This window comes from Paenibacillus sp. JNUCC 35, from assembly GCF_058269095.1.
The window spans coordinates 3,100,691-3,158,361 of sequence record NZ_CM177771.1; the positions used below are offsets into that span (position 1 = coordinate 3,100,691).

The window sequence follows — 57,671 nt, forward strand, 5'->3', positions numbered from 1 at the left end:
ACGGCAGGCTATGCTTGGGCGTTCGGAACCGCGGGTGTCGTGTTTGTGTTGCTTGCGATCGTAGCAAGCATACTGCTGTCCCGCAAGTCTACTGGGCATATTAGCCAACCTGACCGTTAAGCTTGGTCAACTTGACTGAGAAAAGTTCATCCCAGTATCATGGATATATGGAATCTGTCTCCATCATGCTCTTCTTGATTGCCGAAGCGCCGGACAAACCGACAGGTGTCCAATATTTAGCAGAAAAGCAGGGGTTATACCCTGCTTATTTATTCAAAATAATGACCAAGTTAGTAAAAACCGGACTGATTGATTCAGTGCTTGTGGATCAATAAACGGTCCTAACAAAAATCTAAAGGGAGTTATATTATTGCGTTATGACATTGATATTGCTTGCACATCTTATCTGACACTTCACGAACAAAAACTGCGGATCAAGTCGTTTTTGATACAGTATTTTGGCACAGTGCACTTTTCTCTTGTTGAGACAGGTTCATCTATAACAGCCGTACAAGAGGAAACAGTCTTTTTCGAATGGATTAATGCAGGCAGATCAGACCGAACAACTAAAGAATTGTTTCTTTTTGAGTGGACGGAGCAAGAGAGATGGAGTGGGCATTTCTTATTGAAATGTAGCTTTTTTAACCGTTTGGAAGATAACAGCAGACAGAAGCAATTCGAGAAAATCGTCTTGCAAATAAAAGAGCATATGGAGCATCCCACTTTGACACTCTATATCACCCAAAAAGATAATCTCATCGATGTACGGCAATTTCATCGTCGTGGTGATGGGAATATCGGCTACGGCTTGTACCCTTATGCTGAAGATGAGAAGGGGCATTGGCGTGATAATTTGGGTGTAGGCTTATGGATATATCGCAAGGATTTTCATCTTTTATACGAAGGAATCAAGGAGGTATATCCACTTAAGGTGAAAGTCTTTGAGAATTTTGATCATACCGGCATGAATTTCATTAGTAAATCGGAATGGAAAGTGATCCTGAACCATTGGTCTATACTAGCAATCAGTAACCCATCCAGCGCTGAATTTATTGATTATGTAGGTCGATGGGTGGTAGCAACGCTAAAGCATGTGGATGAAATTGCCATCGAAGGGAATTTGTAATTTGCTGATACAAATTATGACTGAAGGAAGTATTACAATAAAACGTGCAATATCGTAATATTCTTCTGTCCATCAGAGGTTTGTTGAACTAACGGAGACTGAAACTACAAGCAATAGGCTGCCGCGGCGGTCTATTCAACAAATATGGAAGAAAATCAAGTCTCTAGAAAAGGGATGGATGGGCATGTTACTCCTACTCATTATCACATATCTGAAAGGGCGTCCGTTGTTATGAAGCGTATAAAGGAGATAGAGGCGCTGGATGTTGGGCACTGATTCCAGTGTTTTTTATGTGATACAATAAGTAGAAAGGGTAGAAGTTGGCAATTAGGAACGGAGGGAAAGCTTGCTTAAGTGGAATAGCGATGTATGGGGAAAGCTGACAGGACCGTACAGTTCTGCAGAAAACGTATCTGTGTTATTGCAGCAGCTAATGCGGCAATATAGTCAGGAGATTTTTGATGAAATCTTTCAAGAGTACTTGTACCATCAAAATACGATATATACGGCTACATATGCAGCGATGCCGTTTTTGGCACAAATAGCATGTTCTACATCTGATGCTGAAGTGCGCAAAGAGCTGTTTGTAAATTGCGGTACAATCGAGGCAAGCCGTGATGGGCACGATGAGGAGCCATTTCCAGAATCTTGGGCTGAACTGGCTGAAGATGTAGGCAGCTCTGTCTGTACTGAATTGTATCGTGAATATTTAGAGGCCATTGGGAAACTCAAGGCGCTTACAAAGGAAGTATTCACCTATACAGCCCGTCATTCCATCGATGAGACGGAGAAACGTTTTATTCTTGTTGCGGATGCCGCTTATCGAGGTTCGTATATGCTTGCCGATATGTTGATGACTTTTATTAACGGTGATGAGTATGTGGCCGTGTGTCCGGCCTGCGAAAATGATGTATTCATCTGGCCTCATGAAGATAATTCTGTAGAAATCGAAATACTTCAAGCCTATGAACAAGATCCCGTCTTTCACACGGATCAGGAATCCCATGTGATCGTCCCGGTCACGTCATTTGCGGATGAAGAGATACGAACATTAGCGGAGCGGGCGGAAGCGATCGGGGAGCAAACATTGGTTAGGCATCTGTATTATTTAGCGGGGGAAACATTATGTCCATCCTGCCGTGAGAAAATTTCCGTATGGCCGTCTTTACTTAGCACATTTTCAAAGTAGAGCGCAAGTTAAGGAGACGGCGAAAAAAGAATATTGTTTATGTTAACCAATTGGATTTCTAGGAGCTGTCACGCCGCGACAAGCTCCTTCTTATTTTTCGCCGATAGCCCCGTTGAGGTGAACCTTATCATAAGTAGAGATCAAAATCAATTTGGGAGTCGCCCGCCGTCCTACCCGCGCCAACTGATGCGGGTGGTGGTGCAGGTTTATCGGTCGATTAGATTAATTGGGGGAACAGTGCGATAAGTGAGCGAATCCCTTTTTATGTTACTGAAAGTAGGTCTTTCAAATGTATGCTAATGATTTTAACGAAGAAATTGTAGTAAATACAGAATCGCAGGTAGCTGAGTTTATTCGAAATCGTCCAGCATTTAATGCCAATCAGTTTATTTTTACCTTTGAAGAAAGTGGTATCTCTCAATTATGTGCTTTTGTTCGGGATGATTATTGTGTGTTGTATTTTTTAGATTCTGAACAAAAGAGAACTTTTGCTTCTCACGGTGACGACAATATTAGGGACGAAACGATTACCTTTTACGAAAATGTTCACGGCACAGAAGTAGTTTTAGCAAGTACAATGGTTATTACAGTCAAACAAATGAATGATGCGTGCACAGAATTTTTCAAGACGAAAACTCGTCCAACATGTATTAAATGGATCGAATTGTAGTTTGTTAGTATATCGCTTTGACGTTGTAGGATGGGAGGGCCGGTCCCATTCAGTATCCTTAACCGCGGGAAAGATAGCTTTCGGGCTGTGCCTTTACGTCAAGCCACCGAACGGCAACGTGACAGTATCTGCTCCACTCTCAATGAGTTACTCACATAATTTGCGGCAGCACCAAGCTCTATGGGGAGTTTGATGCTGCCGCTTTTATTTTCACAAATCCGAAAGGGAAAGCCACTTTGTAGGTACGCCACGATCATCCTATATTTTGGGTGCGAGCGATCTTTACCTAAGCAAAAATAAATGATGGTATCATTTTGGCGATAATCCATGCGGCGGGATAATGATACTTCCATCTAGCCACAGTTATCGCAATGGGGGCGGCTTGCAGTAATCCTGGAAGAGGCGTCAGCCTATGAGGACGGTTAACCGCCGTTCGCTGGATGAATTTATTTAATTGTTCGATACATATCCGTATTGATTGACATCTTAAATTTATGACGTTCATGGTGGACATCCAAGATTTAGAAATAAAGTGTTCTACCACAAAATCGAAGTTTCGGTCGTTTTGAGATTGGAGTCGATAGAGTAGACAAGATTTTGCTGCCGAGTTCGTTAAAGATGTTTGTTTTGGTTTTATCAATTGAGTTATCATAGGACATGTACACTGACTGCAAAATTAACGTAATATCAAATAAATACAAAAAAAGGGGAGACAATCGTGATAAAGGATCGAGCGACTTGGAATAAACAGACAAGTGAATGTAAGGAGCAGTTGTTGCGCGAGTTGAATGCACGTCTGCCTGCGTGCTTCACGTTTCTGAAAATGGAACGCTTCGAGCGGTTCGGCCTTGGGCTGGAAACGGGTATCTTTATGTATGAAGGCTGCGAGTTCGTATATGTGCCTGGTGACCGGGTCACACTCGGCTGGGGGCATTGGGCAGTCGGACCGGATGAAGAGACGAAAGGAGAGCTCGAGAGCGGCCTGGAGGATTTGAACGGAGAGCCTGCGGAGTTGGAGCATGTGCTACGACAGCAAATGTCGCCTGTGCGAGAGGCTGACATCGGCCCGTTGTTGATTGAGCGCCAAACCCGCCCTGTCGCCTGGTATGAGGTGGAACTAGCTGACTTGGATCCGGCAGAAGACGGCGATGTGCTGGAGGCGATCGAACGCGTCAAGACCTCGAATTACGGCTCCTATGAGCAGCATCAGTCTTTTCGATTGGACAAAGAGGACGGGCGTATCCGCATCTGGTTGTTTGCTGACAGTCCCAGCCAGCAGGCGTGGGCGAAAGATGAACTGCCCGATGGCTTCGATGTGTTAACAGAAGATGAATGGGAATATGTGTACGGCGGAGGTTGTCGAACGTTATTTCCTTGGGGCGACAGCTTTGACTATCGCATGAAGGTTAGGTACTTCGGAGAACTGGATCGGGAGCAGAAAGAGCAGGGCGAACCGGTAGTGAGCGATAGACCTTTCGATCTGGAGAAGAGTGGCGGCATGGGGCTACAATTCCTTGGCGATCCGTACAAACAGGAGCTGACCGTATCGCCTGAAGGACTCGTGCGCGGCAAAGGCGGGGACGGTGGTACGCTTATCTGCGGCGGTATGGGCGTCACATGGGGCTATTTTCCTGTCGCTACCTATTATCGCGACCCCTATGAGGAAGAGTTGGAGTGGGAGGACCGTGCCGAATACTTGCATTATCGTCGCGTAGTTCATCTGTAATCAACCATGGAGATTGAAAAAGATGTAGCGAGATATGATTGTTCAAAATGATTCGATTTGAAGAAAATCGCTAAAGCATTCTCGTTTGTCCTCTCCATTCCTCTGCGAAACACGGAGAACTGCTTCTTGCTCAATTTTCAAGAAAGCCGATTGTCTGAGCCCTTTAATGTTCAGCGCAGTCGGCTTTTTTGCTTGAAGGGGGAAATGTTGGATGAGCAAAGTAATCGCCCTCGCCAATCAGAAAGGCGGCGTTGGCAAAACGACAACAGCATTCAACCTCGGCATTGGCTTGGACGCAGAAGGCAAGAAGGTTCTGCTTCTGGACGCGGATGTACAGGGCAACCTGACGGATTCGCTAGGCTTCCATGAACCAGACAGTCTATCCGTTTCACTGGCTACGATGCTGGTGAAAGGCATGACGGAGGAGCCATATGAACCGAAGGAAGGTATTCTGCATCATCATGAAGGTATCGACCTGATGCCGGGAAACATCGAATTATCGGCAGTTGAAGTGGCGCTCGTTAATACGATGAGCAGAGAATCGATTATGCGTTCGTACATCGACTATGTAAAAGAAGATTACGACTACATCCTGATCGACTGTATGCCGAGCTTGGGCATGATGACCATCAACGCATTGGCAGCGGCGAATAGCGTCATAATCCCGGTACAGGTCCAGCAGCTTCCGACATTCAGCCTTCGGGAGTTGTCTGAGCAGATCAAGGGCCTGTGTTCGGAGTGGTCGACCTTTCCGAAAGTACGAGGAGGATAAACCTGAGTATGCAATACACTGTTCCTACGGTACGAGCAAATGTGACGCTAATTACTGCGGCCAATGGTCCAAGAAACATCTCGCCCGGGACGTACCGTCCGCATATTGTCCTGGAGTCCGTCACGCAGCGCCTTGCGATTAGGGATGGCCGCGCGGCGCTGGCGGAGTCATACGCTGGCGTTGCTTTCGTTAATGGTCCCGAACGGCTTTGTCCGGGTGAGTCCGCAGAAGTCGAATTGGCTCTGATGTACTACCCGAACCCGATCTACGATGGAGTGAAGAGCGGCGCAACCTTCACTGTGCGAGAGGGGCCGAACATTGTCGGCTATGGAACGGTGCTCTCTGAGCTGTCGTGGATCAAATGGGATATTGCTGGGCAAGGCAAGGAGAGGAAAAAGTAGATGATTTCAGATAAAATACGAGAATTCTTAAAAGCGGAATCAGAATTCATAGATAATTTACAGCGTATTTAAAAAGAGGGGAGACTTGACAGCTTATCATAAGAAGATTTGGACTGCCTTCCCGCCCTCGTAAATATTCCGTTGAATTTGTTCTCAATTTTTGTTGTCGGGGATTCCACAGTCAATACCCAGCCCGAAAATCGGTGGAAGTATGGACTGCTCCATTTATATAATTCTGGACGTTTCACTTCATTCCAATCACTGATAAACTTACATAATACTTCAACACGAGGAGTAAAAATGGACAAGGGTACGTTACAAAATAAGAGAAGTGTTGGACAAGGACAAAATTGAGGAATTTCTTCGACAAGCTCGAATCGGACACCTTGGCATGGTCGACGGCCATTTGCCGTATGTGGTTCCGCCTAATTTTGTTTGGATTCAAAGATTCGGAATTTGGAAAAGGATTTTTTTCGAGTTACAGCGGGAGAATTTTTTGGCTCGGAACGATTTTGTTCAATTTTGGGAAATCACCAAACGGACATTCAATTCATAGAAGCGACAGCGCTGTATGCGGATAAGAGCATAGTTAATGGTAGATATTTTCTGATCCATCCTGGAAAGAGGGTGAATGCGATCGATTGTATCCGCTCGTCATACTCTGGAAAAAATCTAGTCCTTTCTGAGATTTCTTCAGGAAAACCAAGAAGATTGATTAAGGTGGTAAGGGAGACGTTCCCAGATAGCAGTATAAGCTTTCAGCTACATGACAGCGGAACGGAGAATCGTTCCGATCGAAGAGCTTTGCACAGAGGTCGGCTGCAACAGTCTGGAAACCGAACGAGCGATCGTGGCAAGATGCCACGAAATTGGTCTTCATGAGGGCAACGTCATCTGCTATTATGGGAATGCGACCTTCACCGAAACCGATCCTGACTATCGGTACAACGATATGGTTTTTATCGGCACATTCGATGATCCGCGTAAACGTAAAACTCGATAGGTGGGATAGTGGGAAGGAAAGAAGCTTGAAGATGGAGTTGCATCAGGAGAGATCAGGTCATTTAGCATGTCGAACTCTACAGATTTGCGGGAACAGCATACCTATGCGAAACGCGTCACTACGTATCCGTCGGACAATGAGAAGGAGTGGTCACTGGGTATCCCCGTACCTGATTTGAAACAGGCGTCGTATGGATTGGGAGAAAAACATTTTATACGCATCAGCAATGACCGACGTGGTGCCTTCCACGATCCGCTTGATGCACGGTTCGCTGACTACACCGATCTTCAAACCTGTCTGACTACGAATGTTCTACGCGCACTGAACGCTGCGCTTGTACGTGGCGTGACCGTGGCGGGTAAGCGCTTCAAGCTTGAAAAGTTGAAATAAGGAAGTGGCGAAATGTCAAAAGAACTGTTGGACAAGCTGCAAAGCTGGTATGACGATGATCAGCATGACAAAATTGTTGAAGCGATCAAGCAACTACCTGAATCGGAGCGGGACTACGAATTGGTGGGTCATTATGGCCGAGCGCTTAACAACTTGGGGCGCTACACGGAAGCGTTGCAACAGCTGCTGTCGGTAGAACAGCAAGGAAGACAGGATGCAACGTGGAACTGGCGCATCGGCTATTCTTATTTCTACATGCATCAATGGGAAAAGGCGCTGTCCGCATTCGAGCAGTTCGATCGTCTGGAGCCTGACGATGCAGATGTGGATAAGTACATAGAGGCTTGCCACGATATTATGGTGAGACAAGCTGTGGCGATCAGGGAGATTACTCGTGTGCCTTTTCGCGAGCGCGACTTCAGTCAGTTCTGGGAGATGAGCGATTATGCGGACAAGAGTTATGTAGAGGCGCCGCCTACTGCCGAGATGATTGCTTCTATAGAAGAGGAGCTTGGGTACAAGCTTCCGGCAGATTATATTTGGCTGATGCAGCAGCAGAATGGCGGCGTACCAGTCAATACTTGTTTTCCGACTGCCGTCTCGACCTCCTGGGCGGAGGATCATGTAGCCATTACGGGCATTATGGGGATCGGGCGCGAGAAAGCTTATAGTCTGGGCGGCAGTTTGGGCAGCAATTTTATGCAGGAAGAATGGGGCTATCCGGACATTGGGGTTGTCCTGTGCGATTGCCCGTCGGCAGGGCATGATGTCATTATGCTGGATTATCGCGCATGCGGCCGGGACGGCGAGCCTGCAGTTGTACATGTGGATCAAGAGGCTGGTTATTGGGTTACCTTCCTTGCGCCTAACTTTGCGACTTTTATCGCAGGACTGGTCAATGAGGAAGCATTCGACACCTCGGAGCAGGACAAGCTCGATGATTTGGACAAGGTGGAGTATGCGCAATTCTCATCTTTATTGCAATCTTTATGCGAGAAAGCCGACGGAATAGATCGGATTGAAGCGGTCATTCGCAATATTTGCACCCAGATCGTAGAGGACAAAGGCTATTTTGCTTTTCATGCGGACGAGTTGTCCATGCTGATGTATGATATCCAGTTCTGGTTGTACGCCGGGGCAAACCCGGGAGTGACGCGAGCGCAGTATTTGGCGGAGTACGAAAAGATGATCGCCTTTGCGCAAGGCTTCAGCACCGGAGGATACGCGCCAGATTTTGTTTCCAGTTGGCTGGATGAACGGATCAAGCAGGGAGATATCGTAAACAAGGGAGGCGTGTTGAGCTTTACGGCGGCTGCAACGGAGCGGTTAGTGGGTAAGCTGATAGCGATCGAATCTGGCTTGGGTGATGAAGGGTGAGTAACTACAGATGACAGAAACCAAAAATAATGAAACATTGCATCATGCTTGTTATAACCAAAATGTGGATATGGTGCGGGAGTATGTAATTAACGCGAAAGCGAATAGTCTAAATAAAAAGCTAACTGATTATTCGAATCCGATAAATGGAACACCATTGCAAATAGCGTGTAGAGTAGGGAATCTGGATATAGTGAAGCTTTTAATCGAAGCAGGGGCAGATAAAGAAATTAAGGATGTCGGAAGACAATCGCCCTTATCAATTGCTATTAGTCACAATTACTTTGAAATAACTCGATATCTAATTGAAGCAGGGGCAGATGTCCATTCGAAAGGTCCGAACAATCTGCAACCGATACATTTTGCATGTGAACGTGGAAGTAAAAAAATGATTGAATTACTATTATCCCAAGGAATTGATATTAATCGACTTGATAGCCTCAAAAGCTCGTTACTTGACTTCACAACAAATCTGTGTGGAGGAAATCTGGAAGCGACAAAAACGCTTATCGAAAATGGAATCGATCAGAAATATTTTTCTACAGCGTTTAAATGGGCTTGCTGGAGAAATAATTTGAAAATAGCCGCATATTTGCTCGAGAATGGAGCGGATTATAAGAGTCAAACAACCCCGAAGTCAGAATTGTTGTTTTGGATTTGTGGGTTAGGATACAAAGAAATAGTAGAGTTGTTACTTGGAGTTGGTGTCGACTTTACTACACAGGTTAAATTTAAGGGCAAAATGCGGTCATATAGTGGTAGCCCATTGGAAAGAGCTATTGAAACAAAACAATGTGAAATTGTAGAGATAATTAATTCTTTTAAGAGATAGTCTGGGTATTCTTGAAGAATACTATGATATATCCAGAAAAATGTGGGGTGAGAACAATACAAACAACAAACAACTATGATTTACACGTGAATAGTTACTTTAAGTTCCGAATACGCTAAATTCCATACATCTACTTCACAAAATCCGTATTTTGTACATATGTATGCAGTCCGTGTGGGCCGTCAGTAACCATAATACTAGGTATGCCAAGACGTTCTACTCCTTTTAATCTCCAAAAATCTAAACCAGAACACATGCAGAATTTCGCTTTAGCAATTCTGTACGAGTTATTTTACTGGAAATTTCGTTTTTGACAAGAAAAATTTGTTGGAAATAAAATATCCCTCTTTCCATGAAGAAACAACTTAGAAGAAGGGATTGATTTACTTTGAAAATATAAATTTTTCTACAGTTTTTAAACTCTAGCTATAACTCAGATGCTTATTAGCAGTGCTATTCATGGAGTCTTTTTCTGTTACAAATTTTCCTGTTCTGATTTTGCTAGTCGCCATTCTCGAACAAAAATATCTGAACCTGTCATAAAAACATTATAAAATTGGTCTAAAAATTCTTCCGTCTCTTGAATAAATGGTTGTATAAATTCATAATCATTGACTTTATCATAATTAATTTTTATTGTATCTTTCTTCTTAATTGTTGATTCATCAAAGCTATTATACATTTGTGTCTTAAAATGTATAATTTTTTGCCCCGCAACTTCCTCAAGAAAGACAAATCCACCAATTGCAAAAGGTCTTCCACTTTCATGACAAGGATAACATTCGACCTCCGCTTCAACTCTCCATTGAGTGTCTTGTCCCCAAATATGTGCTTCAAGTAAACATACAATATTATTCATCACATCAGTGTAATTTCTGTCAGAAATAGCTTTTTCTATATCTCTGCAAATTGCTGGCATTTTTTTACGTAAAAGTTCATTCAACGAATTATATAAAATACTCTTTCTTACTTCTATTTTACTGTCTTGGTTCATTGTAATCTATCACCCCTAATTCTTCATTATAAATCATCGTATTTGAAGAATCTTTCATTTTTCTAAGCTTTTTTCTCCTGAATTATGGCAACCTTGACGAATGTCATTTGACATTCAGAATTTATTTAAAAATGTTGTGTTGAAGGCTCTGCCTTAAAGCTGCTACGTCGAGATTGGAAATTTATAATTAGCAAATTGAGTACACAAGGTTCTTTCAAATTTAGGATCTTTTTGCTCTATTTTACCTTCATCAAGAAGTTGCTTTGCTGAAGCCATTGTAGCTAAATCAAAATACTGGCCCCTAACATCCAACCTATTCTCGATAAAACTAAACATTGCAATAAGAGTATACTTCTTGCACATTTTCAGCTCGTATATTTAGATCTATTCTTGAATGTTCTACCATTCTCAACACATCCTTAGATAAACTTTTACTTATCTAACTATATTTCTATTTACACTAAATGGAATCCTTTAATGTACTCTAAAGTTCGCCGTCACTTATGGCAGTGTTCCCCCGATTAATCTAATCGCCCCAATCATCTGCTCCAGCAGATCACATGCATCAGTTGGTGCGGATAGGTCATGCGCCCGGACAACAAGAAGCGCGTCAGCAGCGTCGAGTTCGCCTTCAACGAGGAGACCGAGAAACATTTTTTAACTTAGCCCCTTCTATAAAACATCGCCTTGAATTTGAACTATAAATGTTACCTTTATTTAAGTTGCCACTGGATTTTGTCGACATCATAGTTGGTAACATCTATAGGTGTCGTTATGTCACGTTCGTCCGTCACGCTTCCATTTGGATTCCAGTGGAAATAGTAGTTTGCGAAATGACCATTATATGACTTTTTGCTCAAGTGTTGCTGTAGTTCATTAGTATTAAAAATCAGCCCTTTATAGGAATCCCCGTTTTCAACTAAGTATATATGATAATCAAATTGAGTAATATGCTGGTCATCTTCCTTATGCCACGAACAGCATTGTTTTTGCGGATTGTAGCTTGCATCATGATAGTCTCTAGATAAACCTACCTTTACTTTTACAATTCGTTTATCTGCCAGTTCTACTTCCATAGTGCTGTAACGTTTTTTAACAATTCTTGCTCCTTTGTTGTTCTTTTCAATGTTGTTCATTACGTAATCTACTGCCTTATTTCTGTTCGTACGCTTCTTTGTACCAGAATCATCTATGTCTTTAAACAAAAGCTGATCCTCCTCCTCATTTTTATGGTTAAATTCTTCTCTGTCGTCATCTTCGGTATTCCTCGATAGTCGGAGATCTTCTAATGTATTGTAAACGCGACTAACATCTTCAAAAGATGCCTCTGTGATAAAAAGCGTGGATGATACATCGTCTGTAGCTAAAAGTGTTCGGGCTACCAATTTGTCAATCTGTGAAGCACTATCATTTTTAGCATTCCAGTCCTTATATACACTCGCCAACTTCATTATTTGCATTTTCCTATCTCCCTTCAGGTCTTTAAAATGGGTTTCTTTTCTTGATATCATCATACACCACATAATTCAAATAAGCGACATAAGAATAATGACATTATCATAATTTTTATGTTGCTTATTTTAAGCACCCAATCTAGCTAACAAAAAACGCCCTGTCTACTGATTATCAGAATCAGCAAACAAAGGCGCAAGTTTAGATTAATCTTAACATCACTACATGTGTATACCGTTTACAGTGTCCACGCCATAATGGGGGCCACACTAAAATTTTCGCCGTCACTTATGGTAGGGTTCACCGTGAATAATCTTAAATTATCCGTTTTAGCGTATAAGAATACGTTCATCGGGAATGAGTTAAGTTCTTGTCAATTTCGGAAATGGGGCTCCCACCGCTGTTGAAGCTCTTGTTATTTGAATCATACTTAGCGGTAGTAACGCGAATATCAAAGAGGCGGGCGCTATGGATTTTCCACTCCATATCCATCCCCTCTTCTATTCTACTTTGTGCCACCTCTATAGCCTGTGCCCATTTCGCTGCCGCAGAACACATGCTCCCCTGCCTCAATAACTTATCAAATGACGAGTCACGTCTAAGTATTAGATATCCTGCCCTTCTACAAATTTAGCATAGTAATTGAGAATTAACTTCAATTACGGGAAACAATATATGTTCTTGTCCTATACGGTAAACGATATAAGTTCTTGTCACTGTCTTGTGACAAGAACTTATATCGTTAAAATAAAAAAAGCCGCTGCTACGCGACTTTTAAGCATATATGTTCTTGTCATCCGACAACTTCCATCGCTACTTTGGGCGGTATAAAAGATTGCATACAATTGATTTTTTTTTGTTTTAATGCACGCTTAGTAGCGTATTCGTTAGTTTAACGGCAGTTCAGACTCTCTCTTGGTTTAAGCAAATTATACCAGCTTACTCCACCATGTTGTGATTCCGATAAGCCATGGTTAACAAACCCGAATCTTTCGTAAAAAGAAATTAATTCATGTTTACATGTAAGTGTGATTCCTTCTCTTTCATTCTTTACTGCAAGCTCTTCCATTTTCTCAATTAAAATCTTAGCAATTCCTTGACTTCTAGCCTGTTTGGACACTGCCAGTCCTAAAATACTCTGATATCCTCCACGCTTCGGATTCTTGTTGATCTCCTTAAAAAGATCATCCGTTATATATGGCTGAGCAATTATCGGGCCATTAATGTAACCAAGGATTTCGCCGGCCTCCTCTGCCACAATAAACGTATCCGTGATTAACATAATTCTCTCTACAAATGCTTCCTTGGTAGCAGCCTCTTCCTTCGAAAAGCCATCGTTCTCAATGATTAACAGTTGTTCCAGATCTGCAGCTTTAACATTTCGTAAAGATATCATGATGTCTATGTCTCCATTTCCTATAAAAACAGCAATGTTTAACACCTAAACAATAAACAGTTTAGGACCTAAACATTAAAATGTCAAATGCCATCTTACGGGATTGGTTTAGTTCTTATTCGGGTAATCCAACAATTCCGTATACTTTTGCATAATTTCGTAAAAAACATTAATTTCTTCAGCAGAAAAAGTCTGACTTAATGTTTTATACGCCCAAGTGAGTTTATGAATATCGTAGTCTTTATGTGCTTTACTTAGAAGGATTCCTTTATCAGTAGCATACAAATGTACGTACTTAGCATTTCCAGAATCTTTTTTTCGAACAATCAACCCTCGCTTTTCGAGTTTGGTAACAATCTGTGATACAGCACCTTTTGTGCGATTCCACTCCAACGCTACCTCGGTAACCGTGATTCCCGGATTCTCTTCTATAACTGTTAGTGTATGCACCTCAACCATATTAATGATTTCCCCCGTGCCATAATCACGAGTTGTTTTTATATAATCGTAGTAATTCATAACAAAATTATAGATAATACTTGCCTTGGCATCTAATTCATGGTAATTGGAATTAGTTGGAGTGACATTTTCGTTAGCCTTCATCTCGCCTCACGACCTTTCGGAAATACAACAGTACATTACCCAGTATTGGTTTTTTTATTATATCATTATGCGGCCGTTGGAATGGAATGCAGTTCTAATCACAGCGAACCATAAGTTTAGTTTGAATCAAGAGAAAGTGCACGAAATTCAATCTAATGAAAACCGCGTAAAATGATATATGTTCTTGTCATTGGTTTTTGACAAGAACATATATCATTAAAACAAAAAAAGTCGCAACTACGCGACTTTTTAGCATATATGTTCTTGTCACCCGACATGAAAGCACGTAGTCCCTCCTCATTACATTTACCGATAAAAGTTACTTGAAAGACAAAATGATATTATTTCACTAACACATTTAGGTGTCACTTCTTGCTCATGAACATTTTCATTTAAATTATATAAACCAGGCTCAATATAACTACTTTTAATCACTTCTAACTTTGGAAATATACTTCCTTCTGTAACAAAATCAAGTCGGTATATTGCAAGAAAATCTTTGGTTGGCGAAATAATATGTAACGCTTTTGCAAAAATTTTATCATATGGGTCTTTACCGATATACCAATAAAATTCTTGGTTGTTTACTACAATCTTTCGCTTACGTTTTTCTAAAATCGCCAATTTCATCACCACAGTATATAAATTTTCTTCGCCTCACAAAATTACTGTTTGATCAAAGTTATTGCTTATTATACACCAACAAACTCTTCGGATCCAAGGAACTCCTGCTATTGCTCCGCAAGTGGATCCCCCTTTATGCTTATCTTTTTCCCTTATGCGAATATGTAGCCAAACGATGATATGCGGAAAGTGAATACTGTCTTTCTCGAGAATGAAAAAGAAACCCGGCATGTTCGCCAGGCTCTGAACGCTTACGGTTAAGGATTGTCATAATCCGCCATTTTGGCGGCTTTCTTCATGCTCTCGTAACTGATCGCGCCTAAGTGCCGCACTCGTATATTGCCAGAAGGATCTACGATAAACGTGGTCGGGTACGCAGTTACACCATACTCTTTCAAGATGTCGCCGCTCTTGTCCAAAACGATAGGAAAACTTAGTCCTTCGTTATCCACGAACCTCCCCACGATATCGGTACTTCTCTCCTGGCTCGTCGCGTTGACGGATAGAACAACGACGTCCTCGTCCGATTGGTCGCGATAAAGCTTTTCCATGTGGGGCATCTCAGCTTGGCAGACACGGCACCACGTAGCCCAGAAATTCATAACGACGGTTTTGCCACGGAAATCGGATAGTCGAACGGGGTTACCTTTTAAGTCCGTCAATTCGAAATCGGGGGCGAACTGACCGACGCGAATGCTTTTGCTGCCCGTCGAGTCGAGTATCGTAAATACGACCATCACAGCGATAACTGCGATTCCGAGCGACCGGAGTGCGATTTTGGGCGACGGGCTAAGTAGGAAAACCAGTAGTGTGGCCGCCACCACGAGTCCCGCGTAATGGACAGCGCCGACTGTATCGTCAAGCAGGACGAGTCCGAAGAAAGCAGCCGTCGCCATTCCCGCCCCCCAGGTCATTGCAACCGTTATCGCCTCTCGGCTACCAGTCCGGCGATAATTTCGCACAAATAAATAAGTTAGTGCAGCTAAGGACCCGAGCCAAACGCCTCTCAGCCCTCCGCTAAAGAAGACTAAGGAAAGTGGATGCCTGATGACGCCTTTGGGGTCGAACAGAAACAAGCTTGCCTTCCAGACAATCAACCATATGAAGACCGCATTCCAAGCCTCCGATACGCGCCGCTCCTTCTGAGGGCGGCCCCGCTCCCGGAAACGAACAGTCAGAACGCCGACGATGCCCGCAATCAAATAAATCAACAACTCGATATTCAGCACAAACGTACCGACCTGCAAATTCGGCAGCGTTATCACCCCCTTCGCACCTACTTTTGTGATCGGCGTCAATGATCAACTGAACGAATGATTCCAAACAATTCTATCACTTAAACAACTGTTTGAGAAAAAAAGAACGAGGAGTTTAGCTTACATTAACAATGTGAAGTTATTGGAAATTTAAAATTACCATTCAGTAATGGCGTATCTGATAAGACGAATAATGCATCGTCATCATCTGGCATAGTGATAACTTCCATTCCTTCGATTAAAGAAGCAGGAGTGAAATGGAGAACTACTTTCTTCGTTGATTCCAGAATAATATTTTCTAAAACTGCCTCGATATTTTGTTGATTTAATGAAATAACATCAAATACATGCAAAATTTCTTCCTCATGTTTCATTAGTACAATTGTTTCTAGATCTTCTATATAAAAAATAGTTTCAGAAAAAACTACTGTGAAATAGAACATCAACAACGCTTCATTATGCTTAACATCTAATGTCATTGAATTTATATAACGGTTTTTCGCGAAATTCTCAAGTAGAGCAAGATCTTCTTCAATGATAAGTTTTTTTAGTCTTGTATCCATTTTTCTCTTAATGGAGCTTTTTTTTAGAATTAAACTATATTCACTTTCATCAAGACGGATAAATCCATATTTCGGATAAAAGTCCAAAACAGATGCATTCGCAAATAGGTATATGAAATCGCAGGAGTCCTTATATAATTGCATAATATTCCACAGTAATTGCTTAGCTAGACCTTTACTACGATAATGATTATCTGTCATAACTGTTCCTATTTGAATGCCGTTATAGGTCTTACCATTAATAACTACTGATATTTTATAAATTGAAGCATTAGCGATAACTTTACCTTCATCAACAAACGAATATGGAATGTATTTATCATTCCAGTACCCTTTGTTATACCATCCCCGAAAATCTATTTCGAATGATTTTATAGCTAATTCATTGAAACTCTCTCTCAAATCTTTATTGTTACGATAGTCACTTACCAATTTATAATTTTCCATTAATAATCCATCCAGTTTAGATTTAATAACTTGATTTCCTATTTCATTTCTGACTACCCATACTCACCGACCTCCTGTGTTCAAAAGATTACCAAAAATAATCATGATCGGTGGTGTTGAATAGCCTGCAGATTCACCTCAGTAAAGTCGGAAAATGGATACTTTTTACGTTATGTCCATTATTGATCCGAAAGAAATTTATTGCAGCAAAATATATTCTTTTCATTCATAGATATATCATGTCTATGATATCCCTGAATCTATTATCATGTCAAGTTGAACTTTTTCATAAAAATCGACCACAATCTATCTGTTTATATTATTAGTCATCTTATTCTCCTTAAAGCAGGTACGCACTTTAGAGTGCGTACCTGCTTTGTTCTGTTTTGTATGGCGAAGGTGAGCGCCTCTTCCAGATCGTTCGCCTTTTTACAGTATGTAATCCGAATAAGGCTGGAACGGGCGGCGTATTTTTTAATCCGCCGCCCGGAAATCACTGTGACGGATATTGACTATCATTTTGTTACTGTTTCCCGCTACTCTCCTGTCCTTCGCTGATCCAGGTTGAGCCAAGCAGAAGGATAACACCGATGTTGCAAGGTCATCCTCTCCTCTACAATCCCGCCCAAAGCTCTAGTCCTCCGTCCTGTAATGAAGAAAAGATTGTCCTGGGTGCTGTCCGCTACGCTCGCTCTGTCAGTGTTTGCACCCGTTGGCGCCATGATGCCGGCGCTGCCCCTGCGGTTGCGGCATGCCAAGAAGGATTGGAGAAAATCCCGGCCGGGGAGGCTGTGATTTTCTCCAATCCTATGGGACGACCAGCGTCAGGTATGCGTTGATTGACAATGGAAATATAGCTCTATCCGGCTAGGCGGGCAAGAATGATACGCATACCGAAGCACATTAATTGTTCACCATTCTCTCCCTCGATTGGTTTTCCAGTCATAGGGCAAAATATCTTTCAATAAAACAAACGTGTCGTTTTCCACCTCGACAACCGCTTCTAAATTTTCTTTTGACAGCTGACTAATGAGCTCACGGCATCGGCCGCACGGCGGAACGGCATTCCCTTGCGGATCGGCGGCGACAAAGGCCTTTATTCGATATTCGCCCTGTTTCAACATTTCCGCCACTGCCGCATGTTCCGCGCAAAATCCCATGGAACAAGCGGTGTCTATGCTAATGCCTGTATAGACATTGCCGTCTACCGTTTCAATAGCCGCCCCCACGCTTCCGTAAGCTACGAAATCATTTAATTCTTTTGGTGAAGCCGCCGTAGCCGCTACTTTTTTCAATTCCTTGCTATTCATATGTGTATAACCTCCCCTGATTCGATGAAATTACGTGCCAAGAGCATTGTTCAATATCTGCAAAGGCTGTCTTTTCAGATAATGATTGAAGAAATCAAGTGTAAACTCGTTGACGAGCCGATGTGTATCGCGTGCGTTCACCCCCTGCATCCACTCTATAATTGGAGTGATCAAAAAGAAATCGGAGAAGCTCATATGAGACGTGTTGGGCAGCTTCAGCCAGTAATTCCCACCAGCCTTTACTGGCGCAAGCCGAGCATGCAACTCTTGTTCTTGCAACTCTTGATTGTATGGTTCAACTTTGACGCGGGTCATGTCCAAGTTGGGTTTCTGATCGTCACTTGCGGCGCTGGATCCCGCCAACTCGTCCTCCTCGTCCGCACTGATCATCAAGAACGGCTTGTTTATGCCTGCCGCCGGAATGCGGCGTTCACCGTATAAGGATCCATCCATATTGATGCCAGCCCGAACCCGCGGATCACTTAGCAGCATCTGAACCGTAGTCGCCCCGCCGAACGAGTGTCCGAACATGCCAAGCCGCTTCATGTCCATTCGTCCCGTAAATCGCTGATCCGGGTCGGCGGCAGCGAGTTGTTCAAGTTGATCCAGCACAAACCGCACATCGTTCACCCAAACCTCATTCGTCCTGTCCATTTTTACCAGTGGCTCTATCTCCGATTCTGGACTTTTCACCGAATCGAACAACGCAACCCGGCCATCCGGAAATATTGAAGCCATACTGTCGTAAGTATGATTGATTCCCGCCACAATGTAGCCATGGCTCACCAACTGCTCGACCTGGAACATGTTCTGGCCCTCGAATCCACGGAACCCGTGTGAAAAAATAATTGCCGGATACGCCGCTTCCGCGTCGGACAGCGCTGCATGTTCAACCGCATGCGTACGGGCTTGTCCAAGGCTTGTTAAAAACAACTGCGGCAGACCAGACTCCTGCTGAAATGCCTCGGTATACACTTCGGAATCGGACACATACGGCGCCCGGGTTCCCTTAGTGTCCTTGCTGGCCGGATACCAGATCCGCACGTTTAGTTCCCGCTTGGCCCCGGCTGTCGCCAAAGTGGACGTTTCTTCGCGGGTGTTGTCAATCCAGTGATAAGCGACCGTGCCAATCCCATATGGGCCTGCCGGTTCATCAAATGCAAACACCGGGAACAGCAACGGCGCAATAACGGTTACCGTCCCATAGAAAAAGGCGGATAACAACGCTGCAATTCTGCGTACGCCGCGCCTCTTAACGCCACCTTGATCGGCTCGGGCACATCTCCGATGATCCAGCATCAGCGCCAATAAAGGAGCCAGAGACAATGCATAAGCAGGGATTAAGGGCCAGCGCCATCCCTCAACCCATCCCTGTACAACGAGAAGAACTACCGAGACGGCCAGTCCTCCCCACAATAACTGTCGCGATTTTTGTTGCCCGACAACCAGCCACAGCAACATAACCACATTAAACGTCACCAGTACAACTTCCATGATTCTCACTTGATGATGACCTCCTCAAATAAGTCCGGAGAACAGTACAGATTATTTCATTGTTATTATAAATTCAGAGCCCGGCGCGCCGGCAAATACGATCGTTCCGTTCTTGGGCAAAGTCACTTTGTTGTTGTTGCCGCTGACGATGGTATGGTTGACGCAAAATCCTTCCTCATCATATACCGCGAAAGCAGCATTCGTTGGCAGCTTGACCGTCATCGTTTTGCCTGCTGCCGCTGCCGGGATAGTATACCATTTAGCATCCCTGTTCGCTGGCACCGTAGCCTTGGACTTATTTCCTGCATAGATCGGTTTCACGTTCGCCTCGCTTACAAGTGAGTGCCCGTTTACGTTCAAATATTCGATGCCGTCTTCCGTGTAGAACTGGGCTTCCGTCGTATCCCGGCCTGATATTCCTGGGATTTGGATCTGACTCGTCGCTGTGTTCGGACCTGTGATCTTTCTATCCTCCCAATAACCCGGCAGACCGTCGGCGAGGCTAATTTCGATTGCCGGATACTCAAAGAAATACATATCCGAGCTGAATTTCTGGTTCACGAGATAGAACTTAGTACCTTCCCGTTTTGCCCAAACTTCGGCGGTCTCCTTCGACAGCACGTTGTCTTCGAGCTTCTCGGCCGCATACTCTGACGTTGCTAGCTGCCCCAATCCCGGCAACGTCTCATAGGCTCGCTTCCACAAATACGTGCGTCCGTTTTTCTCGGTGACGAAGCTGATCTTGGAGGTTCCGTTCTCGTTGATAAAGCTTCCATCCGAAGTATATATATACTTCGTGTCCGGATCGTCTGGAAAGAACAGTTCTCCGTCCTTGGTGATCTCAATTCGGAACTGCGTTCCACTGCTGACGTAATAGCCCGCTCGCTTCAATACATCTTGGCTTATCTTGGCCTCAACCGGTTTGTCGAAAGATTTATCCGGCTTGATGTTCTTAATTTCGCCCTTTTCTTTGAGCGCTAGCAGCAGCAATTCGCTTGCCAGCAGTTGATTCATGCTACTGCTACCGTCGGATGATAACACGGCAGCGGCCATCTTTTTCTCAGGAAGCACGACGAGAGAAGCAGAATACTCAGAAATGTCCCCGCCCTTGGCTAAGCCCTTTATTCCGTAATCATTGAACGGGTATAGCTTCACACTGTCCCAGCCGAGACCGTAATTGTTGCTGTCATCCACATCTTCCGGCCAGATGCCTTTCTTGTATTCCTCTTGTTCCATTGCCCGTACCGACTTGTCGGAAAGGATACTCTTTGCCTGTCCCGTAAATATTTGCGAGAATCGTACCATGTCTTCTGCCGTGGAATTAATCCCCCCTTCGGCGATCACATTAACAAAAACATTCGGAAGCCGCCCTCGGTAATCCCTGACATAGAACCCGGCAAACTTGCTGCCTTTCAATTCATCCTGCGGTGTCTTAGTATGGTTCATCTGCAATGGTTCTGTGAAATATTGAGAGAGAAATGAGGTAAAGCTCATGCCGCTGACTCTTTCAACGAGAATCTCGGCAAGCGTAAAGCCGCTGTTGCAATACACTGAGAATGCTCCAGGGTCCGCCTTCAAGGTCTGGTCGGACAATGTTTGAAGTAAGGAATCATGGGCGTAGGTGTCGTTATCCTCGAACAAAGAATCGCTCGTAGATCCCGTACCTCGCAGACCAGAGGAGTGGTTCAACAGCATGCGCGGCGTTATGCGCTTATACCGTTCGTCTTTCATCTTGAAATCGGTTATATACTGAACGACGGGAATATCCAGATCGATTTTCCCTTGGTCTACTAATTTCATGACGGCCGCTGCCCCAAATACTTTGCTGACCGATCCGATACCGTACAATGTATCCTTGGTCAGCGGCTCATCATTCTTGCCGGTCTGGCCAGACACAGTGATTTTTCCATTGTCAATCAGCGCATACTGAACGCTATTCGTTTTAGTGGATTTGATAAGCAACGCAGCCTTTTCGGCAGCGGTTTTCCCCAAGCCTTGACTATCCTCCACCGCAGGGGTGACGCTGGAAGCCATTGCTCCGGTTGGTTCAATCATAGTTAACGCAAGTGTGGCGGATAGCACCCAAGAAAGATTTTTTTTCATGTAAAATTCCTCCGTAGTAGATTTATCTTCGCCTTGAAGATACGTGATGAAAAATCCTTTTCTTTTATCAAAAGCTAAACTTCATAATTAAAAACAGTCGGGTACACAAAACAAAAAAAACTAACCAATCGGTCAATAATATTCTACTAAAAACTAACCGAACGGTCAACATTTTGTGTTGTGTTATAATAAGCGAAGGAAATGTGACAACCATTTTAGGAGGAACGGAAATGATAGATGGTAGAGAAAAAAAGGGGAACAAAACAAAGGAAGCTTTATTAAACGCTACAATCACTTTAATAGCAGAAAATGGGTTAGAAGCATTAAGTGCCAACATCATAGCAAAGAAAGCAAATGTTAGTAAAGCAAGCGTGTTTCATCACTTTGGTTCCATGGAGACGATTCAACAAGAAGCTTTTATTTTTGCTGATGAGCTAATGAGTGAAGCGCTGGAACAAATTTATCAGGAAGCAAAGGAAACGGATTCTTTTGCGGATATTATGCTCAACTATTTTCTCTTCTTTGTTGAAGAAAAAAACAAGGATTACTTAAATTTAATTAATGTTCAGATTCAATTTCTAGTGAAGTCTTCATATGATACGGAGTTTGACGAGCTTATCTATGGTAAAGACAGCGAAAAAACACCGTTTGAATTCTTTGAGATTTTAGTGGGTGATTTTTATGGGGATACGTTAGACGCGAATGACTTGGAGTTAGTAAATGATTTAATAATTACTTCTATAAATGGATTCGCAACATTTTTAATCTCTAAGGCAGACACAGAATGGCTTGTTTCGTTATGGAAAGGCAATATTAAAATGATTGAAATCTATATCCAGTCATTAATCGAATCAAATTCATAATCCATGTCCATTTCGGCTAACGATATAAGTCGAGATTTCCGCAACTTCTTATTTGGTTGGCTCTGTTTTCGTTAAATGTTGATTTTCGACCAAAAGAAAACCACCCCCTGAAGAGGCGGTTTATCTAACCTAACGTTTTTCGTAGTTGGACAATTTTCATTTCATGGTTTGTATCATCTCGCCTTAATGACAAGCCTGCTCAAGTGTCTGGAGCACGGATAATAACTCCTGCTTTAGTTCTGGATCCGTTATAATACCTTCTTTATTTAGTTTCAAAGTGATGTGCGGTATTATCAATGTTCCTCTTTCTACAATCTCAGCATTAATCATTTTAAGTGTAAGCAGAAGTGAAGCATTAGCTTTATCACCGCCCATTGGAGATGGTGAGGCACTGATTACCGCTGTAGGTTTATTTATGAACTCGCCTGAAGATACGAGCCAATCCAAGGCGTTTTTTAACACACCAGGTACTCCATTCCCATATTCCGGTGTACATATAAGCACACCATCTGCCTCCTTAATATGTGTCCTTAATTCTCTGACCGGAACAGGTTCTTCGACAGCATCGATGTCTTGATTAAAATGCGGCAGGTCGCCCAACCCGCCATAGATGGTAAATTTAACGTTCTCCTTGGCTAATCCGATGATGGCATTCATTAGTCCTTTATTCGAAGAGTTTTGACGAAGACTTCCCGAAATAGCCAAGATTTTAATTTCTTTATCCATTTAACATCATCCCATTTCTTCTGTGATTAGCCTGATGCTGCCCAACATTCACCATCTACTGTACCGCCACTCCTGACAAGACAAGCAAGATCCTTTTTGATAGAATGACCTGATCGAGAAACAGGATTCGGCAACGACCGTGACCAGAACCGGAACGACGAATATCCGCCGCCACGATATCCAATTTGTTATGATCCCCGACAAAATGAATCCTAATATCGCTCCAAGAAATGGACCATGCCCCAGACTGCCATTGCCCCTGCCGAAATCCATCGGATATAGAAGCAGCGTGTGTAGCACGGCCATGAGGGCAGGGGTTATGTACTCCTAAACCTTGCAAGGACCGCATGCTGACTAGTACTTCGAAATTCGGGGCAAATCAGCAATGACGTAAGCCGTACCGAATATGACCAGGCTTGTTACCAGCATCTGACGTCCGCGGTAGCGGTCCCTAGGCCTCCCACCGAACAGCAGCAAAACGCTAAAAGGCATTCCGTAAGCGACCTGCACAAGAAACAAATTCGCCGCGAGAGAGGCTTTTACACTAACATACACCGCTCTTATTATCTTGTACTATTAACATTAGCCGAAACCCACCCCACCAATGCCTCTTGAGACATATAACCGATTTGTTTATCGACTGGCTTCCCATCCTTGAACAAAATCGTTGTCGGTAGGGACATCACGCCGTAGAATGATGCGGTTTCCGCGTTTTCATCCACGTTTATTTTTACAATCTTTACATCGTCCCGCCGAGTCGCATCAAAATCTTCGAGTACGGAGGCGAACATTCGGCAAGGCGAGCACCAGGTTGCCCAGAAGTTGACCAGCGTTAGCCCCTCGCTGCGCAAATCGTTATTAAATGTATGGTCTTCCATCTCACCCCTCCCGATTTAATAAAATACATAAAAGATATATATTATCTTTAATTCGGACAAGAACTACTAATCAAAGACTTTGTGTATCCATAATAGCAACTTAATTTTCATGCGTCAAGTTGCACGCATCCCGCTGTCAAGCAGCCTGCTCGCGATCATTCATCCATTTCTTCAAAATCAAAAATCGTTTCATTCACCAGTCTATGAAAATATTGATCCATCTGCGATAAGCTCACCCGATTCGGATTTTTATGCAGCCAGGCACTTAAAGCAACCATCACGGACACATGAAATTCTGCTAACAAGTCATGCGGGATGTCGATTGTATTGGAATGTTCGATGAACTTTAATGCATCTTTCTTTAAAAACCGCATGGAGTAAGTCGTCATGCAATCAAAGAAAAGTTCGTCACCGTGTTGCGCACGAACTAACTCATGGGACTCGGAGTCTTCAAAAAAATCATTGGACCAAAAAAAAGGCCTTAAAATTCTTTTTTCTAAGGGAATTTCCCAATATTGATCCATCAGTTGACTCAGCCCATACTCCAGCAATCTGAATTTGTCCTCGAAATGCTTATAAAACGTGGAACGATGAACCATTGCTTTTTCGCAAATTTGATCGACAGTAATTTTGGAAAACCCCATCTTTTCTGCTGTCATTAGATCAAAAAGGGCTTTCCATAACAATTGCATGGAGCGGCGTTTTCTTAAATCCATCCCATTGCCCTCTCTTTTCACTCAAATTCTCAGACATTTATTTGAATCTGTCTCCTAACTGTACAAAGTAGGTGTATTGCATATATTTTGCGGCTTGAATGATCATTATAATGAAAATTGACTTCATTACTTGACCTATATTTGTACGAAAGGAAGGCACAAACATGGACTTGGATTTACAGAAAGTGAAACGCATGCCAATTATGATCGCCCTCATGATGGGAGCATTTGTGGCGACATTAAACGAAACGTTGCTGGGCAATGCCTTGCCTGTGCTAATGAAGGAATTCCAGGTCGGCGCCACCACAATACAGTGGCTAACTGCGGCTTATCTGCTCGTTGTCGGCACACTCATTCCCGTAACGGCTCTTATTCAGCAGTGGTTTACGACAAGACAGCTCTTTTCCCTTGCCATGATTACCTTTTTAATCGGTACGATCCTCGCTGCAACAGCACCCAATTTTGTGTTGCTATTAGTCGGAAGGGTGATTCAAGCCATTGGAACGGGGATCATCATCCCGCTGCTGATGAATACGTTGTTAATGATCTACCCTCCGGAAAAACGAGGTTCGGTTATGGGGGTGCTCTACTTAATCTTTACATTTGCCCCCGCTATCGGGCCTACACTTTCAGGCATTATTATTGATGTCATGGATTGGCGTTGGCTGTTCTATACGATTATTCCCTTTACGATCATTTCCATTATCATCGGGTATGTCTATCTTGTAAATGTCACGACGATCACAAAGCCCAAAGTTGATGTGCTGTCCATTATCTTATCGACATTAGGTTTTGGTGGCGTTGTGTATGGATTTAGCTCTACAGGGAATGCAGGCTGGTCGGATCCGCAAGTTTATTGGCCCATTATCGTTGGCGGCCTGGCCTTGATTTTATTCGCGATTCGGCAACTGCGCATTTCAAACCCGATTTTGGAATTGCGCACCTTCCGATTTTCGTTGTTCTCTCTCTCGATTATACTATTGATTATTGTGATGATGGCGATGTTTGCAACACTCACTTTATTGCCTATGTTTTTACAAAGCGTGTTGCTGGTGACCGCATTTCAATCCGGACTCATGATGCTGCCAGGTAGTGTGGTTAATGGTCTGATGTCTCCTGTTACGGGAAAACTTTTCGATCGATTTGGCGCTAGAATCATTATTATACCGGGTTTATTGATCGTCTGTCTGGCGATGTATCTCTATACGGGATTTACGCTAGAGTCGACGAATCTGCAAATCATCTTAACGCACTGTCTCCTTATGCTAGGTGTGGCGCTCGTTCTGGTTCCCCTCCAAACCTATGGGCTGAATCAAATTACGCCAGAATATTATACGCATGGATCCGCAATTTTCAGTACGTTGCAGCAAGTTGCCGGGGCGATTGGCTCAGCATTGTTCATCGCGACCATGTCCGCGCGGTCTCGTAGTCATTTGGCGCAGTCATCAAGCCCTAATGATGCAGCCGAACAATTAACGGCATCTGTTGCAGGCTACAGTGACACGTTCATGCTCGGTTTCGTTATTGCGATCATTGCCGTGGCAGTTGCTCTCTTTCTAAGAAAAAGCGCAAAAGCAAAACAAGCGGGTTAACCTCTTTCGGTAGTTAGTAAGGACGTGAGATCGGCAGTTCCAATCTCACGTCCTTAATCTGTTCAAAGCTTTAGGATTTCACCGTATAATGGAGTTGAACCATTTGTCCGTAACGTTTGGTCTGGGCCAAGGAAAGCTTCATTTCCGGATTGGCTTTTTTGAATAGCGGAATCCCTTTCCCTAAAATCGTAGGAACCATTGTGATGATAAACTCGTCGACGAGTTTGCTTTTCAATAGTACGTCGAGAATCTCGGCTCCGCCGACGATCCAGATTTTAGAACCTTCCTGTTCTTTCAGATTCTCGATGAACTCCGGCACATCTCCGGTGACAAAGGTTACATGCGGACTTGGTTCTTTTTCGGAACGTGAGAACACATAGCACCTCTTATCTGGATAGGGAAATTGATCAGCTAATTCAAAGGTATGCTCGTATGTTTTGTTCCCCATTAATACCGTGTCAATTGTCTCATAAAATTCGCTATAGCCGTTGACCCCCTCTCCTTCTGCTTCATAGAGCCAATCAATCTCACCATTCTCTCGCGCAATATACCCGTCCAAGGTTGCTGCAATGTATAATACGACTGGACGCTTCATTTTCTGTATCTCCTTTCGAATGTTTAATTTGTTGCTGTCTCCTCATAATAGCCTTAAAATATGTCATCCTGTGTCATATATTAGTAGCGCAAAAATTTTTTTAAAGTTTGAAAGGCGTGGATAATCCAATATGGAGAAGGCATCGATTGCCATACAAGATCTGTGACAAGAGCGTCAAGCGGGTATTTTGCCTTTCAGCGTCTGCCGCTTCCGCCCGCGGTAATTGACACCTAGCACGCCGCCAATAATGAACACTGCACCTATGATGTGATAGTAGGCCAACTGCTCATTCAAGAAGACAACGCCCGCCAGCATCGAAACAAGCGTTCCCACATTGACGAACACGCTCATCTGGGAAGCCTCGATTTTGGACAGTATATAATTGGATAACAGCGCGCTGACCAGCGACGACAAAATTCCGATATACAAAATAGCGACTACGAAACTTCCATCTTTAACCGGTTCGAGCAGCTCAAGCAGTGTACCTTGAGTGGCATGGTTGATGATGGACATTGCATTAAAGCAAATGAATCCTAAAGCCATCATGGCAAAAGTCATTTGGATCGCCGTAAATTCCGTCCTCAGCGACCGGGCCAGCACGCTGTAGACGGCAAGCATAAGCGATGACAGCAGAAGCAGCGCTATGCCTTTCGTATTGGCCACGTTAAGCGATGCTCCTTTCATCATCAAGATATAAATGACCCCGCCGACGGAGGCCAGAACGGATAATTTTTGCAGCCAGGTCGTTCTTTCTTTGAGAAAAAACGCTGCCAGAACCATAGTGAAGATCGGCGAGGAAGCCTGAATAATTCCACCCTCGGACGAACTCGCATACACCAGGCCGAAGGCTTGGAAGGCAAAAAACATGGTCGGATAAAACAGTCCGATCGGCAGAAGGCGCCACACCTTTTTCCCGCGGAGACCCAATTGAACCCAGCCCGCCGCAACCGGGATCAGGATGGATAAAAATGAGATTGTAAAACGATATGCAAGCGTATCGATCGGATTCGATACGCCGAGCGCCACTTTTGTAAACAGAAAGGAAAAACCAATAATTAATGCGTATACTAGTGCACATAGATAAATAATTTTTCTTTGCGTCATATTCAATCATCGCCTTTGCTTGGATTCATTATCAATGCTAAGAGCCGGCCGGCTAACTGAGTTCAGCATAACCGAAACCGAAAGCACTAACTGCCTACAATCTTAAAGACAACAAACTGTACCGGTACAGACATGTACAGAAAGGCGGACCGTCAGAACGTAATCACGCCGTTCACGGAATCACGAACCGGTGTGGAGTACACTTCGCCATCCGGAATGTTCAGGCCGCCGTCGCATTTTACGGCGCCAATGCCTTTGATCGAGAACGTCAGATCGGTGCCCGTGCCGACGAGGCGCACTTTGTCCGTGTGGTCATCAGCTCTTTGAGCTGGCGGCGATACAGAACAGAGCCAGCGCATCAAAAGCGAATTCGCCCCAAACGATTTCCCCCGTGCCAGCGCGAGTGCAATCGGATACAGCAGAACTGTTATGCGAAGATGCCGGCCGAGAAACTTGCCCGCATACCAATTGCCCGCTACGCCGCTGAGACCGAAGACGACCAGCTGCCTCTGTTCGATTTTCCAATCAATTCTCCTCAGAGGCTTTCGCCTGTTTGATGCGGAAGGAAATCGACAAGCTCAGGAGAACGAAAAGCAATTGAAGAGAACAAAGCCGATAGAATCCCCGTCAACAACCCCAAATTTAGCGACTGACTAACGGCGATGAAGGCTCTGCCGATCCCTCCTTCTGGCAAGCCTACAGCCAGCATAACCGCGGCAACCCCAATGATCATAAATCCTATCCCGGCCATTACCCGATTGTTTCTGCCCGTCCCATGGTCTTTGGAGTCAAGCATCGACTGGAGAGGTTTGAATTAACAACTCTAATAAAGTAGTCTTGATGATAATGGTCTTAGCAACTAAATATTCAACCAACATACTTCCTTTATTAAGAAACTGATTCTTCGCCGCTGATTATAAATCTTTTACATTGTTATACATGACGGTTAGAACCCTTCTGAACGTTTCAACTTCCTCTTCGGACAGACCCTTAATGGTGTTCTTATACGCTTCCATGGATGGAGCAAGAATTTCATCTTTAATTTCATGGCCCTTGGGAGTCAAATAAACGCGCAAAGACCTTCGATCCGTTTCGTGAACCACACGATAAATAAATCTCTTCTTTTCCAGTTTGAACAGCATACGCGCTACGTTCGTCTGGTCTTTGTGCAGCCTTTCGGCAAGCTCTTTTTGGGTAATCCCTTCTCTTTCCCACAGGACGATCAGTATCTCCCACTGATCGACTGTAATGTCAAACGGATTCACCACTTTTTGATAGTAGTTGTTAAGCTTAAGCGCCGCACGCTGCACATTAACGCCGATATATTTTTCTAATTCCAAAAGTCACCCTCCTTTATAATAGACACGTTCATAGTTGCTGCGACCATTATATTTGCATTCTTTCCGAATGTCAACTCATCGCATTTATTGACTAAAAGAAATCCGTCTTAATGAAAAGGTGGTAAATTGCACTTTCGTGACCCATTAGCATAACAACCAACTACTTATAATCAAGTCGGATTAAACTTTTGTTCTATATTTTGAGATATAAAGCAAACAATTTCGGATATAGATAAAGTGCCATCGACAATAATGTCAGAATTCGTTTTTATCGTTTTTAGCATCTCAAGATAACCCCGTCTTCCTTGTGAAATGTAGTTATTCATATCCGCTATGATAGTCTCAACAAAACTATTCTTAAAATCTCTTGTAATACGTCGTGCCATTGCAATATCCAAGGGAGTATCAATAAAGACAGTACAATTAATGAACTTGCTCATTTTCGAGTGTTTATAAGCAAACGGAAAGTCCAGCACTATGTAATCTAAAGGTTCGGTAAGTAACGTTTCTAAATCTTTTATAAGAGGAGATAAATCCCATTCGTCATAATTAGCTCCATTATCAACCCAATCTATAATGTCATCAGGACCATCAAAATCGTAATCGTCAAAAAACAGTGTTTTAGAATTTATTAATTTTTGGTTTAGATGTGTCACGATTGTTGTTTTTCCTCCACCAGAAACCGCAGCAATGGCAATAACAAGAGGTAACTTGCCTTTTTTCATAATTATTCCCCCTATTCCACGATTCTCTGGAATGCTTCTGTTGGTATCTGCCTTAAGGCAGAAAGAATTTTATGCCGCCAGTAAAACAAGGTTACATGCGTTACCTTATCATGCAACATCTCAGCACATTTCCTTAGCGAGAAACCTTCAATCATCCATTCAATGAACCGTACCCACAGGTGTGGTCTTCGTGTCCGTTGTAGAGGGGTATTTGTGAGGTCGGCAATCGCTTGTTCAAGAACAACGTAATCATTCATTTACGACAAGCCGAATTCCGCAAACGCTTTCGTTTTCGGCTGCGCCCAATTTAAGTTTTTAGTTTGAATTTTTATTCCTAAAATAGTTTCGACTGCCGGTTCGTGCTTTCTCAGGCAAAACATGATCCAGCTCCCGATTTAACCAAGCAAGAGTTTTATTACGTAAAGCCCCACGCATATGCTCTTCTGCTTCTAGCATTGCCAAGTTAATTGTACATATTGGATTGCTTTGAGTACATGAAGCACATTCTTCATTATCTCTATACATTAAATTCGTTTTTAAAATATTTTTACATTGAAAAATAGGTTTCTTTCCTTCAACTGCTTCAATTACATCCCAAAACGAAATTTCCTCGGGAAGTTTAGCTAATTTATATCCTCCCTTTACTCCAGGTGTTGAACTCACAATACCAGCCCTAGACAATTTACCGAAAACTTTCGAGAGATACGTTTCCGAAAGCCCTTGAAATTCTGAAAGGTCTTTTATTCCTATAGTTTCTTCACCTGGAATATCTATCAAATAAACAAGGCTATGCAAAGCATATTCAACCATTACACTGTATTGCATATATCATATCACCTGCTTTCATGTTAAAAGGCACACAAAAACATAGTATAGCATCCATATCATTTTGTAAATTTATAAAGAGTACATGGCTGGCTGTATTCCTTGACATTCGACGGGGCATATCATATTATGGATTATGTTAATCGTCGATTAAATAAGTCGACAATAAACAATCAGTATAGATGCTTTTCATTCAAGGAGGAAAATACTCATGAGTAAATTACTTATCATCAATGCACACCCAGATTTTGATTCCAAAACCTCTGCCAGTCTGCATGTGTTGAATTACTTTTTAAAAGTATACAAAGAAAATCATTCAAAAGACGAAGTGATTGAAACAATTAATCTGTACGAAGACGAAGTACCCCTGTTAGATAAAAATGTGCTTAGCGCATGGAGCAAACAATCGGAAGGAACAGAATTAACAAGCCAAGAAAAAGAAATAACAGACCGCATGAGTGAGATATTAAAACAATTCAAAAGTGCTGATAAGTACGTAATTGTTTATCCATTGCATAACTTTAATATCCCCTCAAAACTAAAGGATTATATGGATAATATTATGATTCCAAGGGAAACGTTTAAATATACCGAGACTGCATCGGACAATGGAAGAAGATCCGTCGGTCTTCTCAATGATGGAAGAAGTATGGTTGTCATTCAAGCCAGTGGATCAATATACACCAATCATGACTATTACACCGAAGTGGAGTACTCACATAAATTTTTGAAGTCCATGTTTCATTTGATTGGAATCGAAGATTTTGAAACCATTCGAGTACAAGGAACAGCTGTTCTGGACAGAAATGAAGTATTACAAAAAGGGTATAAAGAAGCTGAGGAGCAAGCTTTAAAATTAGCAACTAAATAGGAAAATATGGAGGCAGCCGATCTGTATGATCGACTGCTTTGCCATCATGCCGTTGGAAAGAAACCAGCCTAGTCTGCGTTCCCGCTCGTTATAGAAAAGAGCGCAAAATGGATGGCAATACGCCTTCCGTATGGAACCGCGCTTCCGTAGTATTCCGGCCGGCAATTCCCGGAATTTGAATCTGGCTCGTCGCCATATTCGGACCCGTGATCTTTCGGTCATCCCAATAACAAGCATACCATCGGCGAAGCTGATTTGGCGCCAGCGTAGCGGCTAACGCCCGGGGCAGCTTGTTTTTTATTCCAATCTCCTCCACATATAACTCCATTCTTTCTCATTGAACAACAAATGCCACACCAGACTGTTCTCATGCGACCGGACACTATATCCCAACTGCTCGTACAATTTTCGGGCGCGCTGGTTTTTGCCGGAGACATAGAGACTTAAGCGGTCCACTCCCGGCTCTTGTCGCGCAATCTGTTCCGCCCAGAGCAACAGCATCTTGCCGACTCCCTGGCCGCGATAATCGGGGTGAACCGCCACGTCCGCAATATAACATTCGTCCGCCTGCGGCTTATAGTCGAATAGCGATAGCCCCATCCGCATTTTGAACAAATTCCATTTCCCGAAGCGGTGAAAACTTTGCCAGGAAGGCGGCGCTTGCCGCGGTATTGACGCGCTGCCACCGAATTGGGCCGGCCATTTGATCGCGATGGTGCCGATGACCTTCCCCTCTTGCAAAGCGATCATCCGTCGATTTCCCGGCATGTCGGGAACGTGTTCAAGCCATCGTTCGAAAAAAAGAGCCAGCTCGTCGCCGTCCATACTTGTAAGGTTCCGGAATTTTCCGTGCAACAAATACGCCAGCAATCGGCCGACCTGTCGGTGATAAATCGGTTGCATCGGTTCAAGCGTGATCGGTTCCGTCATTTTCATTCCCTCCTATCTCCATCGGTTGTTGCCGGAGAATTCAATCCCAGTATAAAGTCTCACACGATGTGAAACTCAAGAGGAAAGATCAACCGAACCCGTCGTTGGAGGAAACGTCGTACGCTACTCGGCACCGATCGCTACGCTCACTGCCTTCACGAACGCTTGCTCATCGGATATCACCCATCCGTCTGTATAATAAGTTTCTATAAAAGGTCCCCGAATCGGATACCCACCTGCGGTTGCCCAATCGTGCAAAGCACGATAAGCGTAGCTGATGCTGTCGTAGCTTCCACGGTGCAGGGTGCTAATACAAGGCGATTCTCTGAAAAATCGGATTCGGGGATCGTCCGTTCCCCCCTTCCACTCAATGGGCTGGCCGCTTTCCGCATCGTAGAGCTCCGCATCCGCTTCCTGAACCGTATGAAAAATCGTAAAATGTTGACCGCAGAGCACCGGGTTCATTTGCTTGACGGACTGCCGAAGATGATCCATCAATAGCTCCAGACCGTCTTCATTCACCGTTTTGCGAAAGCATAATGCATGAAAAGTTGGCCTTGTCCCCCGAAAAACTGGATATGTATGTACCCGGTTTATCGTCTTTTCAGGCTCGACGGCGCGCTTCATTTCTTTAATCGCATCTGCATACCCCAGGGTGATTTCCTGCAATTCGGCGATCTTCTCTTGAAAACAGGCTTTGACCACCTCTTCATCCGATTCAAGCACTCGTTTGATGTCCTCTGTGGAGAAATGATATTTGTGCAGCTTTTTGATAGTGTTTAGGATCTGAATATCGTCAGCGGAGTAGTATCGATACCCGTTCGCCTCATCCTTTTTAGGCGTCAACAACCCTTTCTCGTCGTAGTATCTCAACATCCGTTGCGATATTTTGTTGATTTTAGAGAATTCGCCAATTTTATAATCCAATCCGCCGCCTCCCGTTCCAATCATTCATGAGCCTTCCATTTGCATTCCGTGATCTCCATCCCGCTAAAAATAGATGTGAACGAAGAATTCTCCGGGCTGCACGCATACATTCCCAGTTGAATTTCCCCGCCTCCCTCAAATAAATGAAAAATACGCATTTGCCTATATTCTACTCCGTCATATGAGTTCTCGATGCAGAAATCACAATTGCGACGGCTAATTCTGTAAAACATAATTTTAATACTAGCGTCAATATCTATCGTCGCCCAATCGGAAAATCCGTTGTTCGTCACTACGCTGCCTAATCGTTGGTATTGTTCATTTTCGTATTCAATGGAAGCCTTGAACCAATTGTCGCTGTTTTGGTAGACCGCTACACCGCATTGATCAAACCGATTTTTAGTATCAAACTCTGTTCGAACCACAAATGAAAAGTAGGGTTCATGAATCTTAAATAACAGAGCCGGTGCGTTATCGTTTCTAAAACCGTAGTACGTACGCTGCCAAAAGTCCGTTCCAGGCTCTGTTTGAATTACAACTTCATTTTCTCGAATCGAATAACTCGTGGGCTCATTTAACCAAAATAATTGACTTGGATCGTATTTCATGAACTTTCCCTCCTGCTCATACGATAGGTTAAATACGGTGGAACAATGTTTATCATTCTTTACTTGTTTCTCAAAGTATTCATTTTGCAGAAGCCCCATATGAATAATGTCATGCCATTCCCCATCTCTAAATTGACTTTGTCAACTGCTTCCTTCCTTTTGAAAACCAATCTTAGTGTACAAACGAATGGCTCTATCATTAAATGAAAATACATTAAGGGAAACTCGATTTCAACCCCTCTGAACCATTAAAGATGGGTGGGTGGAATGCATAACTTCGATATCATTTCTCCACTTATGATAAAGCTCTGTGTCTTCCTTTGTCATCTATCTTAGGTGCATATAATAAACTATACAATATTGTCGTTTTATATAATGGATTATGCCGACATCTATGTATAGTTTCAACCGTTTATATGAATAAAATGGGGCAGTCATCATAAAAAACCACATTCTTATGAAAAAGAATGTGGTTAAGTTAGCATTTGGGTGGGTGTTATGATTTCTTCAGCAGTACCCGCTAAAAGTTTCCTTCGATCAAGCCATAATGTTAATCAGATTTAAATGCGTACAATACATGCCAATCGTTACTTATATCAGAGGTATCCTATCACCGAAACGACTAGATCGGTCAGCCATTCTCCTGTTCTCCCTTCAATATCGCAAGCGCCTGTTCTGCCGCTGCACCTTCATGCACAATCGACATTAACGCAGCCGTCATGCCTGCAGGGTTCGGATGCTGAATTACATTGCGTCCGTAAACGATACCTGCAGCGCCCTGCTTCATCAGCTCATACGTACGATGCACGATCTCTTCATCGCTTGCGCGGCCGCCGCCTCTTACGAGTACGGGAACGCCGGAAGCTACCTCAATCACCCGATGATATTCGGATACATCGTCGCAAGGATCCGACTTGATGATATCTGCACCAAGCTCGACGCCTTGTCGGACAAGCGCCATAATTTTACTGATGTCGCCGTCCACCATATAGCCGCCGCTCACTTCATTCGGCAGCATGACCAGCGGTTCCACCATGAGCGGCATGCCGTATTGTTCGCATTCCGTTTTCAGCCGGGAGATGTTCGCGACGCATTGATGATGCAGCTCCGGCTGTCCCGGAAGCAGCAGCAGATTGACGCATACGGCAACCGCATCCAATCGCACGGCATGCCAGATCGCCCGATCGACCAACTCGCTGAACAAGTGCCGCGGCAGCTCCTTACCGTAAATGTTGGCCGCATCCGTCCTCAGAACTAGACCAGGCTTCGCCTTCCCCGGGATTTGCTGATATTGGCGGGCTTGTCCGACGCCCAGTTGCACGCAATCCGGATTCGCCCGAATCACGGTATCGATCGCGTGCTTCATATTTTCAATCCCGGACAAAAAGGAAAATTCGTTGAAAAATCCGTGATCGATCGCGACATCGAAGCATTTTCCATCCTGAGCAAACATTCGATTCAATCTTGCGGTGACCGACATATCCTTCACTCCTTCGGATTAATCGTTTGTAACTGTTTTTAGTGATAATTGCAACTATATATATTGCCTATAAAATGATTATTTGCTCATGCGACTAGATCCCAGCGCGGGATGCGAAGACCTCCGAATCGCCGCATTCAGCCCTTGACCGCCCCCGCCGACAATCCTTTTACGAAGAAACGCTGGAAGCTCAAGAACAAGACCAGAATGGGCAGCAGCGTGATGGTGATACCCCCGAACAGCAGACTCAAGTCCGCCATTCCGCGTCCGGCGAAAAACTTGTACAAGCTGATGCTGATGGTGGGGTAATCCTTAGCATTGACAATCACCAGCGGCAGCTGCAGGTCGTTCCACACATAGATGAATTGCAAAATAAACAGGGATGCCGTCACCGGCTGGACGAGCGGGAAGATAACGCGGAAGAACGTGCGCGCCGGTGAACTGCCGTCGATATAAGCCGACTCTTCCAGATCGAACGGCAGGCTGCGCATGAAGCCGCTGAACATGAAGATGCAGAAAGGCGATAATACGGCAACATAGACCAGCGTGATGCCCATCATGGTATTTTGCAAGGAAAGGCTTTTCAAGAGAAATACGATCGGAATGAGCACCGATTGCACCGGGATCAGAATGGCAGCAGCGTACACCCAATACAGCGTGTTAAATATCGGGTGCCGGATACGGGCCACGGCGTAAGCGGCCATCGCGGACAGACTGATGGCGAAAATCAGCGCGATGCCGGCGATCGAAAACGTAACGCCATACGCTTTGAGCGTGTTCATCTTCTCGAAAGCTCTTACGATATTGTCGAATCCGACGGAAAAATCGGGCAACGCCAGGGGCGCGGTGACTATTTGCTTATGGCTCTTGAACGCATTGATCATGATCAGGTACAAGGGAATCGATACGATCACCGCGAGTAAGCAGGCGAACAGCTCGAAGGCGGTTTTTTTCGCCATTTTCACCTATGACACCCCCTGTTCGTATTTTCGAGTCATCGCGAGGAAAAATAGCGTCACGACCAGTGCGACAAGAGTCAGGATGAACGACGACGCCAAGCCGTACGACAATTCGCTTGAAGCGAACGCATAGCGGTAGATCCGGATGGCCAGCGTCTCGCTTGAATTTGCCGGACCGCCGCCCGTCAGCGCAAACGGCAAGTCGAAGATGCGTATGCCGTTGGCGAGGCCGATCAGCACATTCACGGTAATGCCCGGTGCGATCATGCGCAAGGTGATCGAGAAGAATGCTCTAACCTTAGAGGCGCCGTCGATGCTGGCCGCTTCCTTAAGTTCGGCGGGAACGCCCTGCAAGGCGGCCAGATAAATGATCATGACCGGCCCGATCCCTTGCCACACGGTAATGAAAATGAGGGAGTACACGACATAGTCGGGTGAATCGATCCAAGGAATATTGACCTTGGCATCGCTTAGCTTTGTCAGCAGCATATTCAGCAGCCCACTGTTCGCATCGAATATATACCGCCAAACAAACGAAGCGACGACAATCGGGATGATGCTCGGAATGTAGAACAAGGCGCGCAAAATGTTTTTGGTCTTGAGTGCCTGATCCAGCATCATCGCCAATAGCAACCCGACGGCGTTGGCCAGGAGAGCGGTGGAAATCCCGATCACGAGCGTTCGGGTCAGCGATTCGGTGAACACCTTGTCCTGGAAAATATCCCAGTAATTTTGGAGGCCGATGAAACGGTAGGCCCCGACCCCCTTCCAATCTGTAAAGCTGTAATAGAAGGACTGGACAATCGGGACTAACAAAAAGATCGCGATGACGGCGGTGATCGGGATGACGAACGCAACACCTGTGACAAACATTTTTCTTTGCATAGGGTAACCCTCAATTCATTCGAATTCATTGCTGACCCATAGTCGCATTTGTGAATAGGTCCTTACCTGTTATTTCGCTTTCGTCTTGTTATATTCGGAAATAAACTTGTCGATCACTTTGTCGAGTTCGCCTTTGAACGTATATTCTTGCGCCGCATTGCCGAGTGCAACCCAGGTCGCGCCCGGGATTGGGCCCGTATTGGCGAACGAGATCACTCGATCCGTCTCCAGCCATTTCTGCGCGTCGCTATACGCTTTGTCGGGCTTGCCCACTCCTGACTGAGCCGAGAGCGAACCTTCAGCCTCCGAGATTTTTCCGTAAATCTCCTTGCTGAATAGCCAATTCAAGAACACTTTCGCTTCCTCAATGTGTTGACCCTTGGCATTGATGGCGAACCCGTCTCCCGGGACGAACACGTAAGCGTTCTCCGCGTCTGGCGTATAGGGCAGGTTGATAAAACCGAAATCGAGATTCGGCGCCAGCTCGTGCAAGGTTCGCGCTTCCCATGTGCCGCCCAGCAGCATAGCGGCATCTTCATTGGCGAACGATTGCTGAGCGGTCGCGTATTCATTCGTGAAGCTGCCCGTGCGCACAAAATCGTTCAGTTCTTTGAAGCGCTGGAATCCTTCCGCCAGGATGGCGCGGTTCTCCGGTAGGCTCCAATCGATGCTGTTGGACAGATAGGCTTGCTTGAACGCGTCGTTTTTGACCGCGTGCGTGCCGAACGTCCAATGGAACACATTGCCGACCCCGGTCTCCCATTTGGAAGAATATACAAGAAGATCCTTACCTTTTTCCTTCAATTTCTTACCGGCATCCAGCAGTTGATCCCATGTTTGGGGCGGTTCGTTATAGCCGACATCGGCCAGCATCGCTTTGTTGTAGGTCAACCCGAGCACGCCGAGGCCGAGGGTGAAGATCGCCTGCTTGTCTCCCAAGGACGTCGCTTTACGGATGGAATCGGAGAAGTTCCGGCTTGCCTCCAGCTGGCTCAGATCGTAGATATATCCTTGCTTCATGGCCATGGCGGTTGTGTCGTGGCCGATATTCAGTTGATAGATATCCGGCAATTCGGCGGTGGAGATACGTGTGCGTAACGTATCGAAGAGACTGCTGTCAGGAAGGGTTTCCGCTTTGATTTTAATATTGGGATGATTTTTCTCGAACTCTTTAATCAACTCAAAGTGGATGTTGCCGAACACCGATTCCGCGAACAGCATGGACACTTCCACTTGATCGTTCCCGCGGCTTGCAGCGCCTTCGTCTTTGCCTCCTCCCGAACAAGCGGCCAACACATTGGCGAGCACAACGAGGGCAACTCCGACGCGCGTCATCTTTTTCAACCTCATGGTCACATTCCTCCTGGTTGTTATTGTATCCGCTTACAATTTAATGATTTGATCCGCATACGAGCTGCTTTTTCGGAAATCAGGCATATCCATCACTCGGCCGCCATTCATGACGGACAGCTCGGACAGCAGCGCCACCGCCGTCCATTCACAAGCGTCGTACACATCTATGGCAGGCTTCTGCAAGCCTTTGATCGCGTTTACGAAATCCTCCACGATGAAGAAATCGCCGCCCCAATGCCCCGCATTTCTCTGCTCCTCGGTAGCGTTCTTGTACCGTTCCGGCATATAGTCGTTGAAGTCGCTCAGCGGTCGCCATTTGCGCTGTTCGGGTTCTCCACCCATGGAATCTAACCAAATACGGTGCCCATCCCCCAGGAAGCTCGGCCCTTCAACGCAGCCCTTCGTTCCCTGTAGCGACTGGGAGGCGTTCAGCGGCCGGTTCGAAATGCAATCCGTGCGCAGCTTGATTAGTTTGCCGCTCTCCATCTGACAGAGCGTAATGGAGGTATCTTCTTGGCGAAAACGGGGATCGGTGTGCCATCCGGAGCCGAAGCACGACACCGAGCGAATCCGATCGCCTTCCATCCACTTCATGATGGGGCCAAGACTGTGGGTCGGGTAGAAATTTCCTCGCTTGCCGAGCTGCCAATATTTGCGCCAAGTCGGGGCGTTGCGTTCTCCCGATCCGGCGCGATTGAATTGAAAAGCTAATCGGCGCACGTCGTGCACATACTCGCCTTCTCCGTAATAAATGTCCCCCAGCAGCCCCTGCTTCACCAAATTGTTGATTAACTGGTTTTGGGGAATGTAACAGTAGTTTTCGGCGAACATGTACACTTTATCCGATGCTTCGACGGTCTCCTTCAACCACCATAATTCATCCATCGTAACGCCCGCTGTCACTTCGCATAGCACATGCTTGCCTGCTTGCAAGGCGGCGATCGCCTGTGGGACATGAAGGTGCATGGGCGTGGAAATGACGACGGCATCGATGTCCGAATCCAGCATATCCTCGTATATTCGATATGTGCGGGGTATGCCGTGTTCGCGCGCCGCTTCCTGAACGTATTCTCCGTCCAAATCGCAAAGCGCTGTGATTTCGGTATCGGGAAGGCTCCGAAAGCCTTGAAGAGTGCTCAGTCCCCTTGCCCCGACAATTCCAACTTTAATGGTCATATCGCTCCCCCATTTCCTGCATCTTTAACGTAATTTTGTTGCCCTATGACGACCGTGCGCCACCCCATCGCCTCTCCGAACCTCTCCAGCACGTTCATCGCGTCGCCGTAGACGATGACGCCGTGATGAGTGCCGCCCAACCGGCTGAAGTCGGCGAGAAAGCGTTCGATGGGAACGGGCGGGCGGAACCAGCCGCGAATCGCGTCCGTCATCCGGTCTTCACCGTCAGGCTCGCACATCTCGATTGGCGCCAGGATGAACGTATACGTCCCATGTCGTCCCGGCGCCAGGTTCACGTAAACCGCCTTCCCGGCGCGGAAACGACCGTAGGCGGCGACAGGCGTGTCGGCGTCGGCAAACGGGAATACTTTTTCCTTCAACACAGGTCTGCCAGCCGCGACGCGCACATTCATCTCGCCCATGTGGCTCAAGAAGATGCGATTATGCTTCCAATCGGGACAGAACATCTCCGAGAACGAGCTGTCCGGGTAAACGGACAAGAGCGCGCCCGTCAACGCAGCCGTCAGCACGTCGCCTTCTCCCGCGTAGCCGACGCCGCGCGCCATCGCTTTGCTCGCTTCTAGGAAAGGCATGCCGGACAGGCCGGATCCCCGTCTGACGTCTAAAAAGTTAACGGTGAAAGCCGCGATCCCGTTACGCTCGATCCAGCGTCTCACCGTCAGATCTGTACGGATCGATTGTCGCAGCGTATCGCGATCGACCCTATTCGCATCATACCTTTGCGCGTCCTCCGCGATTTCCCGTTCGATCCACTCGTCGGGAATCGGGTCGGCTTCGGATGCGTCGGCGTCCAGGAGATCCCACGCGACCGTCTCGATGCCGATCGACGAACGCAATTCGTCCGCCGGCACCTGGAAATCGCCCATCCCGGGGAATGGCCGGCCGATCGCGCCGACGCGGGCGCCGCGCAGCCGCTCGGCCAACCGGGCGGCTTTCACGCCATCGACGACCCGGTCGAGCACGTCAGATTCCACCCAGTGTCCCGCTTCAATCTGAAAGCGCTTCCCATTTCGGATGAGCAAGTTACACATATCCTGTACGCCATGTATGCCGTGGTTGTACATGATCTCGTCCGGGTGCTGCGCCGTGCCGAAATCGTACGTCGGCGTCGTGTCCAGCACGATCAGAGGCAGCCCGGTGGCGGCCAGCGCGTCGGCGGACTCCAGTGAAGGGGAGTACGCCAAATGCAGCGTCACGATGGCGTCCGTTTCCTCCCGTTCGAATGCTTGCACCGCCGCCGCAAATTCCGGCTTGACGGCACAGATCGGAGTGCGTACGACCTCAAGCCCCCGGTTTTCGAATGCGCCGACAATCGTGCGATAGAACGCGTCCACCCGCTCCCGTATTTCCGGCCAATAGTCGTCATAAAGCTTCACGTACAGCGGCAACAACCCGATCTTCAGCTTCTTCATCGGCGCGGCACCTCGATTCCATCGATCATCGTCCGGGCGTTGTTGTGGAAAATATCCTCGATGTCGGACTGCCTCAGGCTCTCCGCCTCCGCTGCAGCGCGGAAAGCTTCGATCTCTTCGTAGAGGAAGAAAGAGATCGCATCCGCCTCGGCCCCGGTCACTTCCCGCAAATGCGAATCGCCGGACACGTCGCCGTACAAGCCGGCGGGCACCAGGTTCACATAACGGCCGTTCTCGCAAATCCGTCTCGTCCGCATGCGCAAGATCGGCAGATCGCTGCCGAAAACGATGCGCTTCGGCCCCACGGCCCGAATCAATTGCCTGAACACGCAAGCATTCGTATTCGCGCTGAAGTCGAACACCATATTTTTCGTCTCCGCGAGAATGTCGAAGGCGTCGCCTACGTCTTCCGGGCAATACGCGCGCCCCACATGGGCGATGATCAGCTTCAGCGACGGATAGCGACGCTCGATCTCCAGCATTTGCGCCAGATTGACAGGGTCCTTCAGACGGCCGTCGCGGGGAATGTGCAGCATGGCGATCCAGCCGTGCCGATTGAGCACTTCCAGCTGATGTGGCGGCAGAAAATCGTAAATGCGGATCTCCTTCTCCGGAATATAGGGAGCGGAGAAGTTCAGATATACCTTGCATCCCAGGAAGCCGCCCCGCTTGATGCCATCTTCGAATTCGGAAGCGCTTTGCTCCGGCCTGGCGACCATCAGCGACGGCAATTGGTGCCGTTCAGCGCATTGCCGGACATACTCGTTCCCCGCCTCGATGTCGTAGTCCATGCTGACTTGGGAGAAAATGAGCGGCGTCACGTCCTTGCCGGGGAACATGAGCCGGTAGGTCTCGAACAGATCCTCGATCGGATTGTCCTTGGCGACGAGAGAGGGCCATGTAACCGCTCTCACGGGCGTGCCAGACGAGGCCAGCCGGATGCGGTCCGGCCATACGTGCGTATGAATGTCGATGATCCGGTCTGGGAGAAAAGCTTGCAGCTGCCGCTCGTAGAACTGCCGATCGACTTCTTTTACTTCGAACAAAGCTTTCATCGTTTGCCACCTCCGCAATACATCATGTGTATGATTCCTGAAACTTGCCGTATCTTTCGCGATAGACCGCCCCCGCCGACCGGTCGGGCACACGGACCATCTCGGGAAAAGCCAGCTGCCGCAACGCGTCCCGCTCGTCCGCGTATTGTCCCACACCGATGGCAGCCACGATCGCTGCGCCAACGGCTCCTGCACAGGAGCCGTTGGCCGTACGAACCTCCATGCCGAGCACGTCGGCCACGATCTGCGGCCACGGGTGCGTCTCGGAAGGACCGCCCACGAGCGCGGCCGACGTGAAGCGCATACCGGCAGCCTCCAGCCGGTCCAGCTCCCGCTTCAATAGATAAGCGGTGCCTTCCATCAGCGCTCTGGCGATATCCGCCTTGGCGTACCCTTCCAGGTTATCGAACCCGTCTTGCCGGCTCGGATCGAGGACGAGCCCTCCCGCTCCATGTTGAGCGGAAGCGGCCAGCCGATTGAACTCGTTGTACCGATCCGGGGCGTCGGATAAGTAGCGGCGGATGTAGCAATCGATTGAAGTTGCGATTGCCGACAGTGAGAACATGCCGCCCCAGGCTCCTGCGGGATGAAGATAAGGATCGGTCAGCAGCCGCAGCTCAACGGAGCGCCGCCGGTCGTTCACCGGACAGAAGCCAACCCAGGACGTACCGCAGGATAGAAGCAACTGACCTTCGTCGACCACTCCGGCTCCTCTGGCCGAGCACGGATGATCGAACGTGCCGAGGACGACAGGCGTTCCGCGCGGCAGCCCCGTATCGCGGGCGGCTTCGGCCCCGATTTGCCCAATCACCGTGCCCGTGGGACAGATGGGCGGGAGCTTGCGCTCCGGTATGCCGAGGGCATTCAGGGTAGGCAGGTGCCACTTTCCGGTCTGTTGATCCTGCAAATACATGGTGGTGGCGGTCGAGGGATCGATGGCCCAATTGCCTGTCAATTTGAAAAGAATATAGTCCGTGCTCATGCAGATGACGTCCGCTTCGTCCAGCAGCTCCGGCGCATGGCATTTTAGCCAAGCCAGATGAGCGAGTGGAAACGCCTTCAACAATGGCCAGCCGACGCGCTCGTGCACCTCGCCGGCGTCCAACCGCCCGAACACCGTCTCGATCTCATCTCGAACGCGTGTATCCATCCAACTGATCGCCGGCAGAAGCGGCTCGCCCCGCCCGTTCACCAGCACCGTGTTCCCGCTGGCCGAAGCGATGCTAAGCCCGGCGACGGTGCCGCCGAGAGGCAGCGCGAGTGTCAGCCGGCGGATGACGTCCGCCGTCGACCGATACAACTGATCCGCGTCGAACTGCACTCGATCGCTCTCTGCGGGCAAGTAAGCCACTTTGTACGTCTCTCGGGACAGGATTGTCCCTGCGGCGGACATCAACACGCCTTTGACGGCGGACGTTCCTATGTCAAGACCGATGAAGCCAATTTGCTCGCGGTTCAGTCCGTCCTGCATCGCGTTCATCCTCCCTCGTCAAGTGTTCCGCTCGCAGCAGAAACATCAGAAATACCCCCTTGGTGTTTTAGACGAGCCGGACTTCGACGCCCTTTTCCTTGATGGCTTCGACTTCACCCTTATTAGCGTTTTGGTTGGAGATCAGGCAATCGATTTTGTCGATGGCCTCGATGCGCGCAAAGTTGGCACGGCCGATCTTCGAGTAGTCGGCGACCAGAATACTTTTATCCACGAGCGCAATCATTCTCCGGTACAGCTCCGCTTCCAGGTGGTGGTAGGTCGTCACCCCGAATTCGGAGCTGACGCCGTCCGACGACAATATAAGCTTGTCTGCCTTGTACCGATTCAACTGGGTAATGGCGTCGTCGCCGGTAATGAACTGGTACTCCAGATTGATATTCCCACCCAGCATGATGACAACATTAAGGTTGCGATGGAATCTGGCTTCGTGGACCACGGGCAACGAATTCGTAATGATGATCAGGTTCTTGTGATTTTTCAGCTCCTGCATCACATTTAGCGGAGTCGTGCCGGAACCGATGATGACCGTGTCACCATCCGAGATCATGCCGGCCGCTTCGGCGGCGATTTTTCTTTTCTCGTCGCCGTTCGTCGCCGATCGGTCGTGAAACGTCATATTGTAGTAGTTTTTGTACGTGCTGATTGCTCCGCCATGAACGCGCTGCAACGCTCCCTGCTCTTCCAGAACATCGAGGTCGCCTCGGATCGTCACATCGGAAATGCCGAACAGCTTGCTTAAGTCAGCGACTTTTACTTTACCCTCGCTTTGCAGCAGCTCCAGAATCCGCTTTCTTCTTTCGTCGATGTCGATCTCTCTTGTATCGTGCTCGGTCATAAACATTCCTCCAGTATCAGACGATAGGATGGACCGATTCGCTGGTACGGCCGCGCTTCTCCGCACGGATCGCCCGCAGCGCCTCGTCCATGCTGCCTAATACGTAGTCTATCATTTCCCTTGTGGCGATTGTAGGGGGTTTCGTAAGCGCCGCGGGCGGACAGCTCGCTTTGTACGTTTGGGCGCTGATGTCGATGCACGATTCGTTCAAATTCTTCGTGAACCGCGTGACGGTCTGCGCTTCGCGGAAGAAGATCGTCGACAAGTGCCCAAGCCCTTCCGTACGGTCGATGAAGTCTGGGTAGGATGCCGCCAGCTCCCGCAGCTTGTCTTCATAATATTGACCCATGCCGCGTATGTGGCTGCCGTTCGCTTCCGTGAACTTCATCGTAATCAGATAAGCCAGCGCGGCCAATTCTTCCTGGCCGTTGGTGACCAGTGCGCCGAATTGGTTAAGCGTATCCATGGCAGCCGTCGTGATAATGCGGGAAGCCGGATATTGGCCGCCCGGGAAGCCTTTGCCGATGACGACGAAGTCTGGATTCAGCCCGTATTCACGGAAAAGGAACATCGGCGGATACCACATGCACGATTGAATTTCATCACACATGATCGGGGTATCGTGCTCGTGGCACAGCGCATAGACTTGCTGCAAATACTGCGGTTCGAGCTTGATGCCCCCGTAATTCATCAGAATGATTTCGTGCAGAAACCCCGCCGCCTTGTAGGGAGGCTTGTTGTACTGTTCGAATTTCGCACGGAAATCGTCCCAATCGTTGATACGCACCGGACAAACCTTCAAGATCCCGGCCTGTTCCAGCTTCTCGCCCAACCCGGGCCACATGTCGCGCATGATTTGGGCAAAAATCGTCGTTCCATGGTAGTTCGCCTTGCCCCCGCCGTCATGGTCCGCCATCACGAAAAATACCGGCGTGCGATTCCCATATTTTGGCTGTTGGAAAGTTTCATCCAATGGAAAAAACCTGGCCAGCATCATCTTGATGCCCGCTTCGCAAGCCAACGTTCCGGTCTCGAGATTGATGACCCGGTTCAGCACATGCGGTTCCTGGGAAGCGAGGGCGGTATCCAACGCGTCCGTCTCCTCCGGGCGAAGCCCATTGATCGTCCGCACGAGCTCTCGTTCAAGCAGGCGGGTAATGTAGCCGCGTGTGTTGTTATGGGTCGCATTCGTAATGCCGAGCGCTCTGGCATTGTCGATCAGCCGGTAACCGGGAAAATTGTGGCCGAGCGGAGTATGGTAGTGCTCGCTCTTTGCCGCCAGGTACAGCCTGCCGTCTTCACCCAGGCGTAGATACCCCAGGCCGCCAATTGGACTCGCTTTCGTATTGGTTGCGTTTCTGAACGCATTCGTAGGCGCCCCGTCAAGCGATGATTCCATCGCCTGGACGAACGGCTTCCCAACATGCGCCAACAATCGATTCGCATGGCTGATGTATTCCTCCGGCAAAAATTCAACTTCGTCATTCGCCAGCCGCTCGGCCTCTTCGAGGCTGAGCCCCGACAACGAAGTTGCTCCAGCGATGACGGCGTTCATATAGGATGTGCCTAACAATTGGATAAGGGACAGCTTCACGGAGTTCAATCAATTCCACCTCGCCTTCTGGGATAAAAACTTGTTTTATGCTTTCGTTTATATTTTATTTATGTTTCGTTTATTTGTCAATATTATTATTTATCAATTTCGTTTTCGTTTTCTTTTGTTGGGGAGCGCAGATTCTACTATAAAAAAAAGTGAAGTCCTCCTTATTTGGAAGCTCCACTTTATCCTTGTTGCCTTTAGTTTTCATGACGATTATCTAATAAACAAAGGGTTCAGGTTAAGATCTGTTTAAAGAAATTGGTGTCCAGCATTATGTTATTTTCTTCAGAAAAGAAACAATATCCCCCACACTCGACAAGTTATCCAGCGTTAGATCTTCATCACCAAAGCTGATTTCAAACGTCTCCTCCAATTGAACGATCAGCGCGACAGCGGTGACCGAATCAAGTATGCCATGCTGTCCGAGCAAGGTTGTTTCCGTCAACACCTCTTTGCTTCCCAATAAAGTTTGCACGATTTGGGCAACCTTGTGCTCCAATTCTCGGCTATCCATTTTTTCAATCATTTAATGACACTCCTTTTCCATTTCCAAATGGATCCAATCCGGCCCCGAATAAGTATAGGGAAACGGCAGCTCATAGATCGATTCCCGCACCCCCTGCAAACGGCGTCTAAAACCCAACAAAAGCATTGCTATATTAAGATAATCCGATCCATTACCTTCATTATTGGCAAGAAAAATCGCCCTTCATCTGACCTAAAAAGGGCAATTGAAGGGCGATTTGTTTTAATGATTACACCAAGTTGAATGAGATCAATGACATTTCGCATGTCATATATTCCCCTCTCCCCTTTGGTTTTTTATACCATAAGAAGGGGGGCACGGATGCAAATATTGATCTTAGTTGAGCTCCATCGCAGGCTACTTCGACAATTGAATTCTTCAGCTAAAATTAAGTAGAATTCTTACTCCCATCAAGCCCCTTCTTCTCTCCGCCAGCTTCCCCTATCCATGTGGAGCCCAACAACAATACAGCGCCGAATAGCTGCTGCAATGTCATTCTCTCTCCTACGACCAGAGCTGAAATCAATAACGAGGTTAAGGGATCGATATAACTCAATACAGCGATGCTTTGGCCTTTTAGTCCTTTCATTCCTGCAAAGAAAAAATAAAATCCAATCCCACCATGAAGGATACCAAGCACAAGCATCAATATAACCGCGTCACCGGTGATCTTTAAGAAATTGAGGCCACCTGTAAACAGCACAAATGGAAGCAGCATCGTTACCGACAAGCCAAGCTGCAGAAGCGTAATTGCCAGACCGTCCAGGTCCCGAATAAACTTGTTGACTAGCGTCAAAACGGCATAGAAACCCGCCGCGACGAGTCCGTAGCCGATACCGAGTAGATGAAATCCGGTTGTTCCCATCCTGCCGTTTTGCAAAATGAAGAACAAGCCGAGCAAAGCAATCCCGACACATACCGTCTTTTTGAGCGACAGCTTTTCTTTCAAAACGAAGGGAGAGAACATAATAACCAGAACAGGAGCAAAATAATAGCTCAACGCCGCATTGGCAATCGTTGTTTCCTTGTACGCCTGAAACAAAAAGATCCAGTTGCCACTCAACGCGGCGCTTGCAATAAACAAAGCCGCGGCATTCTTTTTCACCTTCCGCCACGATACCCTCTGCTTCGTCCATACAAAGACGACAAGCAGAAACAAGCCACCGATCAAGCTCAAGAACAAAGCAATTTCTTTGGAAGACAAGTCGATATATTTGGCAAACACGCCAACTGCGCCGAAGATGATCATCGACAGCACAAAAGATAGTTTTTCCCTCACAGTGTATTCCCGCTTTCTACTAATATGATGGTGAGACCAATGAGATAGTCTGCCATTGCATACAGTAGAATCTATGAAAGGACCTGTATAATTCATGTAGTTACCTTGACAGTAGATTCTACTGTTTTGGTACTACCGGTGGTGCAATAAAATTATACATCTACATCGCCTCCTTTCAATGGACTCATACATTCATTTCAACAGTACACAAGCCAAGCGCTGTATAGTTTACGAAATAGGATGATTAAGCTCCCGATCGAACGAAGCCATTCACGGCCTATCAAAAAGTCGACCCATTTAGGCCGACTTTTAAATCTTACAGCGGCTTTAAGCATGTTGTCATTTCAGCGAATTTTCCAATGCCATTGGAGCGCTTCTTTTTCGACTTTTTTAACAAAATCGTCTTTTCCGTCGCCGTAGCTTTCAATGTCGGTTGGATGTTTGTCGGCTAATTCGCTTTTTAAATCTCCGTATTCCTTACATATTTTCGGATTTTGACGAAGATAATCTCTGAACGACAAGTGCCTTTCGATTTCTTGAATATGATCATACTGGAATGCATGAATTTGATGAGTACGATCATCCCCACCTTTACGGAAGTATCTTCTTCCCTTTATTCCTAATTCGCCCATGACTTCATAGCCAAGGTTTTCAAATTGGGCTGAGAAAGCATCCAATCCTCCGATATCGTTGACTACGAGCAAAATGTCAATAATCGGTTTTGCTTTTAAATAGGGTACAGAAGTACTCCCAATATGAAAACTGTTCACTAGTTCATCTTGAAGAATTTCCTTAATTGCCTGTTCTTCTTTTAGATACTCGTTTTTCCAATTTGGATCATATTCAACTACTAGGATATTCATTTGTAACTCCCTTCATGACAAATCTTCCCGTTAGATTTAATGGATGCAAGGCTGCCAAATGCCGAACGTAAACTTCTCCACAAGACACCCAATCCTCCTTTGTGACATTCATGGGGTTCGAACAACAACAAAGAAGCTATTCTCTAAAGGGTATGGCTTCTTTGTTGTGTAGGTAGGAGTATACTTCGAGCTCATTCAGGACAACACACTAACTTCTGTTCGAGTTCTGAAGTTGAGTTGATGTCGAATCTGAACTTGGGCATATTCATCGCTTAGTAATAGCGAGACGACTTGCTCGCCAATTGCAGTTTGATGATAATCCACACTTGGGAAACCTAATATTTCACTTAATGGCGTATTCTCCTCGCCAATAATCTCGAAATCTTGCGGGTAACTGTAGCCGTGCGTCTGGGCGGAAGCTATAATTCCTGCAGCGACTTCATCGCCATTCGTAAAAACCGCATCCGGGACGATCGAATTTCGAAACATGAGGTCGCCAACTCTTTTCCCATCTTGATAGTCGAAGCACTGGTCGAAGAACTGACTTTCATACGCTTCGGAGATGGTTTCTTGATACGCCTGAATACGTAATCGCGTGCTAGGACTCGATTGAAAATCTCTTCCCGATGTGAAATGTATACGCTTATAGCCTTCGTTCTTCAAATAAGTGAAGACTTCGATATACGCTGCAAATCGATCTGGGAACACAGACGGGACATGCCCGACGTGGCAAGCCTCGCAGCATACGATTTTCCCCCACTCGGACAAGGCTAAGATCTGCTCAGGATGAAGTGTATGCGAAGTGAGTATGATTCCATCGACCATTTTCTTTTTCAATAACGTAAAATAGCTACTCTCTATGACGTTCTCATAATACGAAGGCAGCAAGAGAACTTGATAATGCAACTCATGCGCTTTCTTCAGAATACCGTTAATGAGTTCATCATAACAAGAGTTATTGTTATACGGCACAATGACACCAATGGTATTTGTCTTTCCTTTGCTTAGTTTCACCGCGTTGCCATTCACCGAATAGTTCAACTCTTTTATAACCGCCATAACCTTTTCTTGCTTGTTCTTGGCGACATGAGGATACTCATTGAGAACCCGGGATACGGTTGCAATCGAGACACCTGCAATTCTAGCGACATCTTTGATATTCGCCATACGGCTCCCCCTTCTTTCTGCATATTCGGAATCATTGTAACATGCCGATTTCTTTTATAGAAATATGGTTTTGAATGCTTGACTTGAAACGCATTTCATTCTTTACAATGAAAATATTAGCAGGATGATCCCTATTTCTAGAAGGAGGTTAAGGCATGAGAACCTTTGCGATCGCTTCGTATTCATTGTATTTTCTAGCAGGACTTGTCATTACATCGATCGGTTCTGTGATGCCGCAATTGCTTGCTCACTATGAGCAATCTTATACGGTTGGCGGGCAGATGGTATTCGTGAGTGCAGTCGGCTTTATTGCGGGCGTGCCAATTTCTGCATGGCTCATGAAAGTGTTGATGAAGGAAAAATACGTACTCGCGCTCTCTGCGATCGTCATTGCGATTGCGCAGTTCAGTGTATGGTCACTTCCGCCGTTCGGCTGGGTTGTGGCATTAAATTTCTTGAATAGTGTCGGTACAGCAGCAATCGAGTGCGTTGTTGCGACATTGATGATGGAAGTATTCGTTGGCCGTCGAGCTGTGGTGATGAGTTATCTCGAAGTCTCGTTCGGGGTCGGTGCGCTCTGTATGCCACTCATCGCTAGTGTATTGATTGCGAATCAGGTTTGGCGGTATTCCTTCCTCGTGACGGCATGTCTTGGAATCATTATGGCGGTTATATGGTGCTTCATCTCTTTTGTCAAGGAGGGAACGGAAGGCGCGGAATCTTTGGATGCCAGCATTGCACCGCCGCCGATGTTCAAGACTAAGCAGATGAAGCGGTACATTCTCTTCGCATTCATCTTCTTGATTTTCATTTACAGCGGGATTGAGGGGAGTCTGAATCATTTCATGTCCTCCATCTTCCTGAATCATTTAGAGGTTACCCCTTACTACGCCTCGGTAAGTATTAGCTTGTTCTGGACAGCGATGGTGATTGGCAGGGCTGCTACAGGTTGGATTATTCGCAAAGTAAATTATGGGAGTTATTTGCGCTGGAGTATGTTCGGTACGTTCGTAGTTATCGTCATGTTTGCGTTATGGAGGGATGCTGTCGTTGGCTTTATCCTGGTCATCATGATGGGGTTAACGATGTCTGGTGTGTATTCGATCACGATGGTGTATGCGAATCATACGTTTCCCGGCATGACGCGTCTCGTTACCAGTCTGGTTACAGCTTTTGCCGGATTCGGAGCCGCGCTCTTTCCTGCACTGATTGGATATTTGATGGACCATTCAGGCACGGTATCTGCGCTGTGGTATATCGCTGGCTTTGCGGCGATTTATTTGATCACACTGCTGCTAGGTATCGGCAGATTCTACCGTAATCAAATGGACGTGACCTTAAATTAATGATTAAGAGGAGGACTTGAACATGGATGTACAACTCATTGCCGTAGACATGGATGGTACGTTTCTTAATGACCGCAAGGATTATAATCGAGATCGTTTTCTGGAACAATATGCGCAGATAAAAAGAAAAGGCATTCGGTTTGTTGTGGCTAGCGGGAATCAATATTACCAGCTGCGGTCGTTTTTTCCTGAAATTGAGCATGAAATTGCTTTTGTTGCGGAGAATGGCGCTTATATTATAGACGGGAAAGAGGAAGTGTTTACAGGCCGAATGTCTGATGAGACGATTGCGAAGACGCTGGAGCTTTTGAAACACTATCCTTCCTCGAACATTGCATTATGCGGCAAACAAAGTGCTTACATGCGGCATGATGAATCAGATGACTATTACAACTATTCGAAACAATACTACCATCGATTAAAGAGAGTCGAGAATCTAACGTCTATCGAGGATCAATTGTTTAAATTTGCCCTTCGTTTTCCACTTGAAGATCTGGATCAAGCACTTGTGAACTTGAAGCTTGAGTTAGGAGAGGAAGTTACGGCCGTATCGTGCGGTCATGGGGATGTGGATATTATTGTGACGGGCATTCACAAGGCGCATGGAATTCAGCTTCTTCAGCAAAGATGGCAGATTGCGGACGATAAGACGGCGGCTTTTGGCGATAGTGGCAATGATGTCGAAATGCTAAGGCATGTACATTTTAGCTATGCGATGGAACATGCGAGTGAACTCGTGAAGAGGACGGCGAAATATCAGATCGGTTCCAATAATGCCGAAGCTGTGCTGGATACGATAGATCTGTTATTATGATAAATAAAAAAAGCCATTTCGAAATTCGTTCCATTTTATCTTAAAAAATTTTAGTAGCCTTAGCCTTCCAATCAATGAATATTGGAAGGCTTTTAAAGTTGTTTGAAAATTAATGGTTGTAGAACTTTTTTCCGAAATGTTGCCTTGAAATCAAGCGATTGTTAAATCGGTTTGCAATAGAGGCAGCTAGGTATGCTCACTTGGCAAGAAGAATTGCATGATCATATGTTTTGAATCCATTTTTAATATAAAATTTCTCCGATGGGTATCCCCTGGAAGTAGTTAACACGATAGCTTTTATATCCTGCTTTTTAATGTCGGATTCGATAAGCGCTAGAAACTTGCTGCCTACTCCTTGTCCTTGGAATTTTTCACTTACACAAAATTGATCAATGAAATACTCCATTCCTTTTAGACATGGCTTTTTTGCGCCTAGGCTCAATCCAACAAGTTCATTTCCTATTTTTAGAACGTACCCAATAAAATAATTGTTTTTCATGTAATGCTCAAAAAAATCTACAACTTGTTTTCTTGACTCATAGACATCATTCCAAGGTTCTCTTGAGAAAGTGTCCATGAATAAATCAACACAATCATCAAGCATGTCATATTTCAACGATTTTAGATCATGCTTTAATTTCATTTATATCTCCCCATCCAATAGAACGTTTCTTTGAATCATCTTCACAAAGCTTCTGATCAGCAGCTTCTTCGCCTGCTCGTCCCAGTAACGCTGCAAATACTCCTGCCTACATCCAGAATACCCTGCTTCATGCGGGAGGAAATATGCACCGGATGATAGTGCAGCTACTCCGCAAGGCACTCATGGCACGCATAGGGGTTATCCTCTAACCGACATTCAAGTGCTTATTTTGAGTCGAGCTCTCAGTCTATGGAGTCGGGAGAAATGACGTCCCACTTTCCAAACAGCGTCAAACCCGCCGCTTTAGCCAGTGACGTAGATGCATGGTTATCGAGCTGACATCGGTACTGAGGTTCGTATCCCTGATCATAGGCATACTTGCAAATGGAAAGCACCACTTTGCGGGCATGACCTTTTCCTCTAAATGGCGTCAGCGTCAGGACGCCGAGATCCGCAATTTGCGAATTGTCCTCCCAGGGATACATGCTGGCGGCACAAACCAGCCGGTTTTGCTCAAAAGAGCCAAACACGGCCCAGTGATCCAATTCTACAGAAGCGTCATCCAAGTCTTGTTCCGAAGCGGAGGACTCGAACTCAGAGAAAACCGCATCATCGTGCTTTGTTAACCGGCGCAAGTCACCTTCCAGATTTTCCTGCAGCAATACGTTCTTATCGGCTTCTGAGAAATAAAAAAGATAATCTGCACCATGCAGTGCGACTCCCGCTTCATTCAATTTCTGGCGAAAGATCTCCTCTGACAGGTCTTCTCGTTGATTAAGGCCTACCTTATCGGCCATCGCGGGCGTCAGGACCGCCATAACCCGACCGTCGATGGTTTCCAGCACCATGACCCGACTGTCTTCCTCCAGGTCTGGGTTGATGGCGACAGTAAAGGCTTCATCGCTATAGAGGACGTCTCCGTTCAAAAATTGCGCCCGCCAAAAGTCAGTTATCATTTGTGAAAATAAAGGCATACTTCTTTCTTGGCTTTTCATTAAGTTCACTTCCTTATTCTGCGTTATTGTAGCAGAGTATAACTCTGCGGCACCCATGCATGGTTTCTTAAGCACAATACATAGGCCCGGCGAGACATCATTAAGGCAAAAAAGAATGCGGAGCCTGCACCCAAGGTTCATCACCAGAAGTCGCACGTAATAACCGATTCACTTGTCGGGCCCTTTTTCGGTTTGCACCTCAACGCAGGTCCACATTCTACCTTTAGCTCGTCTCTTTCAAGAAAAGAGGTTTTATCGATTGATTTTCTTTGTCATTCCAACGGAAAATTTCTTGAATCCAAAAGACTCATAATAGGATTCCAAGCTTTCTGTACACAAAAGTTGGGGGATTACTCGATTGTGTTCACAATGATCGACCAATCGATTAAGCATTTCTTTACCAATCCCCTTGACTTGATAACTTGGCAGTACACACAATCCACATATAATTCCAGTAATCACACCATCAGAAATGATTCGCCCCATCCCCACCAATTTTTGATCATCAAAAGCATAAATTGCGTACCAACTTTGATTGCACATTTGTTTCAACTCATCAGCGGATAATTTAAGTGAATTCCATCCTAATGATTCATAGAGGGAAAACAATTGCGAAAAATCTTTAGGGGGTTCATTTGTAAAATAGATAGTATTCACGCTTGTACCTCCGATAAATAGATTGGTCCAGGTGATCTTGCAGTACAGATCGATCGCTATCCGACCAACGGGGCGATTTTGGGAAACACCCGCAAGGCAGTACGATAAAAAACATCCTCGTGACAGGATTCGGGAATCAGTTCCCGCACGAATTGCAAATATGGTTCTACCGGGGCGAGCGGCCAATCGGTGCCGAACAGCATTTTTTCGTATTGGCCGCAGTAAGCCAGCGCTTGGCGCAAATGGGCGAATACGAGCGGCGAATCTTTCAGCCGCGCGCATTCGGCGGCATGGCCAACGATCAGACCGGATAGATCAGCGAATACGTTGCGGTTTTTATATACGACTTCCGCTCCGTCGAGCACCCACGGGTCGCCCAAATGGGCCATCATGAAATTGACTTCGCGATGATCGACGGCCACTTCGTCTACCGTCAGCGGATGCGCATATTTCAACAAGCCGCGTTCCGAGTACGTATCGCCTGTATGGAATACGACCGGCACTTTATATTGTTTCGCCAACTCATATACCGGCTGATAGACGCTGTCATAGGCGTAGAACGGATAATAGCCGAGGTAAATTTTGATCCCGACCGCCTCCGGCCGCTGCAAAGCCCGTTCCAGCTCGTCCAGTCCGGCGTTGTCCAGTTTGAAGGGATTAACCCCGGGACAGTAGACGACTTGCTTCGGAAAAGCTGCCGTTATCATATCGAGCCCCATCGGGGTCAAGGCTTCCCGGTCTGGGAAGCCTCCAGGGGCGGATTCCGTCAATCCCATTCCGATGCCCAGCACGACGCCTTGCGCGGCGTATTCGCTGAGCAAGCCTTCAACGGAATAATCGACGAATGAACGGGTTGATGCCGTATCTTTAAATGAAGCAATATGGGACAAATGCATATGCGCATCGATCACTTTCATTCGGTCTACGCTCCTTCCATGTCATTGGATTCAAGTATACGAGGAAAGGAAATCCGGCGCAAAGCTTCCAGTCCTTCGGTAGGAAGCAGCGCCTCCGGAAAGACGAAAAAAACGGGCGCCGAGCGGAACTCATTTCCGTGTGGCAAGCGAACATTCCGCGAGAACGACAGGCAGCAGATGTCCTTGTTTGTATAGAGCGAAGGGCGGTTGACCGTTTCATCGGTCACAATTTGCATCACCCCGGCGCGGCCGTCAAAGCCGAAACCGTAGTCTTTCGTTTCGCGCACGCTGAGTTCGTCTTTGCCAATGGCATAACGCAGCATTTTGCCGTTAGGTGCGAAAGTCCGCAGCCAGCCGCAGCCAGCCTCGTGAGACTCGCCGAACGCTCCGGAATCGCCGGACTTGCCAGGCGCTGCAGATTCGCCATTCCCGCTGGACGATCCTGATTCGTCAAAGCGAAGGAACAGCTCGCTAAGTGCCGATTTTTCCAAATAAGCTCCTGTGTTTTGACGGATATCGGTCATATAGACGAGTACCGGCGCTCCAGGGAGCAGCAAGTAGTAATTGTCCACGATCGTTCCTTTGTAGATGTCGTGCTGCTGAATGGACTGGCGGATTCGGATACCGGACCAGACATTGCCTTTGTCATCAGCAACGCGGACGAAGCTGGCGGAATGTTCTTCCTTGCGAACAGACGCCGGGCTCATATCGTCAAAATGATCGGCTAAACCGCCGATCCAAGGATTCCACCAGGACTTGATCCCGTATTCCGGAAATCCGGAGGCGAGCCATTCCTGGCCTTGCACCGCAAGCGACCGGAGAGCGGGATAATAATCCGGCGCGGCGGAGATCCGAATCATCCCGTTGTCGGCTTCATATACCGGGTACTCTGCTTCCGTGTACGTGGTACAGCGGACGGGAGCGGACGAAACCGGGAACAAGGCGCTTAAGTACGTCTCTTGCTGCGGGCCAAGCCGTGCATCCAGCTGAATGACGCTGCAAGGGGACGACGGGGACGGTAATGCAAAAGAGGCTTCCGCGGCTTCTTCATCCGCAGACAATACCCTTTGGGCTGCCGGACGGGTTTCACCTGCATAAGAGACGGACAACTCGCCTTCCCATACGTTCTGTTTGACATCATGCAGAGCAACCGTCACTTCCTGCACATACGACGGCACGAACGGGTTTCCTTCATTGGCCGTCAACTCCATATGGCGGATCGGCGGCGGGGGCGTTTCCAGCCCGGCCAGTTTCAAGGCAAACGCCCGGAATTCGTTCCAATCATCATCAAAACCGCCTATGGACATGAAAATCGTTTCCGAAGCTTTCGTTTCTCCAGGTTCCAACGATCCTACGATACTTTCCAGCTCCAAATACCATTCTCCGAAACGCATTCGGTGGCTGCCGGACCAACAGATACCGTACGCGGTTTGGCCGCTGCGGGCAAAGAGCCACGGTTCGCTGAACTTGGCGCCGTCCCAATATTCGTGGTCGTTCCCGTGGGAATCGGTCATTTCGACGATGCGGCCTTCGTAAGGCATTACCAGCCGGTACAAGTCCGAACCGATACGTTGGGAGATCCAGATCTCGCGGGCGACTGGCGCCCCGGAGCTGTTTTCCAGCTCATGCCACAGTTTCACCGTTCCGTCGGCGTAGAGCAGGGTGCAGAGATGCAGCAGAAGTTGGGGAAAAGCGTCCGACCGGTACGAATGGCGGAATCCGATCGCGCCGCGCTCTTCGCAGATTTCAACCCGCAACGGCTTCTTGC

The 57,671-nt window shown here is 46.4% G+C and carries 57 protein-coding genes and 4 pseudogenes (2 of these 61 running past the window's edge); 18 read left to right on the top strand and 43 right to left on the bottom strand.

The features are described 5' to 3' along the window. The 13 genes and pseudogenes from AC2TF6_RS14120 to AC2TF6_RS14180 form a co-directional block, all read left to right on the top strand. On the top strand, nt 1-120 hold the end of the coding sequence (locus AC2TF6_RS14120) for an MFS transporter (protein WP_491311555.1). The gene continues 1,179 nt to the left of window position 1, outside the view; only the last 120 of its 1,299 coding nucleotides appear in the window; the start codon falls outside the window, past its left edge; it ends in the stop codon at nt 118-120. A gap of 65 nt (nt 121-185) precedes the next feature. After that, complete coding sequence (locus AC2TF6_RS14125; RefSeq protein ID WP_491311657.1) at nt 186-335, top strand: Rrf2 family transcriptional regulator; 150 nt, start codon at nt 186-188, stop codon at nt 333-335. A gap of 35 nt (nt 336-370) precedes the next feature. Next, nucleotides 371-1,126 (top strand): hypothetical protein, encoded by a 756-nt coding sequence (locus tag AC2TF6_RS14130; RefSeq protein WP_491311556.1) that lies wholly within the window; start codon nt 371-373, stop codon nt 1,124-1,126. A 346-nt stretch (nt 1,127-1,472) separates the two neighbouring features. After that, nucleotides 1,473-2,315: a hypothetical protein gene (locus tag AC2TF6_RS14135; RefSeq protein ID WP_491311557.1), complete on the top strand. Its 843-nt coding sequence runs from the start codon at nt 1,473-1,475 to the stop codon at nt 2,313-2,315. A 289-nt stretch (nt 2,316-2,604) separates the two neighbouring features. Next, nucleotides 2,605-2,985, top strand: coding sequence for an Imm1 family immunity protein (locus AC2TF6_RS14140; RefSeq protein ID WP_491311558.1), 381 nt, complete (start codon nt 2,605-2,607; stop codon nt 2,983-2,985). Nucleotides 2,986-3,703: 718 nt separating this feature from the next. After that, nucleotides 3,704-4,711: a hypothetical protein gene (locus tag AC2TF6_RS14145; protein WP_491311559.1), complete on the top strand. Its 1,008-nt coding sequence runs from the start codon at nt 3,704-3,706 to the stop codon at nt 4,709-4,711. A gap of 211 nt (nt 4,712-4,922) precedes the next feature. After that, nucleotides 4,923-5,483, top strand: coding sequence for a ParA family protein (locus AC2TF6_RS14150; protein WP_491311560.1), 561 nt, complete (start codon nt 4,923-4,925; stop codon nt 5,481-5,483). A gap of 8 nt (nt 5,484-5,491) precedes the next feature. Further along, nucleotides 5,492-5,884: a hypothetical protein gene (locus tag AC2TF6_RS14155; RefSeq protein ID WP_491311561.1), complete on the top strand. Its 393-nt coding sequence runs from the start codon at nt 5,492-5,494 to the stop codon at nt 5,882-5,884. A 322-nt stretch (nt 5,885-6,206) separates the two neighbouring features. After that, nucleotides 6,207-6,323: pseudogene (locus AC2TF6_RS14160) on the top strand (pyridoxamine 5'-phosphate oxidase family protein); the annotation flags it as partial. 327 nt (nt 6,324-6,650) lie between these two features. Continuing rightward, complete coding sequence (locus AC2TF6_RS14165; RefSeq protein ID WP_491311562.1) at nt 6,651-6,887, top strand: hypothetical protein; 237 nt, start codon at nt 6,651-6,653, stop codon at nt 6,885-6,887. Between the two features lie 66 nt (nt 6,888-6,953). Continuing rightward, nucleotides 6,954-7,277: an Imm9 family immunity protein gene (gene imm9, locus AC2TF6_RS14170; RefSeq protein WP_491311563.1), complete on the top strand. Its 324-nt coding sequence runs from the start codon at nt 6,954-6,956 to the stop codon at nt 7,275-7,277. A 12-nt stretch (nt 7,278-7,289) separates the two neighbouring features. Beyond that, on the top strand, nt 7,290-8,654 hold the full coding sequence (locus tag AC2TF6_RS14175; RefSeq protein WP_491311564.1) for an SMI1/KNR4 family protein: 1,365 nt from the start codon (nt 7,290-7,292) through the stop codon (nt 8,652-8,654). Between the two features lie 10 nt (nt 8,655-8,664). After that, nucleotides 8,665-9,486: an ankyrin repeat domain-containing protein gene (locus AC2TF6_RS14180; protein ID WP_491311565.1), complete on the top strand. Its 822-nt coding sequence runs from the start codon at nt 8,665-8,667 to the stop codon at nt 9,484-9,486. Between the two features lie 142 nt (nt 9,487-9,628). Here the strand turns inward: AC2TF6_RS14180 and AC2TF6_RS14185 are convergent. The 11 genes and pseudogenes from AC2TF6_RS14185 to AC2TF6_RS14235 form a co-directional block, all read right to left on the bottom strand. Then, nucleotides 9,629-9,840 (bottom strand): annotated as a pseudogene (locus AC2TF6_RS14185) (hypothetical protein); the annotation flags it as partial. Nucleotides 9,841-9,961: 121 nt separating this feature from the next. Further along, nucleotides 9,962-10,480 carry a hypothetical protein gene (locus AC2TF6_RS14190; RefSeq protein WP_491311566.1) on the bottom strand — a complete coding sequence of 173 codons (519 nt, stop codon included), beginning with the start codon at nt 10,478-10,480 and terminating at the stop codon, nt 9,962-9,964. Between the two features lie 713 nt (nt 10,481-11,193). Then, the gene (locus tag AC2TF6_RS14195) at nt 11,194-11,940 is read right to left on the bottom strand and encodes a hypothetical protein (protein WP_491311567.1); all 747 of its coding nucleotides are present in this window, start codon (nt 11,938-11,940) and stop codon (nt 11,194-11,196) included. 884 nt (nt 11,941-12,824) lie between these two features. Further along, nucleotides 12,825-13,328 (bottom strand): GNAT family N-acetyltransferase, encoded by a 504-nt coding sequence (locus AC2TF6_RS14200; protein WP_491311568.1) that lies wholly within the window; start codon nt 13,326-13,328, stop codon nt 12,825-12,827. A gap of 108 nt (nt 13,329-13,436) precedes the next feature. Beyond that, a complete protein-coding gene (locus AC2TF6_RS14205) occupies nt 13,437-13,931 on the bottom strand; it encodes a MarR family winged helix-turn-helix transcriptional regulator (RefSeq protein ID WP_491311569.1) in 495 nt (164 codons plus the stop codon). A gap of 306 nt (nt 13,932-14,237) precedes the next feature. Further along, nucleotides 14,238-14,555, bottom strand: a complete 318-nt coding sequence (locus AC2TF6_RS14210; protein WP_491311570.1) for a hypothetical protein — start codon at nt 14,553-14,555, stop codon at nt 14,238-14,240. Nucleotides 14,556-14,812: 257 nt separating this feature from the next. Further along, nucleotides 14,813-15,820, bottom strand: a complete 1,008-nt coding sequence (locus AC2TF6_RS14215; protein ID WP_491311571.1) for a redoxin domain-containing protein — start codon at nt 15,818-15,820, stop codon at nt 14,813-14,815. Nucleotides 15,821-15,936: 116 nt separating this feature from the next. Beyond that, complete coding sequence (locus tag AC2TF6_RS14220; RefSeq protein ID WP_491311572.1) at nt 15,937-16,821, bottom strand: GNAT family N-acetyltransferase; 885 nt, start codon at nt 16,819-16,821, stop codon at nt 15,937-15,939. A gap of 911 nt (nt 16,822-17,732) precedes the next feature. Then, nucleotides 17,733-18,131 (bottom strand): cytidine deaminase family protein, encoded by a 399-nt coding sequence (locus AC2TF6_RS14225; protein ID WP_491311573.1) that lies wholly within the window; start codon nt 18,129-18,131, stop codon nt 17,733-17,735. A gap of 30 nt (nt 18,132-18,161) precedes the next feature. Next, on the bottom strand, nt 18,162-19,625 hold the full coding sequence (locus tag AC2TF6_RS14230) for an alpha/beta hydrolase family protein (protein ID WP_491311658.1): 1,464 nt from the start codon (nt 19,623-19,625) through the stop codon (nt 18,162-18,164). Nucleotides 19,626-19,676: 51 nt separating this feature from the next. Then, nucleotides 19,677-21,728 (bottom strand): serine hydrolase domain-containing protein, encoded by a 2,052-nt coding sequence (locus tag AC2TF6_RS14235; protein WP_491311574.1) that lies wholly within the window; start codon nt 21,726-21,728, stop codon nt 19,677-19,679. Between the two features lie 230 nt (nt 21,729-21,958). Here AC2TF6_RS14235 and AC2TF6_RS14240 point away from each other — a divergent pair, with 230 nt between their 5' ends. Further along, the gene (locus tag AC2TF6_RS14240) at nt 21,959-22,591 is read left to right on the top strand and encodes a TetR/AcrR family transcriptional regulator (protein ID WP_491311575.1); all 633 of its coding nucleotides are present in this window, start codon (nt 21,959-21,961) and stop codon (nt 22,589-22,591) included. A gap of 183 nt (nt 22,592-22,774) precedes the next feature. On the opposite strand, the gene AC2TF6_RS14245 is transcribed toward AC2TF6_RS14240, so the two are convergent. From AC2TF6_RS14245 to AC2TF6_RS14255, 3 genes are all read right to left on the bottom strand, one after another. Beyond that, on the bottom strand, nt 22,775-23,317 hold the full coding sequence (locus AC2TF6_RS14245) for an NADPH-dependent FMN reductase (RefSeq protein WP_491311576.1): 543 nt from the start codon (nt 23,315-23,317) through the stop codon (nt 22,775-22,777). 563 nt (nt 23,318-23,880) lie between these two features. Further along, the gene (gene trxA, locus AC2TF6_RS14250; RefSeq protein ID WP_491311577.1) at nt 23,881-24,195 is read right to left on the bottom strand and encodes a thioredoxin; all 315 of its coding nucleotides are present in this window, start codon (nt 24,193-24,195) and stop codon (nt 23,881-23,883) included. Nucleotides 24,196-24,350: 155 nt separating this feature from the next. Further along, nucleotides 24,351-24,911: a TetR/AcrR family transcriptional regulator gene (locus AC2TF6_RS14255; RefSeq protein ID WP_491311578.1), complete on the bottom strand. Its 561-nt coding sequence runs from the start codon at nt 24,909-24,911 to the stop codon at nt 24,351-24,353. A gap of 164 nt (nt 24,912-25,075) precedes the next feature. Here AC2TF6_RS14255 and AC2TF6_RS14260 point away from each other — a divergent pair, with 164 nt between their 5' ends. After that, the gene (locus AC2TF6_RS14260) at nt 25,076-26,503 is read left to right on the top strand and encodes an MDR family MFS transporter (RefSeq protein WP_491311579.1); all 1,428 of its coding nucleotides are present in this window, start codon (nt 25,076-25,078) and stop codon (nt 26,501-26,503) included. A gap of 70 nt (nt 26,504-26,573) precedes the next feature. Here the strand turns inward: AC2TF6_RS14260 and AC2TF6_RS14265 are convergent, their stop codons facing one another. The 7 genes and pseudogenes from AC2TF6_RS14265 to AC2TF6_RS14295 all read right to left on the bottom strand — a co-directional run bounded on the left by AC2TF6_RS14265 (nt 26,574) and on the right by AC2TF6_RS14295 (nt 31,092). Further along, nucleotides 26,574-27,098: a dihydrofolate reductase family protein gene (locus AC2TF6_RS14265; protein WP_491307293.1), complete on the bottom strand. Its 525-nt coding sequence runs from the start codon at nt 27,096-27,098 to the stop codon at nt 26,574-26,576. Nucleotides 27,099-27,272: 174 nt separating this feature from the next. After that, on the bottom strand, nt 27,273-28,202 hold the full coding sequence (locus AC2TF6_RS14270) for a DMT family transporter (protein WP_491307294.1): 930 nt from the start codon (nt 28,200-28,202) through the stop codon (nt 27,273-27,275). A 155-nt stretch (nt 28,203-28,357) separates the two neighbouring features. Continuing rightward, nucleotides 28,358-28,510, bottom strand: a pseudogene (locus AC2TF6_RS14275) (aminopeptidase); the annotation flags it as partial. Between the two features lie 606 nt (nt 28,511-29,116). Further along, nucleotides 29,117-29,542, bottom strand: a complete 426-nt coding sequence (locus tag AC2TF6_RS14280) for a MarR family winged helix-turn-helix transcriptional regulator (RefSeq protein WP_491307295.1) — start codon at nt 29,540-29,542, stop codon at nt 29,117-29,119. A gap of 170 nt (nt 29,543-29,712) precedes the next feature. Further along, nucleotides 29,713-30,267 (bottom strand): nucleoside/nucleotide kinase family protein, encoded by a 555-nt coding sequence (locus AC2TF6_RS14285; RefSeq protein ID WP_491307296.1) that lies wholly within the window; start codon nt 30,265-30,267, stop codon nt 29,713-29,715. Between the two features lie 14 nt (nt 30,268-30,281). Then, nucleotides 30,282-30,500, bottom strand: a pseudogene (locus AC2TF6_RS14290) (IS1595 family transposase); the annotation flags it as partial. Between the two features lie 82 nt (nt 30,501-30,582). Beyond that, nucleotides 30,583-31,092: an RrF2 family transcriptional regulator gene (locus tag AC2TF6_RS14295; protein WP_491307297.1), complete on the bottom strand. Its 510-nt coding sequence runs from the start codon at nt 31,090-31,092 to the stop codon at nt 30,583-30,585. A gap of 211 nt (nt 31,093-31,303) precedes the next feature. Here AC2TF6_RS14295 and AC2TF6_RS14300 point away from each other — a divergent pair, with 211 nt between their 5' ends. Further along, on the top strand, nt 31,304-31,963 hold the full coding sequence (locus tag AC2TF6_RS14300; RefSeq protein ID WP_491307298.1) for an FMN-dependent NADH-azoreductase: 660 nt from the start codon (nt 31,304-31,306) through the stop codon (nt 31,961-31,963). Between the two features lie 297 nt (nt 31,964-32,260). Here the strand turns inward: AC2TF6_RS14300 and AC2TF6_RS14305 are convergent, their stop codons facing one another. From AC2TF6_RS14305 to AC2TF6_RS14385, 17 genes are all read right to left on the bottom strand, one after another. Beyond that, on the bottom strand, nt 32,261-32,893 hold the full coding sequence (locus AC2TF6_RS14305; RefSeq protein WP_491307299.1) for a GNAT family N-acetyltransferase: 633 nt from the start codon (nt 32,891-32,893) through the stop codon (nt 32,261-32,263). Between the two features lie 123 nt (nt 32,894-33,016). Then, on the bottom strand, nt 33,017-33,820 hold the full coding sequence (locus tag AC2TF6_RS14310; protein WP_491307300.1) for a MerR family transcriptional regulator: 804 nt from the start codon (nt 33,818-33,820) through the stop codon (nt 33,017-33,019). Nucleotides 33,821-33,840: 20 nt separating this feature from the next. After that, complete coding sequence (locus tag AC2TF6_RS14315) at nt 33,841-34,428, bottom strand: DUF1349 domain-containing protein (RefSeq protein ID WP_491307301.1); 588 nt, start codon at nt 34,426-34,428, stop codon at nt 33,841-33,843. Nucleotides 34,429-35,059: 631 nt separating this feature from the next. Beyond that, nucleotides 35,060-35,908, bottom strand: coding sequence for a class I fructose-bisphosphate aldolase (locus AC2TF6_RS14320; protein WP_491307302.1), 849 nt, complete (start codon nt 35,906-35,908; stop codon nt 35,060-35,062). Between the two features lie 137 nt (nt 35,909-36,045). Next, complete coding sequence (locus AC2TF6_RS14325) at nt 36,046-36,867, bottom strand: carbohydrate ABC transporter permease (RefSeq protein WP_317955869.1); 822 nt, start codon at nt 36,865-36,867, stop codon at nt 36,046-36,048. A gap of 6 nt (nt 36,868-36,873) precedes the next feature. Further along, the gene (locus AC2TF6_RS14330; protein WP_217562568.1) at nt 36,874-37,752 is read right to left on the bottom strand and encodes a carbohydrate ABC transporter permease; all 879 of its coding nucleotides are present in this window, start codon (nt 37,750-37,752) and stop codon (nt 36,874-36,876) included. Between the two features lie 69 nt (nt 37,753-37,821). Beyond that, nucleotides 37,822-39,102, bottom strand: a complete 1,281-nt coding sequence (locus AC2TF6_RS14335; protein ID WP_491307303.1) for an ABC transporter substrate-binding protein — start codon at nt 39,100-39,102, stop codon at nt 37,822-37,824. 33 nt (nt 39,103-39,135) lie between these two features. Next, entirely contained in the window at nt 39,136-40,281 is a 1,146-nt protein-coding gene (locus tag AC2TF6_RS14340; protein WP_491307304.1) for a Gfo/Idh/MocA family protein, read from the bottom strand. After that, complete coding sequence (locus tag AC2TF6_RS14345) at nt 40,278-41,714, bottom strand: L-arabinose isomerase family protein (RefSeq protein WP_491307305.1); 1,437 nt, start codon at nt 41,712-41,714, stop codon at nt 40,278-40,280. Before AC2TF6_RS14345 ends, AC2TF6_RS14340 begins: the two co-directional genes overlap by 4 nt. Next, nucleotides 41,711-42,769, bottom strand: coding sequence for an amidohydrolase family protein (locus tag AC2TF6_RS14350; RefSeq protein ID WP_491307306.1), 1,059 nt, complete (start codon nt 42,767-42,769; stop codon nt 41,711-41,713). Before AC2TF6_RS14350 ends, AC2TF6_RS14345 begins: the two co-directional genes overlap by 4 nt. Before the next feature lie 22 nt (nt 42,770-42,791). Beyond that, complete coding sequence (locus tag AC2TF6_RS14355; RefSeq protein ID WP_491307307.1) at nt 42,792-44,240, bottom strand: xylulokinase; 1,449 nt, start codon at nt 44,238-44,240, stop codon at nt 42,792-42,794. A gap of 67 nt (nt 44,241-44,307) precedes the next feature. After that, nucleotides 44,308-45,096, bottom strand: a complete 789-nt coding sequence (locus AC2TF6_RS14360; RefSeq protein WP_491307308.1) for a DeoR/GlpR family DNA-binding transcription regulator — start codon at nt 45,094-45,096, stop codon at nt 44,308-44,310. Nucleotides 45,097-45,112: 16 nt separating this feature from the next. Then, nucleotides 45,113-46,690 (bottom strand): aminotransferase class III-fold pyridoxal phosphate-dependent enzyme, encoded by a 1,578-nt coding sequence (locus AC2TF6_RS14365; RefSeq protein WP_491311659.1) that lies wholly within the window; start codon nt 46,688-46,690, stop codon nt 45,113-45,115. Between the two features lie 277 nt (nt 46,691-46,967). Continuing rightward, the gene (locus AC2TF6_RS14370; RefSeq protein WP_491307309.1) at nt 46,968-47,222 is read right to left on the bottom strand and encodes an acyl carrier protein; all 255 of its coding nucleotides are present in this window, start codon (nt 47,220-47,222) and stop codon (nt 46,968-46,970) included. Nucleotides 47,223-47,610: 388 nt separating this feature from the next. Beyond that, the gene (locus tag AC2TF6_RS14375; RefSeq protein WP_491307310.1) at nt 47,611-48,501 is read right to left on the bottom strand and encodes a DMT family transporter; all 891 of its coding nucleotides are present in this window, start codon (nt 48,499-48,501) and stop codon (nt 47,611-47,613) included. Nucleotides 48,502-48,845: 344 nt separating this feature from the next. Then, nucleotides 48,846-49,364, bottom strand: a complete 519-nt coding sequence (locus tag AC2TF6_RS14380; RefSeq protein WP_491307311.1) for a GrpB family protein — start codon at nt 49,362-49,364, stop codon at nt 48,846-48,848. Nucleotides 49,365-49,559: 195 nt separating this feature from the next. Then, nucleotides 49,560-50,531: a LacI family DNA-binding transcriptional regulator gene (locus AC2TF6_RS14385; RefSeq protein WP_491307312.1), complete on the bottom strand. Its 972-nt coding sequence runs from the start codon at nt 50,529-50,531 to the stop codon at nt 49,560-49,562. A 155-nt stretch (nt 50,532-50,686) separates the two neighbouring features. On the opposite strand from AC2TF6_RS14385, the gene AC2TF6_RS14390 reads away from it, so the two are divergent. Together AC2TF6_RS14390 and AC2TF6_RS14395 are read left to right on the top strand one after the other, a co-directional pair. Next, on the top strand, nt 50,687-51,877 hold the full coding sequence (locus AC2TF6_RS14390; protein WP_491307313.1) for an MFS transporter: 1,191 nt from the start codon (nt 50,687-50,689) through the stop codon (nt 51,875-51,877). Nucleotides 51,878-51,899: 22 nt separating this feature from the next. Then, a complete protein-coding gene (locus tag AC2TF6_RS14395) occupies nt 51,900-52,691 on the top strand; it encodes a Cof-type HAD-IIB family hydrolase (protein ID WP_491307314.1) in 792 nt (263 codons plus the stop codon). Nucleotides 52,692-52,887: 196 nt separating this feature from the next. On the opposite strand, the gene AC2TF6_RS14400 is transcribed toward AC2TF6_RS14395, so the two are convergent. The 5 genes from AC2TF6_RS14400 to AC2TF6_RS14420 form a co-directional block, all read right to left on the bottom strand. Beyond that, nucleotides 52,888-53,334, bottom strand: coding sequence for a GNAT family N-acetyltransferase (locus AC2TF6_RS14400; RefSeq protein WP_491307315.1), 447 nt, complete (start codon nt 53,332-53,334; stop codon nt 52,888-52,890). Between the two features lie 242 nt (nt 53,335-53,576). After that, the gene (locus AC2TF6_RS14405; protein ID WP_491307316.1) at nt 53,577-54,329 is read right to left on the bottom strand and encodes a GNAT family N-acetyltransferase; all 753 of its coding nucleotides are present in this window, start codon (nt 54,327-54,329) and stop codon (nt 53,577-53,579) included. Nucleotides 54,330-54,581: 252 nt separating this feature from the next. Beyond that, nucleotides 54,582-54,986 carry a GNAT family N-acetyltransferase gene (locus AC2TF6_RS14410; RefSeq protein WP_491307317.1) on the bottom strand — a complete coding sequence of 135 codons (405 nt, stop codon included), beginning with the start codon at nt 54,984-54,986 and terminating at the stop codon, nt 54,582-54,584. A 56-nt stretch (nt 54,987-55,042) separates the two neighbouring features. Continuing rightward, on the bottom strand, nt 55,043-55,903 hold the full coding sequence (locus AC2TF6_RS14415) for an amidohydrolase family protein (RefSeq protein WP_491307318.1): 861 nt from the start codon (nt 55,901-55,903) through the stop codon (nt 55,043-55,045). 5 nt (nt 55,904-55,908) lie between these two features. Continuing rightward, nucleotides 55,909-57,671 carry the 3' portion of a GNAT family N-acetyltransferase gene (locus tag AC2TF6_RS14420; RefSeq protein ID WP_491307319.1) on the bottom strand. It continues 1,456 nt past the right edge of the window, so 1,763 of the gene's 3,219 nt are visible here — the last part of the coding sequence; its start codon lies beyond the right edge, outside the window; its stop codon occupies nt 55,909-55,911.

What these genes read in the sequence shown, in the direction of transcription:
- AC2TF6_RS14295 (WP_491307297.1), bottom strand. Translation starts at nt 31,092, where the DNA reads ATGCAATACAGTGTAATGGTTGAATATGCTTTGCATAGCCTTGTTTAT.
- AC2TF6_RS14265 (WP_491307293.1), bottom strand. Translation starts at nt 27,098, where the DNA reads ATGAAGCGTCCAGTCGTATTATACATTGCAGCAACCTTGGACGGGTAT.
- AC2TF6_RS14330 (WP_217562568.1), bottom strand. Translation starts at nt 37,752, where the DNA reads ATGCAAAGAAAAATGTTTGTCACAGGTGTTGCGTTCGTCATCCCGATC.
- AC2TF6_RS14285 (WP_491307296.1), bottom strand. Translation starts at nt 30,267, where the DNA reads ATGAAAAAAGGCAAGTTACCTCTTGTTATTGCCATTGCTGCGGTTTCT.
- AC2TF6_RS14305 (WP_491307299.1), bottom strand. Translation starts at nt 32,893, where the DNA reads ATGACGGAACCGATCACGCTTGAACCGATGCAACCGATTTATCACCGA.
- AC2TF6_RS14385 (WP_491307312.1), bottom strand. Translation starts at nt 50,531, where the DNA reads ATGGCGAATATCAAAGATGTCGCTAGAATTGCAGGTGTCTCGATTGCA.
- AC2TF6_RS14335 (WP_491307303.1), bottom strand. Translation starts at nt 39,102, where the DNA reads ATGAGGTTGAAAAAGATGACGCGCGTCGGAGTTGCCCTCGTTGTGCTC.
- AC2TF6_RS14165 (WP_491311562.1), top strand. Translation starts at nt 6,651, where the DNA reads ATGACAGCGGAACGGAGAATCGTTCCGATCGAAGAGCTTTGCACAGAG.
- AC2TF6_RS14390 (WP_491307313.1), top strand. Translation starts at nt 50,687, where the DNA reads ATGAGAACCTTTGCGATCGCTTCGTATTCATTGTATTTTCTAGCAGGA.
- AC2TF6_RS14255 (WP_491311578.1), bottom strand. Translation starts at nt 24,911, where the DNA reads ATGGATTTAAGAAAACGCCGCTCCATGCAATTGTTATGGAAAGCCCTT.
- AC2TF6_RS14245 (WP_491311576.1), bottom strand. Translation starts at nt 23,317, where the DNA reads ATGGATAAAGAAATTAAAATCTTGGCTATTTCGGGAAGTCTTCGTCAA.
- AC2TF6_RS14300 (WP_491307298.1), top strand. Translation starts at nt 31,304, where the DNA reads ATGAGTAAATTACTTATCATCAATGCACACCCAGATTTTGATTCCAAA.
- AC2TF6_RS14125 (WP_491311657.1), top strand. Translation starts at nt 186, where the DNA reads ATGCTCTTCTTGATTGCCGAAGCGCCGGACAAACCGACAGGTGTCCAA.
- trxA (WP_491311577.1), bottom strand. Translation starts at nt 24,195, where the DNA reads ATGGAAGACCATACATTTAATAACGATTTGCGCAGCGAGGGGCTAACG.
- AC2TF6_RS14355 (WP_491307307.1), bottom strand. Translation starts at nt 44,240, where the DNA reads ATGCAGGACGGACTGAACCGCGAGCAAATTGGCTTCATCGGTCTTGAC.
- AC2TF6_RS14230 (WP_491311658.1), bottom strand. Translation starts at nt 19,625, where the DNA reads ATGGAAGTTGTACTGGTGACGTTTAATGTGGTTATGTTGCTGTGGCTG.
- AC2TF6_RS14415 (WP_491307318.1), bottom strand. Translation starts at nt 55,903, where the DNA reads ATGAAAGTGATCGATGCGCATATGCATTTGTCCCATATTGCTTCATTT.
- AC2TF6_RS14175 (WP_491311564.1), top strand. Translation starts at nt 7,290, where the DNA reads ATGTCAAAAGAACTGTTGGACAAGCTGCAAAGCTGGTATGACGATGAT.
- AC2TF6_RS14155 (WP_491311561.1), top strand. Translation starts at nt 5,492, where the DNA reads ATGCAATACACTGTTCCTACGGTACGAGCAAATGTGACGCTAATTACT.
- AC2TF6_RS14220 (WP_491311572.1), bottom strand. Translation starts at nt 16,821, where the DNA reads ATGGAAAATTATAAATTGGTAAGTGACTATCGTAACAATAAAGATTTG.
- AC2TF6_RS14405 (WP_491307316.1), bottom strand. Translation starts at nt 54,329, where the DNA reads ATGAAAAGCCAAGAAAGAAGTATGCCTTTATTTTCACAAATGATAACT.
- AC2TF6_RS14360 (WP_491307308.1), bottom strand. Translation starts at nt 45,096, where the DNA reads ATGACCGAGCACGATACAAGAGAGATCGACATCGACGAAAGAAGAAAG.
- AC2TF6_RS14395 (WP_491307314.1), top strand. Translation starts at nt 51,900, where the DNA reads ATGGATGTACAACTCATTGCCGTAGACATGGATGGTACGTTTCTTAAT.
- AC2TF6_RS14205 (WP_491311569.1), bottom strand. Translation starts at nt 13,931, where the DNA reads ATGAAGGCTAACGAAAATGTCACTCCAACTAATTCCAATTACCATGAA.
- AC2TF6_RS14190 (WP_491311566.1), bottom strand. Translation starts at nt 10,480, where the DNA reads ATGAACCAAGACAGTAAAATAGAAGTAAGAAAGAGTATTTTATATAAT.
- AC2TF6_RS14225 (WP_491311573.1), bottom strand. Translation starts at nt 18,131, where the DNA reads ATGAATAGCAAGGAATTGAAAAAAGTAGCGGCTACGGCGGCTTCACCA.
- AC2TF6_RS14345 (WP_491307305.1), bottom strand. Translation starts at nt 41,714, where the DNA reads ATGAAGAAGCTGAAGATCGGGTTGTTGCCGCTGTACGTGAAGCTTTAT.
- AC2TF6_RS14380 (WP_491307311.1), bottom strand. Translation starts at nt 49,364, where the DNA reads ATGAATATCCTAGTAGTTGAATATGATCCAAATTGGAAAAACGAGTAT.
- AC2TF6_RS14370 (WP_491307309.1), bottom strand. Translation starts at nt 47,222, where the DNA reads ATGATTGAAAAAATGGATAGCCGAGAATTGGAGCACAAGGTTGCCCAA.
- AC2TF6_RS14200 (WP_491311568.1), bottom strand. Translation starts at nt 13,328, where the DNA reads ATGATATCTTTACGAAATGTTAAAGCTGCAGATCTGGAACAACTGTTA.
- AC2TF6_RS14270 (WP_491307294.1), bottom strand. Translation starts at nt 28,202, where the DNA reads ATGACGCAAAGAAAAATTATTTATCTATGTGCACTAGTATACGCATTA.
- AC2TF6_RS14320 (WP_491307302.1), bottom strand. Translation starts at nt 35,908, where the DNA reads ATGTCGGTCACCGCAAGATTGAATCGAATGTTTGCTCAGGATGGAAAA.
- imm9 (WP_491311563.1), top strand. Translation starts at nt 6,954, where the DNA reads ATGTCGAACTCTACAGATTTGCGGGAACAGCATACCTATGCGAAACGC.
- AC2TF6_RS14150 (WP_491311560.1), top strand. Translation starts at nt 4,923, where the DNA reads ATGAGCAAAGTAATCGCCCTCGCCAATCAGAAAGGCGGCGTTGGCAAA.
- AC2TF6_RS14315 (WP_491307301.1), bottom strand. Translation starts at nt 34,428, where the DNA reads ATGAAATACGATCCAAGTCAATTATTTTGGTTAAATGAGCCCACGAGT.
- AC2TF6_RS14350 (WP_491307306.1), bottom strand. Translation starts at nt 42,769, where the DNA reads ATGAAAGCTTTGTTCGAAGTAAAAGAAGTCGATCGGCAGTTCTACGAG.
- AC2TF6_RS14140 (WP_491311558.1), top strand. Translation starts at nt 2,605, where the DNA reads ATGTATGCTAATGATTTTAACGAAGAAATTGTAGTAAATACAGAATCG.
- AC2TF6_RS14260 (WP_491311579.1), top strand. Translation starts at nt 25,076, where the DNA reads ATGGACTTGGATTTACAGAAAGTGAAACGCATGCCAATTATGATCGCC.
- AC2TF6_RS14180 (WP_491311565.1), top strand. Translation starts at nt 8,665, where the DNA reads ATGACAGAAACCAAAAATAATGAAACATTGCATCATGCTTGTTATAAC.
- AC2TF6_RS14240 (WP_491311575.1), top strand. Translation starts at nt 21,959, where the DNA reads ATGATAGATGGTAGAGAAAAAAAGGGGAACAAAACAAAGGAAGCTTTA.
- AC2TF6_RS14340 (WP_491307304.1), bottom strand. Translation starts at nt 40,281, where the DNA reads ATGACCATTAAAGTTGGAATTGTCGGGGCAAGGGGACTGAGCACTCTT.
- AC2TF6_RS14235 (WP_491311574.1), bottom strand. Translation starts at nt 21,728, where the DNA reads ATGAAAAAAAATCTTTCTTGGGTGCTATCCGCCACACTTGCGTTAACT.
- AC2TF6_RS14325 (WP_317955869.1), bottom strand. Translation starts at nt 36,867, where the DNA reads ATGGCGAAAAAAACCGCCTTCGAGCTGTTCGCCTGCTTACTCGCGGTG.
- AC2TF6_RS14195 (WP_491311567.1), bottom strand. Translation starts at nt 11,940, where the DNA reads ATGCAAATAATGAAGTTGGCGAGTGTATATAAGGACTGGAATGCTAAA.
- AC2TF6_RS14400 (WP_491307315.1), bottom strand. Translation starts at nt 53,334, where the DNA reads ATGAAATTAAAGCATGATCTAAAATCGTTGAAATATGACATGCTTGAT.